Origin of the sequence: Pseudomonas sp. P1.31 (assembly GCF_001269815.1) — a bacterium.
GTDB classification, from domain to species: Bacteria; Pseudomonadota; Gammaproteobacteria; order Pseudomonadales; family Pseudomonadaceae; genus Aquipseudomonas; species Aquipseudomonas rustica.
In genome coordinates this window covers 1-57671 of sequence record NZ_LHVN01000012.1, presented here as the reverse complement: position 1 = coordinate 57671, position 57671 = coordinate 1, and the positions used below count along the sequence as shown (strand labels likewise).

Genomic DNA, 57671 nt, shown 5'->3' with positions numbered 1-57671 from the left:
TCGGTGTGCATGGTGTTTGACGCTTACCTGGAGCAGCAAAACCGCCAGCGTTTTTCCCGGGTGATCTGAGCGCCCAGCAAAATGAACCAGTCCGGACAGCGACATTTTGCCAGCAGGCCAGACGCGCCACGCACTGGCCTGAACGTCCTCTTGTGGGTTACCCTTACGTCTTATGTGTGATTTCCCACAAGGATTAAAGAAATGTCCGAGCCAGTTAAACTGCGCGCTCATAACCAGGCTCATTGCAAGGATTGCAGCCTGGCCCCTCTCTGCCTGCCACTTTCTCTGAATCTGGAAGACATGGATGCGCTGGACGAGATCGTTAAACGTGGCCGCCCGTTGAAAAAGGGTGAGTTCCTGTTCCGCCAGGGCGACACGTTCGATTCCGTTTTTGCAGTACGCTCCGGCGCCCTGAAGACCTTCAGCCTGAGCGATTCCGGCGAAGAACAACTGACCGGCTTCCACTTGCCGAGCGAACTGGTCGGCCTGTCCGGCATGGACACCGAGAAACACCCGGTGTCCGCTCAGGCGCTGGAAACCACCTCGGTCTGCGAAATTCCCTTTGAACGCCTCGACGAACTGGCCCTGCAATTGCCGCAGCTGCGCCGTCAGTTGATGCGCGTGATGAGCCGCGAAATCCGCGACGACCAGCAAATGATGTTGCTGCTGTCGAAGAAAACCGCCGACGAGCGCATCGCCACCTTCCTGGTCAACCTGTCCGCACGCTTCCGCGCTCGCGGCTTCTCGGCCAATCAATTCCGCCTTGCAATGTCGCGTAACGAAATCGGCAACTACTTGGGTCTGGCGGTGGAAACCGTATCCCGCGTGTTCACCCGCTTCCAGCAAAACCAGCTGATCGCCGCCGAGGGCAAGGAGATTCACATCCTCGACCCGATCCAGCTCTGCGCGCTGGCCGGTGGTTCGTTAGAAGGCTGATCTCGATCCGCGGTTGAGCGAAGCGTTTCAGCCGCGGGTATACTGCGCCGTTTGCAGCCCTGCCAGGACACCTCGACGATGGTCTTCGACTCCTTCGACATCAAATCCCTGATCCGCCCCGTGATCGACTTCCCGAAACCGGGCGTGATCTTTCGCGACATCACCCCGCTGTTCCAATCGCCCACGGCCCTGCGCCTGGTGATGGACAGCTTCGCCCACCGCTACGTGGAAGCCGATTTCACCCACATCGGCGCGATGGATGCGCGCGGTTTTCTGATCGGTTCGGTACTGGCCTATCAGTTGAACAAGCCGCTGGTGCTGTTCCGCAAGCAAGGCAAACTGCCGGCGGACGTGCTCGCTGAAGGTTACGCGACCGAATACGGCGAAGCGTTTCTGGAAGTACACGCTGATAGCCTGTGCGAAGGCGATTCGGTGGTGATGTTTGATGATTTGATCGCCACCGGTGGCACGCTGATTGCGGCGGCCAACCTGATTCGTCGCATGGGCGCGCGGGTGCATGAGGCGGCGGCGATTATTGACCTGCCGGAGCTGCAAGGTTCGCAGCGTCTGCAGGACATGGGCATCCCTACTTTCTGCCTGACGCAGTTTGCGTTGACTGACAAGTAATCAAGAGCAAAAGATCGCAGCCTTCGGCAGCTCCTACATTGGGATGTGCGTTTCCCTGTAGGAGCTGCCGAAGGCTGCGATCTTTTGACTTTAAAGCCCCATCTGCTTGCTGATAATCTCGTTCATCACTTCCCGCGTCCCGCCGCCAATCGACAAGATGCGGTTATCCCGATACAGCCGCTCCACCAGACTCTCGCGCATATACCCCAGCCCACCAAGAATCTGCACCGCCTCCGTGGTAATCCGATCCGAGGTGTCCGTGGCAAAGTTCTTCGCCATGGAAATCTCCTTGATCACACTCTGCCCCGCCGCCATTTTCGCCGCTTGCCGGTAAGTGAATTCGCGCGACACCTCCAGCGCCGTAGCCATCTCGGCCAGTCGATGCTTGATCACCTGAAACTTGCCAATCGGTTTGCCAAAGGCTTCCCGCTCGCGCGCCCACTTCAGGCTTCCTTCCAGCGCCAGTTGCGCGGTCATGTTGGCCATCAGCGCCAAGGCCAGGCGTTCGCTCTGAAAATTGCCCATGATGCAGGCGAAGCCCATGTTCTCGGCGCCGATCAGATTTCCTACAGGCACACGGCAATCGTCGAAGAACAATTCAGCCGTGTCCGACGCCCACCAGCCCATTTTCTTCAACTGACGACCCACGGTGAAACCGGGCGTGCCCTTCTCGATCATCAACAGGCTGATACCACCGAAGCCCGGCGCACCGGTGCGTACCGCGACGGTGTAGAAATCCGCGCGCACGCCACTGGTTATAAAGGTTTTGCTGCCGCTGACCCGATAGACGTCGCCGTCACGCACGGCGCGGGTTTGCAGGTTGGCGACGTCAGAGCCGCCACCGGGCTCGGTAACTGCCAAGGCGCTGATCTTTTCGCCGCTGAGCACTTGTGGCACGACGCGATCTCGCACTTCAGGGCGCGCCCATTTGACGATAGGTGGCAGACCGATATCCAGCGAGCCAAGCCCCGCTACCAGGCCACCAGAGCCGCAGCGCATCAACTCCTCACTGGCGGCGACCTTGGCGAAGAGATCGCCTTCATGGCTGCCACCGAGCGCTTCCGGGTAGCCGATGCCAAGGATGCCGGCGGCGCCTGCTTTCAGGTACAGCTCACGGGGAAAGCTTTCGGCTTCTTCCCACTGGTCAATATCCGGCAGGATCTCGCGTTCGACGAAACGTCTGACGCTGTCGCGGACTAATTGATGGCTTGGGTCGAAGTATTCCTGAAAGGCAGGCATGGGCGAGCTCCACGGAAGGGTTCGCCGAACTTAACCGAGCGCTTGCTTGGTTTACAAGATACAGAAGAGCAAAAGATCGCAGCCTGCGGCAGCTCCTACATTGGAATGCGTTTCCCTGTAGGAGCTGCCGCAGGCTGCGATCTTTTGATTTTTATCAGAGGGAAATCGGTTTCCGCCCGGCAAACGAATGCGCCAGCGTGCCGCCATCCACCAGTTCCAACTCACCACCCAACGGCACACCGTGAGCAATCCGCGAAGCAATCAGGCCTTTGTTCTGCAACAACTGCGCGATGTAATGCGCCGTGGCTTCACCCTCAACCGTAGGATTGGTCGCAAGGATCACTTCAGCAAACGTCCCCGCCTCTTCAATCCGCGCCATCAGTTGCGGAATACCGATCGCCTCAGGCCCGAGACCATCCAGCGGCGACAAATGCCCCTTGAGCACAAAGTAGCGGCCACGGAAGCCAGTTTGCTCGACCGCATAGACATCCATCGGCCCTTCGACCACGCACAGCAACGTGTCGTCGCGGCGGGTGTCGGCGCATTGCGGGCACAGATCGTCTTCGGTCAGCGTGCGGCATTGGCGGCAGTGACCGACCCCTTCCATGGCTTGGCTCAAGGCCTGAGCCAGACGCAGACCGCCGCTGCGATCACGCTCGAGCATCTGCAACGCCATGCGCTGGGCGGTTTTCTGACCCACGCCGGGCAAGGTGCGCAGGGCGTCGATCAGTTGGCGAATCAAAGGGCTGAAGCTCATGGGTAAAAAGTCCGACAAAACAACGAGACGCGGTTTATACCCGCGCCTCTGGCCAGCGTCAAATACTCAGTCCTGGGCGACCCGCACCACCAGTTTGCCGAAGTTGCGACCCTCCAGCAGACCGATAAACGCTTCCGGCGCCTGCTCCAGGCCATCGACCACGTCTTCGCGGAATTTCACCTTGCCATCGCGCACCCACGGCACCATCGCACTGATGAATTCCGGCTGACGATCGCCGTAGTCATCAAACACGATGAAACCCTGAATGCGTACGCGTTTGGTCAGCAACGTACGCTGCAGCATCGGCAGACGATCCGGGCCTTTCGGGGCTTCAGAGGCGTTGTAACCGGCGATCAGGCCGCACAGCGGGATGCGCGCTTTGGGGTTGAGCAACGGCACGACCGCGTCGAATACGTGACCGCCGACGTTTTCGTAATAGATGTCGATGCCATTCGGGCAAGCTTTGGCCAGTTGCTCGGCGAAGTCGTCAGCCTTGTGATCGATGCAGGCGTCGAAGCCCAACTCCTCGACCACGTATTTGCACTTCTCGGCACCACCGGCGACACCGACCGCGCGCAGGCCTTTGATCTTGGCCACCTGGCCGACCACCGAACCGACAGCACCGGACGCGGCAGCGACGACGAGGGTCTCGCCTTCTTTCGGCTGACCGATGTCCATCAGGCCCATGTACGCGGTCATGCCGGGCATGCCCAGCACACCGAGGGCCATCGACGGCCTCGGCAACCCGGACGGGATCGGGATGATGTTGCGGCCATCGCTGATGCTGTGGCTTTGCCAGCCTGTGGCACCGACCACCAGATCACCCTTATGAAACTTTGGATGACGCGAGTCTTCGACGCGACTGACAGCGCCACCGGTCATCACCTCGCCGATTTCAACGGGCGCGGCGTAGGACGGTGCGTCACTCATGCGCCCGCGCATGTAGGGGTCGAGGGACAGGTAGAGGGTTTTCAGCAGTATCTTGCCGTCCTGCAGATCGGGCAGCGCTTCGCGTTCGAGGCGGAAGTTTTCCGGGGTCGGCGCGCCAACCGGACGCGAGGCAAGGACGAAGCGTTGATTGAGGGTAAGAGGGTCGGACATGTCAGCGTCTCCTGTGAATGATGAATTCAGCGGGTATAGGGAGCAGACCGTTGAGGCGGTGGGGTGTTCGATGTTTCGTACGACATTCATGTAGGAGCTGCGGCACGCTGCGATCTTTTGATCTTGCTTGTGAAAACAACAGGATCAAAAGATCGCAGCCTCGTTTCACTCGACAGCTCCTACAGGGTGCGGTGTTAATGAGGCAGAAACAAAAATGCCAGGCGCAATGCCTGGCATTTTTTGTAGCTCATCTGCCGCCGGTTGGCGAATCAGAATGGCAGTTTCATACCCGCAGGCAGGTTCATGCCGGCGGTCATGCCGCCCATTTTTTCCTGGCTGCTGGCTTCGATCTTGCGCACGGCGTCGTTGACGGCGGCGGCGACCAGGTCTTCGATCACTTCACGGTCGTCTTCGTCCAGACCCGGCAGCAGGGTCGGGTCGATGCTGACGCGCTTGAGGTCGTGACGACCGGTCATGACCACGGTGACCATATCGCCGCCGGCCTTACCGGTGACTTCGGCGTTGGCCAGTTCTTCCTGCATCTTGGCCATTTTTTCCTGCATCTGCTGCGCCTGCTTCATCAGGCCGGCCATGCCACCTTTCATCATGGGAATCACCTCAAAAGTACTTGGATCAAAACAGCGCCCGGCCATGGAGGCCGGGCACCTTCAGTTATTAGCCTTGGGCGACCAAGGCGTCGACAGGTTCAATAGTATCGTGTCGCACCACCGCGCCAAACTGCTGAACCATCTGCTGGATGAACGGATCGCCATGAATCGACTCCTCCGCTTCGCGCTGACGGTTGGCCCGGCGACGGGAGGCGGCCTGAGCCGGGGTCTCCTGCTCGGGTTTGATCAGCTCGATGGTCAGCGTCAGCGTGCGACCGTGGAACTGGTTCAACGCATCGTTCAGACGTCGCTGCTGCGTGGCGTTGAACAGCGCACTGTGCGCCGGATCGAGGTGCATCAGCCAATGATCGCCATCAACCGCGATCAACGTACAGTTGGCGGCGATGCTGCCGGTCATGCCGGAGATCGGCAGTTTCGGGAACAGCTCCAGCCATTGCAAGGCCAGACCGGTGGCCGGCGCCGCTGCAGGCTCAGGCTCGGGTTCCGGCTCTGGGTCGGCGGCGTGTTCGCTGGCCAGTTCGTCGAGGTAGCTGTACGCCGAGTCCATGTCCGGCTCGATGTAATCCTCGTCCAGCGGCGGCTCGTCGTCCATGTCGGTGCCCGGGGTAGCGGCATCGACGTCAGCGACTGACGGCTCTGGAATTGGCGCGGCGGCCCATTCCGGTGCGTCAGGAACGACGCTGTCCGGGGTCGGCAACGGCATCGGCGGCAACTCGGGTTGCTCAGCGGCGGTTTCCAGCATGGGCTCGACGGCAGGTTGCTGGGCTGGCTCGGGTTCTGGCTCGGCCTCGGCTTCTACCGGATCGTTCCACGGCAGATCGACAACGGCTTCGGCGACGACGGGCGTTGGCTCTGGCTCGGCAACTGGAGCAACCCGCGCAGGCTCTGGAGCCGGCGCAGGTGCTGTTACAAGAGCCGGCGTCGGGGCAACAGCCGCAGCAACCACCGGCGCAGGTTTAGGCGCGGCAGCCACTGAATTTGCGGAATCAACTGTGGCCTGGCTGATCCCCACTGGCTTTAGCGGTTGCCTCGGGGCGTCCGCCGTATCAGCCGGCCGGAAGGCCAGCATTCGCAGCAGCACCATTTCGAAACCGCCGCGCGGATCCGGCGCCAGCGGCAAATCGCGGCGGCCGATCAGGCCCATCTGGTAATAGAACTGCACGTCTTCGGCCGGCAAGGCTTGCGCCAGCGCCAACACGCGATCGCGATCGCCATGGCCGTTGTCGACGCCTTCCGGCAGCGCTTGAGCGATAGCGACGCGGTGCAGCACGTTGAGAATTTCCGAGAGCACGCCGTTCCAGTCCGGGCCCTGCTCGGCCAGGTGGCGCACCGCTTCAAGCAATGCCTTGGCATCGCCTTCAATCAACGAATGCAGAACGTCAAAGACCTGACCGTGATCCAGCGTGCCGAGCATCGCCCGCACGTCGGTGGCGAGCACCTTGCCTTCACCGAAAGCAATGGCCTGATCGGTCAGGCTCATGGCGTCACGCATCGAACCGTCAGCGGCGCGACCGAGCAGCCACAGCGCGTCGTCTTCGAACGGCACGCTTTCGGCGGTCAGGACGTGGGTCAAATGTTCGACCACGCGCTCCGGCGTCATGTTCTTCAGTGAGAACTGAAGGCAGCGCGACAAAATCGTTGCCGGAAGTTTCTGCGGGTCAGTGGTCGCCAGGATGAACTTGACGTACGGCGGCGGTTCTTCGAGGGTTTTCAGCAGCGCATTGAAGGAATGGCTGGAAAGCATGTGCACTTCGTCGATCAGGTAGACCTTGAAGCGCCCACGGCTTGGGGCGTATTGCACATTGTCGAGCAGCTCGCGGGTGTCTTCGACCTTGGTGCGGCTCGCGGCATCGATCTCGATCAGGTCGACAAAGCGGCCTTCGTCGATTTCACGGCACACCGAGCACTCGCCGCACGGGCTGGAAGTGATACCTGTCTCACAGTTCAGGCATTTGGCAATGATCCGCGCAATCGTGGTTTTACCCACCCCGCGAGTACCGGTAAACAGGTACGCGTGGTGCAGCCGCTGGCTGTCCAAGGCATTGATCAGAGCTTTGAGCACATGGGTCTGGCCGACCATTTCGCGGAACGAGCGCGGACGCCATTTACGTGCAAGAACCTGATAACTCATCGAAAACCGTCGCAGCGAAGGAAGCAGAAGCGGCTAATGCTAGCGGAGCAAGGGCAAAATTGCATCCGATGTCCTCGTCTAATGTGGCTAAGCTCCATCAGCAGAGGCTTTTATCGGCTCAGGACAGGGAATTACCGGAGCGTTTATGCGTTGGGCCGTGGGGGCACTGCTGGGATTCAGCCTGAGCGTGGCGGCCGCAGAGCCACCGCTGCGCTTTGCCATGCCCGACAGTTGGGCGATGCCGATGGTGCAATACGAACGCGGCCGCCCGACCCAGGGCATCCTCTACGACATCATGCTCAGCCTCGCCACCCAGGTCGGCGCGCCGGCCGAGTTTCACGTGCTGCCGCGCGCCCGGGTGCAGAGCGCCATGGAGCACGGCGAGATTGATGTTCGCTGCTATGCCGCGCAGTCGTGGCTGCCGAATCAGTCGGGGGATTACATCTGGAGTCTGCCGCTGTTGTTCCAGCGTGATCTGTTGGTCAGTCGCAAGGATCAGCAAGTCAGCATTAACCCTGCCACCCTGCCCCGCCAATCCATCGGCACCGTGCTTGGCTACATCTACCCTACCCTGCAACCACTGTTCGATACCGATCACTTGCACCGCGAAGATGCGCGCAATCAGGAGCAGGTGTTGGAGAAGTTGCTGGCCAGGCGTTATCGCTATGCGGTGAGCAATCAGTGGACGCTGGACTGGTTTAATCAGCGACTGACGCCGGAAAAGCAATTGCAAGCGGTGGCGGTGTTGCAGGAGCAAAAGGTCGGTTGTTATGTGAGAAATGACCCGAAGGTGCCAGTGCAGCGGATTTTGCGCACGTTGTTGCGGATGAAAATGTCAGGGGAGATTGATGAGATTATCCGGTTGTATACCGGCCAGTCCGACAACACCCCATAACTGTGTAGGAGCAAGGCTTGCCCGCGAAGGCGGTGTGTCAGTGAAAAATGTAAACCTGACACACCGCCTTCGCGGGCAAGCCTTGCTCCTACAGAATCATTGTCAGCAGGGGATTTGTTTCGTTTTGGCAAATCGCAGGCACAAAAAAAACCGCAGTGGGTGAAACCCATGCAGTTCTGGTTGAAGCGTTCGATTGTTCGTTAAGGTGGCGACCCCACCAGCCACACCCCGGCACACAATGTTCCCGCTGTGGCTGCTGCCTTCCGGCTCTGACCAGGTTCACGGGTAATCGTTGCGGGGGGACCGATGGGGTCACCATAACGACGCTTGCCTGTCGGCGAGCCGCGCCATTGTACCTATCTGAGACGAAGTTACAACCGTTCTATCCAGATTAAAAAAATGAACTGGTTCAAGGACATAAAGATCGCAGCCTGTGGCAGTGCCCACATGGATCCGCATTCACCTGTAGGAGCTGCCGAAGGCTGCGATCTTTTGACGTTAGAGGGCCAGTACCTCGTCTGCCCTGCCGCCCGCCTGCTGGATCACCAGATGAATAAAGTGCAGCTTGGCAATCGCGGCCGCCGGCAGCACGAACGGGTAAAAATCCGGCTGGCCCATGCTGCGTGACAACTCATTGAGCATGCCGGCCAACTCGATCCATGCATTAACAAACGCCAGGAACGCCTCGCCACCGGGATGCTGCGGGTCGTACAGCGTGTTGCTCGGAAACGGCTGGTAATCGAAATCCATTTCCCGCGCGCTCATGCCAAAACCCAGCGCCGTGTCCACCGCGTCCATCATGTGCAGGTAATGCGCCCAGGTTTCTGCCCAGTCTTCCCACGGGTGCATGGTCGCGTAGGCGCTGACGTAGTGCTGCGGCCAGTCGAGTGGCGCGCCGTGTTGGTAATGACGATCGAGCGCCTCGGCGTAACTGGCGCGCTCGTCGCCGAACAGGTTACGGAAGGAATCGAGCCACGGGCCGTTGGCGATCAGCCGATCCCAATAGTAATGCCCGACCTCGTGACGAAAATGCCCGAGCAGCGTGCGATACGGTTCGTGCATCTGCGCCCTCACCCGCTCGCGGTGGGCGTCGTCGGCTTCTTTGATGTCGAGGGTGATCAGGCCGTTGGCGTGGCCGGTCACGGGCGCATTGCCTTCGAGGTCGACGCCGATGAAATCGAAAGCGAGGCCGCTGTCTTCATCCACGGTTTTCGGGATGACCTGCAAGCCGAGGGTGATCAGTTGCGCAACGAGACGGCGCTTGGCGATTTCGACCTTGCGCCAGCGCTCGGGGTTTTCCGGATCGGACAGATCGGGGATGGTGCGATTGAGGCTGCAAGCGACGCACAAGGCATTGTCGACGTTGGCCGGCAGCAGCCAGTTGCACGCGGCGGGCGTGTCGAGGTTGGCGCAGCGGCGAAACAGGCCTGCGTCGGGATCAGCATCCAGCGTCCAGGTGCCGTTCTCCACACCGGGCGACAGGGAGGTGATGCGGCTCTCTTCTGGCTGATAACCGAGCAAAGCATTGCAGGCCAGGCACTGGCTGTTGCGAAAGAACAGCGACTGGCCGCAGCGGCACGGCCAGACTTTACTGTTGCGCGAAGATTCGCCCATGAACGGCGCGATGATGCGAGAACTGAGTTGCTCGAAAAAACGGTGCATGGCGATCTCTCCCTGGGGCTTGCAGAGACTAGATCATTCTGGCGCGATGATCGTTCCCACGCTCTGCGTGGGAATGCATCCAGTGACGCTCTGCGTCACAGCGGACGCGGAGCGTCCGGGGCGGCATTCCCACGCGGGAGCGTGGGAATGATCAAGTGCAACCAAGTGATAGCACCATTGTGGCGAGGGGATTTATCCCCGATGGGTTGCGAAGCGACCCCAAATCCATACGACGCGGTTAATCAGGTGTACCGCGTTGTCTGGTTTTGCGACGACTGCGTCGCCGAACGGGGATAAATCCCCTCGCCACAGGGTTTTGTGTCAGACCTAAAGGCCATGGGCTTTGTGTCAGACCTGAAGGCCATGGGTTTTGTGTCAGACCTGAAGGCCATGGGTTTTGAGGAACGCGATAAAAGTTTCTTCGTCCATCACTTTTACGCCCAGCTCATTGGCTTTGGTCAGTTTCGATCCGGCACCGGGGCCGGCCACCACGCAATGAGTTTTCGCCGAGACCGAACCGGCAACCTTCGCACCCAGGCTTTCGAGGTGATCTTTAGCCACATCCCGGCTCATCAACTCGACCTTACCCGTCAGCACCCAGGTCTCGCCGGACAACGGCAAGCCTTCGACGACTTTCTTCTCGCTCTGCCAGTGCATGCCGAAATCACGCAGCTGTTTTTCGGAGGCTTCAGCCAGTTGCCGATTCTCCGCGACCGCAAAAAACTCGCGCACCGAATTGGCCTGTTTCTCCGGCAACGCCTGACGCATGTCCAGCCAGTCGGCGTTCATCACCGCGTCCAGCGAACCAAACTTGTCCGCCAGTTTTTGCGCCCCGCCCGGGCCGACCGAAGGAATGTGCAACTTGTCGAGGAAACCGCCGAGCGTGGTGCTGGCCGCGAATTCTGCGCCCAGCTCGCCCTGATCCTGAATCTGCAAACCATGCCCAAGCAGTTCAGTGATCACCTGCTGGTTATGCGCATCTTCAAAGAAGCTGTGAATCTCGTATGCCACTTCCAGACCGACATCCGGCAGGTACGTCAGCACTTGCGGCAGCGCCTGCTGCACGCGCTCCAGCGAACCCAGCGAGCGCGCCAGCACCTTGGCGGTCTCCTCGCCGACATCGGGAATGCCCAGCGCATAGATGAAGCGCGCCAGCCCCGGTTGCTTGCTGTCTTCGATGGCCGCCAGCAACTTGTTACTGGACACCTCGGCAAAACCTTCGAGATCGACGATGTCGTCGAACTTCAGCGCATACAGATCGGCCGGCGAACTGACCAGACCTTCATCGACCAATTGCTCGACGCTCTTATCGCCCAAGCCTTCGATGTCCATCGCCCGGCGCGAGACGAAGTGAATGATCGCCTGCTTCAGTTGCGCGCCACAGGCCAGACGACCCACGCAGCGATACACCGCGCCTTCGCTGACGGTTTCCTTGCCCTTGCTGCGCTTGATCAGCTGTGTGCGCTCGACGTGCGAGCCGCACACCGGGCAGCTCTCGGGAATCGCCACTGGGCGGGCGTTGTCCGGACGACGCTCAAGCACCACTTGCACCACTTGCGGAATCACATCACCGGCACGGCGGATGATCACGGTGTCGCCGATCATCAGGCCCAGTCGCGCGACTTCATCCATGTTGTGCAACGTGGCGTTGGCCACGGTGACGCCGGCCACCTTGACCGGTTTCAACCGTGCGACCGGTGTAACGGCACCGGTACGACCGACCTGAAATTCCACATCAAGCAGCTCGGTGAGTTCTTCCATCGCCGGAAATTTATGCGCGATCGCCCAGCGCGGTTCGCGGGCGCGGAAGCCGAGTTCGCGCTGATCGGCAATGCTGTTGACCTTGAACACCACGCCGTCGATTTCATAGGTCAGCGCGTTACGGCGTGCGCCGATATCGTGGTAGTAATCCAGGCACTCGTCGATGCCCTTGGCCAGTTTCAGCTCGTGGCTGATCGGCATGCCCCACTTCTGCAACTGCTTGAGGTTGCCGATGTGAGTGTCGGAAATATCGTGGGAGACTTGACCGATGCCGTAGCAGCAGAATTCCAGCGGACGGTTGGCGGTGATCTTCGAATCGAGCTGACGCAAGCTGCCAGCGGCGGCGTTGCGCGGGTTGGCGAAGGTCTTGCCGCCGACTTCCAGTTGCGAGGCGTTGAGGCGCTCGAAACCGGCCTTGGACATGAACACTTCACCGCGCACTTCGAGGGTCGCCGGCCAGCCTTCGCCGTGCAGCTTCAGCGGAATGTTGCGCACGGTGCGCACGTTGACGCTGATGTCTTCGCCGGTGGTGCCGTCGCCGCGTGTGGCGCCGCGTACCAGCACGCCGTCCTGATAGAGCAGGCTGACCGCCAGGCCATCGAGTTTCGGCTCGCAGCTGTATTCCACCGCCGCGCCGCCGCCGAACAAATCGCCGGCAGGGATATCCAGACCTTCGGTGACGCGACGATCGAACTCGCGCATGTCGCTTTCTTCGAAGGCGTTGCCGAGGCTGAGCATCGGCACTTCGTGACGCACCTGAGTGAACGCGGTGAGCGCCACGCTGCCGACGCGCTGGGTCGGCGAGTCGCTGGTGATCAGTTCCGGATTGGCCGCTTCCAGCGCCTTGAGCTCGTGGAACAACCGGTCGTACTCGGCGTCCGGAATGCTCGGCTCGTCGAGGACGTGGTAACGGTAGTTGTGCTGATCGAGTTCAGCGCGCAGCTCGAGAATGCGGTGTTTGGCGGCGGTCATGGGTGTTCTCTCATAAAGCAAAAGAGCAGCCGAGGCTGCTCAATCTTTTAATCATTGTAGGAGCAAAGCTTGCTCGCGATGGCGTCCTTGAGATCGCTTCGCGAGCAAGCTCTGCTCCTACAGGTCTTAGCGCTTCTGGGTCAATGCGCGGCGTTCGAATTCGACGATGCGCTGACGGTAGTGCTCGATGGTCTGCGCGGTCAGCACGCTACGCTGGTCATCTTTCAGCTCGCCATTGAGTTCCTGCGACAGCTTGCGGGCTGCGGCGACCATCACGTCGAAGGCTTGCTTCGGATGACGCGGGCCTGGCAGGCCGAGGAAGAAGCTCACCGCCGGGGTGCTGAAATGGTCGATGTCGTCCAGATCAAAGATGCCCGGTTTGACCGCGTTGGCCATGGAGAACAGCACCTCACCGTTACCCGCCATGCTTTCGTGACGGTGGAAAATATCCATCTCGCCAAAACGCAGACCGCTTTCCAGAATGTTCTGCAACAGCGCCGGGCCTTTGAAGCCGGCGGCGTCGCGGCAGATCACGCTGATCACCAAAACTTCTTCAGCTTGCGGCTGATCTTTTTCGACCACGGCCGGTGCAGGCTTGCTGTCGTCGGCGAAATCATCGTCACGGCTGCTGAAGCTCGGGCCGTCATCCAGATCCAGATCGAGGTTCAAGTCGCCCTGCGCCGAACCCTTGCTGCCACGCTTGCCACGTTTGTTGCCGGAATCGCGAGGCTCGCGTGCTTCGCGGGCCGGCATGCTCACCGACGGCAAATCGTGTTCGTCCAGCTGCGGTTCTTTGTGCGTGTCCAGCACGCGGGCCGGGCCCAACAGCTCAGCGCTGGTGTCCTCGTCCGGCAGGTTGGACAGACTTCGGTCAAGACGGAACTTCAGTTTTCCCTTGCCGCCGCGCATACGGCGCCAGCCATCGAAAAGAATACCGGCTATCACTATGATGCCGATGACGATCAGCCACTCGCGCAGACCGATTTCCATGTAATCCCGTGCCTCTATAAAAAATGCTGAAAAATAAGGGGTTTACACTGTGCAAACCGCTTTAAAACGTGGCGCCAACTCTATGTTCTGACAGGCGTTTTGCCCACGTATACGAAAATTTGACATTAAACTAGCACGACCAAAGGCAACTTTACACCGTCTGTCTCATTGGCTTGTACGAATATGTCGATTGGCCAGCAAGTCGAAGTCGGTAAAAAAGTCCTACAACCCTCTAATACCTTTCCGACAACACGCGGACTTACGCGTCTACCATTGCCATTGCCTCCTCGACATCCACGGCCACCAGTCGCGAACAACCCGGTTCATGCATCGTTACACCCATCAACTGCTCGGCCATTTCCATGGCGATTTTGTTGTGGGTGATATAGATGAACTGCACGGTCTGCGACATTTCTTTGACCAAGCGTGCGTAGCGTCCAACGTTAGCGTCATCCAGCGGCGCGTCAACCTCATCGAGCATGCAGAACGGCGCCGGGTTCAACTTGAAGATCGCAAAAACCAGTGCCAATGCGGTCAGGGCTTTTTCCCCGCCGGAGAGCAAATGGATGGTGCTGTTCTTCTTCCCTGGCGGCTGCGCCATGATCGTTACCCCTGTATCGAGTAGATCTTCGCCCGTCAGTTCCAAATACGCGCGCCCGCCACCGAAAACTTTTGGGAAAAGCGCCTGTAAACCGCCATTGATCTGATCAAAGGTATCTTTGAAGCGGTTACGGGTTTCCTTGTCGATCTTGCGGATAACGTTTTCCAGCGTCTCCAGTGCTTCGACCAGATCAGCGTCCTGCGCATCCAGATACCGCTTACGCTCAGACTGCTGCGTGTATTCGTCGATGGCCGCGAGGTTGATCGCGCCCAGGCGTTGAATCCGCGCATTGATGCGTTCGAGTTCTTCTTCGGCTTCGCGTTCACTGGCTTGCGCGGTTAATGTCGCGAGCACGCCGTTGAGATCGTAGCCGTCTTCGAGCAATTGATCCTGCAAGGCCTTGCGGCGCACGGTCAGGGCTTGCCATTCCATGCGCTGCTGTTCGAGTTGGCCGCGAATCAATTGCGATTGTTGTTCAGCCTGAGTCCGGCGTTTTTCCGCGTCGCGCAATTCGCGGTCAGCGTCTTCCAGAGCGATCTGCGCGGTCTTGAGTTCTTCGTCGACGGTCATGCGCTTGTCGAGCAGCTCTTCGAGTTTCAGGCGCAGCTCTTCCAGCGGCGCCTCGCCCTCCTCCAGGTTCAGACTCAACTGTTCGCGTTTTTCAGTCAGGCGCTCGGACTGCATTTCCAGACGCTCCAGCGCCTGACGCGTGGAGTCATGCTGCGCGCGCAACGAGCCGAGCCGCACGGCCAATTGATGGGCGTGATCCTTGTGCTGCCGCGCTTCCTGACGCACGCGATCAAGGCGTTCGCGCAGACTGTCGCGCTGGGCCAGCAGTAACTCGCGCTGTTCGGTGTCCAGCGCCATGGCATCCAGCGCTTCCTGCAATTGCATGCGCGCTTCGCCGACTTGTTCGTGCTCAAGCTCGCGTTGTTCGCCGAGTTCGACCAACTCTTCATCGAGACGCGTGCGACGCAAGGTCAACTGTTCAGCCTTGGCTTTGCCGGCGGACAACTGAGCTTTCAGTTCGCCTTGCTGGCGCGCTTCGTCTTGCAGCAAACGACGCAAATGTTCGCGACCGTTTTCCTGCTGACGCTGTTGCGCACGCAGGGTTTGCAGACGGGTTTCCATGGCTTCGACGGTGGTTTCTTTCTCTTCGCGTTCGAGGTGCAGCGCTTCGATTTCCTGGCCACGGGCGAGCATGCCGCTCTCCGCTTCACTGGCCCGACGTACGCGAAGAAAATGCCGACCAACCCAATAACCGTCGCGACTGATCAAGCTCTCACCGGCACTCAACTGCCCGCGCAAGGCAAAGGCCTGCTCAAGGCTGTCGACCGGTTTGACTTGGCCAAGCCACGGCGACAGATCAATCTGCGCGTCGACTTTATCCAGCAAGCTGCCCGACACTCGCACGCCATCGCTGGCCGGGCTGAGCAGGCGCAGATCACCCTGAGTAAAACCGGACAAATCGAAGCCACTGAAGTCGTCGACCAGCACCGCTTGCAGATCGGCGCCGAGCACGGTTTCCACCGCCAATTCCCAACCGGCCTCGACCTTCAAACCTTCAGCGAGACGCGGCCGCTCGGCGAGGTTGTGCTCCTTCAGCCACTCGGCGGTGCCGGTGCCTGGATCGAGCGCGGCTTGCTGCAAGGCTTCAAGGGATGCGAGCCGACCATTGAGGCGCTGCAAATCGCCCTGCGCCTGCTGCTGCGCGGTCAGCGCTTGCTGCAATTCCTGACGCAGTTGTTCGAGTTTCTCGACCTGCGCTTCTTCGCTGGTCTGCAAGTCTTCGAGGGTCGCTTCGGACTCGGCGAGCTGCTCGTTGAGCTCCATGATCGCCGCGTCTTCCGGGTCGGCCGAGAGCAACGCGCGCTCTTCGCCGAGACGCTTTTGCCGATCGGCGAGGCGCTCCATGCTGGTTTCCAGCTGCTGGATGCGCGACTGCTGCACCTCGGCCTGACGGCGCGGTTCGGCGGCAGTCAGGTTGAAGGCGTCCCACTGCTCCTGCCAGCCGTGCATGACGCTTTCGGAATCTTCCAGCGCAGCGGCGGCTTCTTCGGCGGCCGCACTGGTGACTTCCTGCTCGGGCACAAGCATGTCCAGCTCTTCACCGAGGGTCAGCAGCAACGTGCGGTCGTGGCCCAGATGCGATTCGGTTTCGAGGCGGGCGCGCTCGGCTTCTTTCAGATCGTCCTGCAACTGCCGCAGACGTTGCTGGCCGTGCTGGATGCTCTGTTCGACCCGGGCGATGTCACCGCCGACCGAATAGAAGCGCCCTTGCACCAGATTGAAGCGCTCGGACAGATCATGGTGACCGTCGCGCAAGCGTTCGATGGCCGCGTCAGCATTTCGCTGCTCAGCGACCAAGGCTTCGAAACTGATTTCCTGAGTGCCGATGATCGACTCGCGCTGACCGACCTGATCGTTGAGATCCTGCCAGCGCAGGGCCGACAGTTGCGCCTTGAGCTGACGCTCCTCGGCTTTGAATTCTTGGTACTTCTTCGCCGCTTCGGCCTGACGGTGCAGGCGTTCGAGTTGACGCTCAAGCTCATCACGCAGGTCAGTCAGACGCGCGAGGTTTTCGTGGGTGCGGCGGATGCGGTTTTCGGTCTCGCGACGGCGCTCTTTATATTTCGAGATGCCGGCGGCTTCTTCAATAAAGTTGCGCAGATCTTCGGGCTTGGATTCGATCAGCTTGGAGATCATCCCCTGCTCGATGATCGAGTAGCTGCGCGGGCCGAGGCCGGTGCCGAGGAAGATATCGGTGATGTCGCGACGACGGCATTTGGTGCCGTTGAGGTAATAGGTGGTCTGGCTGTCGCGGGTGACTTTGCGGCGAATGGAAATTTCCGCGTAGGCCGCGTATTCGCCTAGCAGCGTGCCGTCGGAGTTGTCGAAAACCAGCTCGATACTGGCCTGACTCACCGGTTTGCGGCTGGTCGAGCCGTTGAAGATGACGTCGGTCATCGACTCGCCACGCAGGTTCTTCGCTGAACTTTCGCCCATCACCCAGCGAACGGCGTCGATGATGTTCGACTTGCCGCAACCGTTCGGCCCGACGACCGCCGCCATGTTACTGGGGAAGTTCACCGTGGTCGGGTCGACGAAGGATTTGAATCCCGCGAGTTTGATGCACTTGAGCCGCACGCTTAAGCGCCCGTCAAGGCAGCAACCACCAGATCGCAGCTGCGCTGGCCGTAAGCCGTGAGCACGATGCGGATCTGCGGCAAATCACGGGCCAGCACGGCGGCCAACAGGCGTTCGAACAGTTCGAGGAACTCGCTCATTTCCGCCTTGCGCTGTTCGAGGGCGAGGAAGTAGGCGCGGCTCATCGCCGGCTGCAGGTTCTCGACCGTTTCTTGCAGGTAAGGATTGTTGGCAAATGGATAGGCGGCGCGCATCACGCTGAAGCTGTCGTCGACGAAGCTGCGGATGTCCTGACGCTCGTAGCTGGCGGTCAGGCGCTGCTGGATCTGCACGAACGGCGCCATGTCCGACTGGACTTGCCAGCCATTGGCCACCGAGTTGCCGAGCAGGATGTACAACTCGCTCATCAGCGTGCACAGGCTCTGCACCTTGTGCGGCGTCATTTCGGTGACGTGCGCACCACGGCGCGGCAGGATCGCGATCAGGTGGCGGCGTTCAAGGATCAGCAAGGCTTCACGAACGGAGCCGCGGCTGACATTGAGGGCCAGCGTGACCTTTTGTTCCTGGATGCGCTCTCCCGGCTTCATTTCGCCACGAATGATGCGTTCGGCGAGGTGGTGAGCGATTTGCTCGGCGAGGCTGTCCGGCGCCTTGAACGTCATGGTTGTCCTTCAAACTCTATCGATCTGCACAAGCGGCGCAGTGTAGCGCAAATGCGGGCTCATGGCGGAGTGCCCACTCAGCGGTTTTTGGCACGATTCCCGCAGTTTTCTTCAGAAAACCAAACAAAAATCCAGGCTGACCAATGAAGGTCAATACTGAATAGACACGTTGTTGATCGACGAAATGGATTTTCCTGACCTTTAAGTCAGAAAACCATTGACCGAAAAGTCAGACCTGCTAAATTCGGCTCAAGTCGGTTAACAACAATAATGAGTCTGCGAGGCCTTCCGTGATCCAGTTTTTACTTAACCAGGAACTCCGTAGCGAGCACGCCCTGGACCCGAATCTGACCGTGCTCAATTACCTGCGTGAACACGTTGGTAAATCCGGCACTAAAGAAGGTTGCGCCAGCGGTGATTGCGGCGCCTGCACTGTAGTGGTCGGCGAGTTGCAAACGGATGACGATGGCCGCGAACACATTCGCTATCGCAGCCTCAACTCGTGCCTGACCTTTGTTTCGTCGCTGCACGGCAAACAATTGATCAGCGTCGAAGACCTCAAGCACAAAGGCGAACTGCACAGCGTGCAGAAAGCCATGGTCGAGTGCCACGGTTCGCAGTGCGGTTTCTGCACCCCCGGTTTCGTCATGTCGCTGTTCGCCCTGCAAAAGAACAGCGATGCGCCCGATCACGCCAAGGCCCACGAAGCGCTGGCTGGCAACCTCTGCCGCTGCACCGGCTACCGGCCGATTCTGGCGGCTGCCGAGCAATCCTGCTGCGGCAAGCAACCGGATCAGTTCGATGCCCGCGAAGCGGACACCATTGCTCGCCTGAAAGCTATCGCTCCGACCGATATCGGCGAACTGAACAGTGGCGACAAGCGCTGTTTGGTACCGCTGACTGTCGCCGATCTGGCCGACCTCTACGACGCTTATCCCCAAGCACGTCTGCTGGCTGGCGGTACCGATCTGGCGCTGGAAGTCACCCAGTTCCACCGCACCCTGCCGGTGATGATCTACGTCGGCAACGTCGCGGAAATGAAGCGCATTGAAACCTTCGATGATCGCATCGAAATCGGCGCCGCCACTGCCCTCTCCGACTGCTACGAAGCGTTGAACGCCGAGTACCCGGACTTCGGCGAACTGCTGCACCGCTTCGCTTCCCTGCAAATCCGCAACCAGGGCACCCTCGGCGGCAACATCGGCAACGCCTCGCCGATCGGTGACTCGCCACCGCTGCTGATCGCTCTCGGCGCGCAGGTTGTGCTGTGCAAAGGCGAAACCCGTCGCACCCTGAACCTCGACGATTACTTCATCGATTACAAAGTCACGGCCCGTCAGGAAAGTGAGTTCATCGAGAAGATCATCGTGCCGCGCGCCAGCGCCGAGCAGTTGTTCCGCGCCTACAAAGTCTCCAAGCGTCTGGACGATGACATCTCCGCCGTCTGCGCCGCGTTCAACCTGCGTGTGGAAAACGGTGTGATCACCGATGCACGCATGGCGTTTGGCGGCATGGCCGCGATCCCGAAACGCGCAGCCCACTGTGAAGCTGCGCTGATCGGTGCGCCGTTCAACAACGCTGTGGTCGAACGTGCTTGCGCCGCGCTGGCGGAAGATTTCACGCCGCTCTCGGACTTCCGCGCCAGCAAGGAATATCGCCTGCTCAGCGCGCAAAACCTGCTGCGTAAATACTTCATCGAACTGCAAACACCGCACATCGAGACTCGGGTGACCGCTTATGTCTAACCATCACGGCGTAGAAAAAACCCAAGCTGAACTGGCTGAATTGTTCGCCAAGGATCTGACCTCCGGTGTCGGCCGCAGCGTCAAACACGACAGCGCCGCCAAACATGTGTCCGGTGAAGCGCAGTACATCGATGACCGCCTGGAATTTCCCAACCAGTTGCACTTGTATGCACGCATGTCGGATCGCGCCCACGCGAAAATCATCAGCATCGACACTTCGCCTTGCTACGCCTTCGAAGGCGTGCGCATCGCCATCACCCACGAAGACGTGCCGGGCCTGAAAGACATCGGCCCGCTGATGCCAGGCGATCCGCTGCTGGCCATCGATGACGTGCAGTTCGTTGGTCAACCGGTGCTCGCCGTTGCGGCCAAAGATCTGGAAACCGCGCGCAAAGCCGCGATGGCCGCGATCATCGAATACGAAGACCTCGAACCTGTGCTCGACGTGGTCGAAGCCTTGCGCAAACGCCACTTCGTCCTCGACAGCCACACCCACCAGCGCGGCGATTCGGCCTCTGCGCTGGCGACCGCTGAACACCGCATTCAAGGCACGCTGCACATCGGCGGTCAGGAACACTTCTACCTGGAGACGCAAATCTCCTCGGTAATGCCCACCGAAGACGGCGGCATGATCGTTTACTGCTCGACGCAGAACCCGACCGAAGTGCAAAAACTGGTCGCCGAAGTGCTCGACGTGTCGATGAACAAAATCGTCGTCGACATGCGCCGCATGGGCGGTGGTTTCGGTGGCAAAGAAACTCAGGCCGCCAGCCCGGCGTGCCTGTGCGCGGTGGTTGCGCACCTCACCGGTCAGCCGACGAAGATGCGCCTGCCGCGCGTTGAAGACATGCTGATGACCGGCAAGCGTCACCCGTTCTACGTCGAATACGACGTCGGCTTCGACAGCACCGGACGCCTGCACGGGATCAACATGGATCTGGCCGGCAACTGCGGCTGCTCGCCGGACTTGTCCGCGTCGATTGTTGACCGTGCGATGTTCCACTCGGACAACTCGTACTACCTCGGCGACGCGACCATCAACGGTCATCGCTGCAAGACCAACACCGCGTCGAACACTGCTTACCGTGGTTTCGGTGGCCCGCAAGGGATGGTCGCGATCGAAGAAGTGATGGACGCGATAGCCCGTCACCTGCACCTCGATCCGCTGGCTGTGCGCAAGGCCAACTACTACGGCAAGACCGAGCGCAACGTCACCCATTACTACCAGACCGTCGAGCACAACATGCTCGAGGAAATGACCGCCGAACTGGAAGAAAGCAGCCAGTATCACGAGCGTCGCGAAGCGATTCGTCGCTACAACGCCAACAGCCCGATCCTGAAAAAAGGCCTGGCGCTGACCCCGGTGAAATTCGGTATTTCGTTTACCGCGAGCTTCTTGAACCAGGCCGGCGCGCTGATCCACATCTACACCGACGGCAGCATCCACCTGAACCATGGCGGCACGGAAATGGGCCAAGGCCTGAACACCAAAGTCGCGCAGGTCGTGGCCGAAGTGTTCCAGGTGGAAATCGATCGCGTGCAGATCACCGCGACCAACACCGACAAGGTGCCGAACACCTCGCCGACCGCGGCGTCCAGCGGCGCTGACCTGAACGGTAAAGCGGCGCAGAACGCGGCGGAAATCATCAAGAAACGTCTGGTCGAATTCGCTGCGCGTCACTTCAAAGTCACTGAAGAAGACGTTGAATTCCACAACGGCCATGTGCGGGTTCGCGACCACATCCTGACCTTTGAAGCGCTGATCCAGCAGGCGTATTTCAATCAGGTCTCGCTGTCGAGCACCGGCTTCTACAAGACCCCGAAAATCTACTACGACCGCAGCCAGGCGCGCGGCCGTCCGTTCTACTACTTCGCCTTCGGCGCGGCATGCTGCGAAGTGATCGTCGACACCCTGACCGGCGAATACAAGATGCTGCGCACCGACATCCTGCACGACGTCGGCGCCTCGTTGAACCCGTCCATCGACATCGGTCAGGTTGAGGGTGGCTTCATCCAGGGCATGGGCTGGCTGACCATGGAAGAGCTGGTCTGGAACAACAAAGGCAAGCTGATGACCAACGGCCCGGCCAGCTACAAGATTCCGGCGGTGGCGGACATGCCGCTGGATCTGCGGGTGAAACTGGTGGAAAACCGCAAGAACCCGGAAGACACGGTGTTCCATTCCAAGGCTGTCGGTGAACCGCCGTTCATGCTCGGGATTGCTTCGTGGTGCGCGATCAAGGATGCCGTGGCGAGCCTCGGGGATTACAAGCATCAGCCGCAGATTGATGCGCCGGCGACGCCGGAGCGGGTGTTGTGGGGTTGTGAGCAGATGCGGCAGTTGAAGGCGGTGAAGGCCGTCGAAGCTGAAACCGAGTTGGCTCCGCTCTAGGACCGAGGCGCGGCCATTCGCGAGCAAGCTCGCTCCCACAGGGATTTGTGCTGACTGTTGGACTTGTACAAATCCAAATGTGGGAGCGAGCTTGCTCGCGAAGAGGCCCGAACAGACAACGAAGATGTCGAGGTGAACATGTACAACTGGATCGACGCCCTCGCCGACCTGCAGAACCAGGGCGAACCCTGTGTGCTGGTGACGATCATCGAAGAACTCGGCTCGACGCCCCGCAACGCCGGCTCGAAAATGGTCATCAGCGCTAACCAGAGCTTCGACACCATCGGTGGCGGGCATCTGGAATACAAAGCCATGCAGATCGCCCGCGACATGCTCGCCAGCGGTAAGCAGGACACCCATCTGGAGCGCTTCAGCCTCGGCGCCAGCCTTGGCCAGTGCTGCGGCGGCGCCACCGTGTTGCTGTTCGAACCGATGGGCCAGGTACAGGCGCAAATCGCCGTGTTCGGTGCCGGCCACGTTGGCCGCGCTTTGGTGCCACTGCTCGCCAGCCTGCCCTGCCGGGTGCGCTGGATCGATTCGCGCGATGCCGAATTCCCCGAACACATCCCTCACGGGGTGCGTAAAATCGTGTCGGAAGAGCCTGTGGATGAAATCGATGACCTGCCCGCCGGCAGTTATTGCATCGTCATGACCCACAACCATCAGCTCGACCTTGAACTCACTGCCGCAATCCTCAAGCGCAACGACTTCGCCTACTTCGGCCTGATTGGCTCGAAGACCAAACGCGCGAAGTTCGAACACCGTCTGCGTGATCGCGGTTTCGACAGTGGCGTCGTGCAACGCATGCGCTGCCCGATGGGCATTGGCGAAGTCAAAGGCAAACTGCCTGTGGAAATCGCCATCTCCATCGCCGGCGAAATCATCGCCACCTATAACGCCAACTTCGGCCAGCAGACTGCCAGCGCCGAACCGATTGCCAAACTGCTGCCGGTTTCACGGCGCAGTCAGGCCGCCAAACTCAAAGCCTCAAACTGATTAGAGAACCCTCATGCCTCTGACTCGCAAAGCCTACCGCGCCGCCATCCTGCACAGCATTGCCGACCCCGCCGAAGTCGGGATCGAAGCCTCCTACGAGTACTTCGAGGATGGCCTGCTGGTGGTCGATGGCGGCAAGATCAGCGCCCTTGGCCACGCCAGTGATTTGCTGCCGACCCTGCCGGCAGACATCGAAATCACCCAATATCAGGACGCCCTGATCACCCCAGGCTTCATCGACACGCACATTCACTTGCCACAAACCGGCATGGTCGGTGCCTACGGCGAACAACTGCTCGACTGGCTGAACACCTATACCTTCCCGTGCGAAAGCCAGTTCGGCGACAAATCCCACGCTGATGACGTCGCCGACATCTTCATCAAGGAACTGCTGCGCAACGGCACCACCACCGCACTGGTATTCGGTAGCGTGCATCCGCAGTCGGTGAATTCGTTCTTTGAAAAGGCCGAGCAGCTCGATCTGCGCATGATCGCCGGCAAGGTGATGATGGACCGCAACGCGCCGGATTATCTGACCGATACCGCCGAATCCAGCTACGTCGAAAGCAAAGCGCTGATCGAGCGCTGGCACGGCAAGGGTCGTCTGCACTATGCCGTCACCCCGCGTTTCGCACCGACCAGCACCCCGGAACAACTGACCCTCGCCGGTCAACTGCTGACTGAATACCCGGATCTGTACATGCAGACCCACATCAGCGAGAACCTCAAGGAAATCGAGTGGGTCAAGGAACTGTTTCCGGAGCGCAAGGGCTACCTCGACGTTTACGACCACTACAAATTGCTCGGCGAGCGCTCGGTGTTCGCCCACGGCGTGCACCTGTGCGACGACGAATGCGCGCGTCTGGCGGAAACCGGCTCGGCGATCTCGTTCTGCCCGACGTCGAACTTCTTCTTGGGTAGCGGCCTGTTCAATCTGCCGATGGCCGAGAAGCACAAACTCAATGTCGGTTTGGGCACTGACGTCGGCGGCGGCACCAGTTTCTCGTTGCTGCAGACGCTGAACGAAGCGTACAAAGTGATGCAACTGCAAGGTGCGCGACTGAGCCCGTTCAAGTCGCTGTATCTTGCGACGCTGGGCGGCGCACGCGCCCTGCGTCTGGAAGACAAGATCGGCAACCTGCAACCGGGTTCCGACGCTGACTTCCTGGTGCTGGACTACAACGCGACGCCGCTGCTGAGCTATCGCTTGAAGCAGGCCAACAACATTGCCGAGTCGTTGTTTGTGTTGATGACGCTGGGTGATGACCGCACGGTGCAGCAGACGTATGCGGCGGGTGCGCTGGTGCATCAGCGCTAATCCACCCTACTCCATGTTCGTTCCCACGCTCTGCGTGGGAATGCAGCCCCGTGACGCTCCGCGTCACTGGACGCGGAGCGTCCCTAGAGGCATTCCCACGCGGAGCGTGGGAACGATCAGGCATAAAAAAATCCCCCGTTGGTGTTCACCCCGGGGGATTTTTATTGCCTGTCAGGACGATCAAAAGATCGCAGCCTGCGGCAGCTCCTACATTGGATCGCACGCCCCTGTAGGAGCTGCCGAAGGCTGCGATCTTTAGAGCTTGGCCGCAGGGCGCCCAGGCTTCTTGGTCTGCAACAAATGCGAGAACACCGCATGCAAATCATCCGACGCGCTTTCTTCGTCGAGGTTGAGCTTGCTGTCGATGTGATCCATGTGATGCATCATCAAACGCACCGCCAGATCGCCGTCGCGCTTTTCAATCGCGTCGATCAACTGGGTGTGTTCGTCGTAGGAACAATGCGAGCGGTTGCCGCTTTCATACTGGGCAATGATCAGCGACGTCTGCGACACCAGGCTGCGCTGGAAGCTGATCAACGGCGCGTTCATCGCCGCTTCCGCCAGTTTCAGGTGGAATTCGCCCGACAGACGAATACCGGCGCCGCGATCACCGCGCGAGAAGCTGTCGCGCTCATCGTTGACCATCTGGCGCAGCTCAGCGATCTGCTCGGCGGTGGCGTGTTGCACCGCCAGCTCAGTGATCGCGCGCTCGACCAAGCGACGGGCGAGGAACACCTGCCGCGCTTCTTCAACGCTCGGGCTGGCAACGACGGCGCCACGGTTCGGCCGCAACAGCACCACGCCTTCATGGGCCAGACGCGACAGCGCGCGGCGAATGATGGTGCGGCTGACCCCAAAGATTTCCCCCAGCGCTTCTTCGCTCAACTTGGTGCCGGGCGCCAGACGCTGTTCGAGGATGGCCTCGAAGATATGCGCGTAGACAATATCGTCCTGGGTTCCGCTGCGGCCGGCTTTGCCTGCTCGCGGTTGTTTCTTGAGGGGTTGCAACTGTTCGTTCATGGGCACTCGAGTCGGGAGAACTGCGGCGAATAGACCGTGACTGTAATACGGCACAGTAGGTCGCTGGCAAGTATCGCGTAAAAAACACCGCGATTGTACACAATGGATGGTGGCAACACGACTGTACGGCTGTTTGTGAGTTCGGCTGTATTGCAACGATCCGTTACGATTGAGTTTAGGCTTGATCCCGAAATCCGCCGCCCGTCTCTATCTCAATGTAGGAGCTGCCGAAGGCTGCGATCTTTTGATTTTGATTTTCTAGAAGAAAGATCAAAAGATCGCAGCCTTCGGCAGCTCCTGCAGGGGAATACTATCTGTAGAAGGAACACCGCCGTCATGAACGACGCCACGCACACGCAACTGCACCCTCTGGCCGACACGTCACCATCAGCGATCGTCGCCGGTTTCATCGCGATGATGACCGGTTACACCAGCTCCCTGGTGCTGATGTTCCAGGCCGGGCAAGCGGCGGGCCTGACCAGCGGGCAGATTTCTTCGTGGATCTGGGCGATTTCGATCGGCATGGCAGTGTGTTCGATCGGCCTGTCGCTGCGCTATCGCACGCCAATCACCATAGCCTGGTCGACGCCCGGCGCGGCACTGCTGATCACCAGTCTGGGTGGCGTCAGTTACGGCGAAGCCATTGGCGCCTACATCACTTGCGCGGTGCTGGTGACCATTTGCGGGCTGACCGGCAGCTTCGAACGGCTGGTGAAAAAGATCCCAGCATCCCTGGCGGCGGCGTTGTTGGCGGGGATTCTGTTCAAGATTGGCAGCGAAATCTTCGTCGCTGCGCAGCACCGCACGGGTTTGGTGCTGGGGATGTTCTTCACCTATTTAGTGGTCAAACGCCTGTCGCCACGTTATGCGGTGCTCGCTGCGCTGCTGATCGGCACCGCGCTTTCGGGCTTCATGGGATTGCTGGATTTCAGCGGTTTTCATCTGGAAGTGGCGACGCCCGTGTGGACGACGCCGCATTTCTCGCTGGCGGCGACCATCAGCATCGGCATCCCGCTGTTCGTCGTGGCGATGACCTCGCAGAACATGCCCGGCATCGCCGTGTTGCGTGCCGATGGCTACACCGTCCCCGCCTCGCCACTGATCACCACCACCGGCATCGCCTCGCTGTTGCTGGCACCGTTCGGCTCCCACGGCATCAACCTCGCGGCGATCAGCGCGGCGATTTGCACCGGGCCGCACGCCCATGAAGATCGCAACAAGCGCTACACGGCAGCGGTGTGGTGCGGGATTTTCTACGGGATTGCCGGGGTGTTCGGCGCGACATTGGCGGCCTTGTTTGCAGCGTTGCCGAAAGAATTGGTGTTGTCGATTGCGGCGTTGGCGCTGTTTGGCTCGATCATCAATGGTTTGAGCATTGCCATGACTGAGGTGAAAGAGCGGGAAGCGGCGCTGATTACCTTCATGGTCACGGCGTCGGGGTTGACGCTGTTTTCCATTGGGTCGGCGTTTTGGGGGATTGTTGCGGGCGTGCTGACGCTGCTGATTTTGAACTGGCGCAAAGCTTAAAAGCAAAGATCGCAGCCTTCGGCAGCTCCTACAGGAGATCGCGCTCCCCGGTAGGAGCTGTCGAGTGAAACGAGGCTGCGATCTTTTGATCGACGAAAAAAAACGGCGACCCTCAGGTCGCCGTTTTTTTCAGTATCACTTAGCCGCGTTGATCGGCTTTTCCGGATACCAAACGTCCAGCAACGGGCTGACTTCATACTTGGTCAGCTCGGAGCGGGTTTTCAGCCAGGCTTCAACGGCAGCGCGCTGCTCTTCGTTGACCGAGCCACGCTTCTGCAGGCAAACCAGACCGAAGTCGTCGCCGCCAACATAACCCAGACCGTTGGCTTCCATGGCTTCTTTGATGAATGCTTCGAGGAAAGCGTCAATGGCTTCTTCGGACAAGTCTTCTTTGAAGTCCAGGTTCAGTTCGAAACCCAGCTCTTGAAATTCATCAACGCACAGTTTTTTGCGCAGACGCTGGGAACGGTTAGTCGCCATTGGAACAATCCTCTTAAGTAAATACGGCGGGCACTTTACCAGTTTCAGCAATCGTTTGCCCGCCTCTCTGGACACAGAGGCCGACCGCCTGTAAAAAAATCAACGAATCGCCACCCCGAGGAAGCCACAATCGGTTACACCTTGGGGCATAATGCCGACACTTTCGTGACCACTGAGGACCTTTTCATCCATGTCCTCGTCTTTTTCCCCTCGGCTGTAGGGTTTTATTTCATATGATCAAATCGTTGCGTCCACTGTTTCTCGCCGGCCTTCTTCTGCCTCTGGCCCTGCCTGTTTCCGCTGCCACCATCAATACTTCCCTCACCCCGAACGTCGAAAAAGCCCTCAAGGCAAGCAAATTGCAGCCTAGCGCCCTGTCGCTGGTGATGGTGCCGCTCGACGGCCCGGGCACGGCGACCGTGTTCAACGCCGACGTGTCGGTCAATCCGGCCTCGACCATGAAACTGGTGACCACCTACGCGGCACTGGAAATGCTCGGCCCCAATCATCAGTGGAAAACCGAGTTCTACACCGACGGCACACTGAGCGGCGGCATTCTCAACGGCAACCTCTACCTCAAGGGTGGCGGCGATCCGAAGCTGAACATGGAAAAACTCTGGCTGCTGATGCGCGACCTGCGCGCCAACGGCGTGACGCAGATCACCGGTGATCTGGTGCTCGACCGCAACTTCTTTATCCAGCCGCAACTGCCGGAATTCAACGATGACGGCAATGATGAGAACAAGCCGTTCCTGGTCAAACCGGATTCGCTGCTGGTCAACCTCAAAGCCCTGCGCTTTGTTGCGCGCAACGACGGTGGCCGTGTACTGATCTCGGTCGAGCCGCCGATTGCCAGCATCCACATCGAAAACACCGTCAAAGCCCTGCCGTCGAAGCAATGCACCGGCGGCGTGCGCTACAACCCGGTGCCGCAAGCCGATGGCAGCGTGACCGTGACCGTTGGCGGCCAGTTGGGCGAAGGCTGCAGCTCGCAGACTTATCTGTCGCTGCTCGACCACGCGACTTACACCGCCGGCGCCGTGCGCGCGATCTGGAAAGAACTGGGTGGCAGCATTCAGGGCCGCGATCGTCTGGCGACCACGCCAAGCAACGCCAAACTGCTGGCTCGCGCTTATTCGCCGGATCTGGCCGAGATCATTCGCGACATCAACAAATACAGTAACAACACCATGGCCCAGCAGCTGTTCCTGAGCCTCGGCCAGAAATTCCGCAACGACGCCGACGGCGATGATGCCAAGGCTGGGCAACGCGTTGTCCGTCAGTGGCTGGCGAAGAAAGGCATCACCGCGCCGCACCTGGTGATGGAGAACGGCTCCGGCCTGTCCCGCGCTGAACGCGTCAGCGCCCGAGAAATGGCGAACATGCTGCAAGCCGCGTGGCACAGCCCGTATGCCGCTGAATACATCAGCTCGCTGCCGATCGCCGGTACCGACGGCACCATGCGTAAACGCCTGAAAACCACCGCAATGCGCGGCGAAGCGCACGTCAAGACCGGCACCTTGAACACCGTGCGGGCGATTGCCGGTTTCAGCCGCGACGTCAATGGCAATACCTGGGCGGTGGTGGCGATCCTCAACGACAAAGCCCCGTTTGGCGCCTCATCGGTGCTCGATCAGGTGCTGCTGGATCTGTATCGCCAGCCGAAACTGCCGCAGACTGCGTCAGTCCTCTAAAAGCAAAAAAGCAAAAGATCGCAGCCTTCGGCAGCTCCTACAGGTGAACATGTAGGAGCTGCCGAAGGCTGCGATCTTTTGATCTTCTGTAGGAGCAAGGCTTGCCCGCGAAGGCGTCGTATCAGTCAATGAAGTGGGTGACTGAACCGACGCTTTCGCGGGCGAGCCTTGCTCCTACAAGGGTTGGGCGTTAGCTCATCTGTTCGACGCGATCGCGGCCGCCCTGTTTTGCCGCGTACACGCCGGAATCCGCGCGTAGCAGCAGCGCATCCGCGCCCTCTCCCGTGCGCCAACTGGCGATGCCGAAACTCGCCGTGACCACGCCGACCACATCCACCGGCGCGCCCCGCAAGCCCTGCCACAGCTCAACCGCCAGCATGTGCGCGTGCTCGCCGTCGATGTCCGGGCACAGCACCATGAATTCCTCGCCGCCCAAACGGCAGAACACATCGGTGCGCCGTAACCGGAGGCCAATGCGCTCGCACACCGCCTGCAAAACCCGATCGCCCACCGCATGCCCGTACTGGTCGTTGATGCGTTTGAAGTGGTCGATGTCGAGCATGATCACCGACAACTCGCCGCCGCCACGCTCGACCCGAGCCATTTCAGTGGTCAGGCGTTCCTGGAAATAACGACGGTTATGAATGCCGGTCAGCGAGTCCGTCACCGACAGCGCACGCAGTTCTTCTTCTACTCGTTTGAGGTCGGAAATGTCGGAGATGTAGCCATGCCACAACACTCCGCCGCCCGGCAGCTCTTCCGGCGTTGCCTCGCCGCGCACCCAGCGCAGGCCGCGCTCGGGCAGTTGCACGCGGTATTCCTCGCGCCACGGGCTGAGGTTGTCCGCCGACTCACGGATCGAAGCGCGCACCCGCGTGGTGTCCTGCGGATGAATGCGGGTGAAGATCGCCTCGGCATTCAGTAGCAGCACATCCGGCTCCAGTTCGTAGATTTCACGAATGCCGTCGCTGGCGTAAATCACGCTGAAGCGCCCGTCGAATTCCATCTTGAACTGGTAAATGCCGCCGGGTACATGAGCGCTGAGTTTCTTCAGCAACACATCCCGTGCCGCCAGCGTCTCGTGCACACGCTTGCGCTCGGTGATGTCGATGCAGATCGCCAGATGCCCAACCCAAAGCCCCTGCTCGTCGAGCACCGGGGTGGCGAGCATGTTCACTGGCAGATGACTGCCATCGCTGCGCACCAACGTCCACTCGCGCGCTTCATGACCACCGACTTCGCCGCCCTCAACCAGCATCGCGTGGCAAGTCGGAATGCTTTTGCCGTAACGCGCGCTCAACTCCGCCGAACGTGTGGCGAGTTCTCGCGGCAGATGCAGGTTTTCCAGGGTCATGTGGCCGATAACGTCAACGCTGCTGTAACCGAGCATTTGCTCGGCGCCGGGATTAAACGTGCTGATCACGCCGCGCAGGTCGGTGGCGATGATTGCCACTTGTGTCGCTGCGTTGAGCACACCACGCAACTGACCATGGGTGCCGCGCAATTCCTGTTCGCTGGCGTGCAGTTCCTCGGTGCGTTGCTCGACCATGCGCACCGCGCGCTGACGCTGACTGACCAGCACATACAGCAGCGCACTGAGTAAAACGCTCAATAGCCCACCGAGAATCACGATGCTGCCAACCGACGAATGGTTGGCCTGCATAAACGCTTCACTCGGCAGGATATCGACTTGATAGTCGTGATCGGCCATTCGCAACAGGCGAGTCGCGGACAAGTCACTCGGCGCCGGCTCATTGGTCGATTCGAACAACACTTCGTGCTGATCATTGGTCGACAGATCGAGAATGCGCACCGACAGATAGTCATGAAACGCGTCCGGCAAACCGTCGGCAAGCAGCTGGCGCATGCTGATCACCGCCGCGACATAACCAAACGACTGCTGCTCACCCTCATGGATCACGGGAGCCACCAAAAGCACCCCGCGCGCGTAGGAAGGTTCGGTGCTGACCAGGTGCAACGGTTGCGACACCGCCAGATTGTTCAACTGATCGGCACGCATCAGCGTGTCACGGCGCATCGGTTGCGCGAGCAAGTCGTAACCCAACGGCGAGCCGAGCTTGCTCTGGGTCTGGCTGTACAGCACCGGCACGTACTGATCGCGAGGCGCGGCCAGTTGCAACTCGCCATGGGCATTCAGTTCGCGAATGGTGAAATCGCCCAAGCCGTCATCCCGCACGCGCTGCTCAAACGCCGCGCGCTCGGCGCCACTGACCTTGAGGGCGAACGAATAGGCTTGGGTACGCAGTAACAGAGGTTGGGTGTATCCGTCGAATTCGGCGCGGGACACCGATTCGGAATTGGAGAAGAAACGACGCAGACCGTCGAGGCGTTGCTCTTGATCCTCGAAGCGTTCTTCGATGCGGCTGTAACGTTCATTGGTCAGCAGCTGAAAACGCTGACGCAATTGCTGGTGAAATTCGTTGTGCGTGGCCCAGGCGAGCAGCCCCGTGAGAATCCCGCCGGCGAGCAATACCAGCAGCGCGACCAGCCAGGCCGAGACTTCTTCGCTGATAAAACCCAGTATCTTCGGGCGCACGGGGTGCAACGACATAAGGACAACTCACTACGCCAATGTTCCGGGAAAAACCCCTTGGCCATGGGTTGAGTTATAGCTATTAGCCATTAATTTGGCTAGCGCTGACTGGATCCAAGAGCCTTTAAAAATCAAGGCTCTGTGGATCCAGTCTGGCGAAGCGTCAACGAGCCGTTATTTTCCAGGCGCGGTGGATCTTGGTGTTGCGGGCGAAATCCGGATCAATGGTCTGTGCGCTGATTTCCTCGACCGCGTAACGCTCGGTCAGGTTCTCTTCCAACTGGAACTTGCGGAAGTTGTTCGAGAAGTACAACACGCCGCCCGGCGCCAGACGCGCCATGGCCAGGTCAATCAACTGCACCTGATCACGCTGCACGTCGAAGATGCCTTCCATGCGCTTGGAGTTGGAGAAGGTCGGCGGATCGATGAAGATCAGGTCGTACTCTTCACGGCAGCTTTCCAGCCAGACCATCACATCGCCCTGCTCCAGACGGTTCTTGTCCGAGAAGCCGTTCAGCGACAGGTTGCGGCGCGCCCAGTCGAGGTAGGTTTTCGACAGGTCGACGCTGGTGGTGCTGCGCGCGCCGCCCTTGGCCGCGTGCACGCTGGCGGTCGCGGTGTAGCAATACAGATTGAGGAAACGCTTACCCTCGGCCTCTTTCTGAATGCGCATGCGGATTGGGCGGTGATCAAGGAACAGGCCGGTGTCGAGGTAGTCGGTGAGGTTGACCAGCAACTTCACGCCGCCCTCGGTGACTTCATTGAACTTGCCCTGCGCGCTCTGACGCTCGTACTGCTTGGTGCCGCTCTGGCGCTCACGGCGTTTGACCACCACACGGCTCTTGTCGACGTTCAGCGCCTGCGGAATCGCCGCCAGCGCATCGAACATGCGTGCCGAGGCTTTTTCCGGATCGATCGACTTCGGCGCGGCGTATTCCTGCACGTGCACCCAGTCGTGATACAGATCGATCGCCATCGCGTACTCAGGCATGTCGGCATCGTAGACGCGGTAGCAATCGATGCCTTCGCGCTTGACCCACTTGCTCATCGCCTTGAGATTTTTTTGCAGACGGTTGGCAAACATCTGCCCGCCTTCGCTCAAGCGCGGCTGCTCGATCACCGGTGCCGGGGCTGGCGTCGGTTTGATCGGGTTGCCGTTCTTGTTGAACTTGCGCTCTTGCGGCTCGTCCGGGGTTTGATCGTAAGCCGCTTGCTCACGCTCGGCCTGACGCTGTTCCGGCGTACGACGCTCGCCGGTGACGAACTGATCCGGCACGACTTTGATCAACAACAGCTTGCACGGCAGCGCGCCGTTCCAGAACGAATACTGTTTGTGGCTGCGGATGCCCATGCGCTTGCCGAGATCCGGCGCGCCGGTGAACACCGCCGCTTCCCAGTTCAGGCAAGCCTGACGCAGACGCTCGCCGAGGTTCTGGTAGAGGTACAACAGGCTGGCTTCGTCACCGAGACGCTCGCCGTACGGCGGGTTGCAGATGACCAGACCTTTCTGGTTCTGATCCGGACGCGGCTCGAAAGTGGCGACTTCGCCCTGGTAGATCTTGATCCATTCGCTCAGGCCGGCACGCTCAACGTTGTTGCGGCCCGGTTGAATCAAACGTGGATCGGCCTCGTAACCGCGAATCCACAGCGGTGGCTTGGCCAGACCGGCAGCGGCGCGTTCAGCGGCTTCTTCATGCAGTTTTTTCCACAGCGCCGGCACGTGACCGAGCCAGGCAGTGAAACCCCACTGCTCACGACGCAGGTTCGGCGCCATGTCGGCGGCGATCATCCCCGCTTCGACGAGGAACGTACCGACACCGCACATCGGGTCAGCCAGCGCGCCGCCTTCGGCCGCAATGCGTGGCCAGCCGGAACGGATCAGGATCGCTGCCGCGAGGTTTTCCTTCAGCGGCGCCGCGCCCTGCTGCAAGCGATAGCCGCGCTGGTGCAGGCTGTGGCCGGAGAGGTCGAGGGAGAGAATTGCTTCGCCACGATCCAGGCGCAGGTGAATGCGCAGATCCGGATTGAGCTTGTCGATCGACGGACGGTCGCCCTGCGGCGTGCGCAGTTTGTCGACGATGGCATCTTTGACCTTCAGCGCGCCGAAGTGGGTGTTGTCGATGCCCGAGCCGTGGCCGCTGAATTCAACGGCCAGGGTGCCGTCGCTGAGCATGTGATCCTGCCACTCGACGTCGAGGACGCCGTGGTACAGGTCTTCGGCGTCCTTCATCGGGAAGCGTTTGAGCACCAGCAACACGCGGTTGGCCAGACGCGACCAGAGGCACAGGCGATAAGCGGTTTCCATGGTCGCCATGCCACGCACGGCGGAGGTGTGCTCGCGCGCTTCTTCAAGGCCAAGCCCGACGGCTTCCTCGATGAGCAGGCCTTCAAGGCCTTTAGGGCAAGTGAGGAAGAGTTCGAAACTGTCGGACATGGTATTTCCAAAGCCTTTGGCTAGTGAATCGGCAACGCATTGCCGATCCGGTTTTCAATCAGGCGCTTTTCTAAAAGAACGCCCGCGTGGCACGAAGGTGTGCCGTTCCATCCCCGCTGCTCGGGTTAAAAGAGCTTAGATGCAAGGACAGATAAAAAAGTTGGAGTAACAAAAAGTCTTAAAGCGACCCTTCGTCGAATAGTACCCCAGCGCAAACGTGGGTCATTCTCACTAAAGAATTAAGCCCATCATCCAGCGCGGGGCCGATCATACCGGGGTTTGCTCAATAAACGTTCAATAAATACGCGGTTACTTATCGCTATAGCACCCTTTTCGTTACGTCCTTATGACAAAACGGTCATTCCATCGCTGTGACTCATTGGTTAGAACTGACCACAGGTTGACGTCGCAACGGCGTCAACACCTTGGCTCGCCACGCCGGCAGCGAGCCGCACCACGGCAGAGTTTTTTCTGCCAGACCTCGATTGAGGTCGACGCGACACAAACAGTCAACAAGTGAGGGCAACACCCTATGAGAAGACTTAAGCGTGATCCGTTGGAAAGAGCATTTTTGCGCGGATATCAATATGGCGTTGGTGGCAAATCCCGTGAGCTTTGCCCATTTACTCTACCGTCGGTACGTCAAGCCTGGATTAACGGCTGGCGAGAAGGACGCGGCGACAACTGGGACGGTATGACCGGCACTGCGGGAATCCATAGACTCAACGAACTTCACGCCGTCGGCTGACACAGGGCACTTACTCCGACACGACAATCTGATTTTGTAACGACTTACCATGCACGTCCTTCCCGGACGGCGGGCTACGGCCCAGGGGCTCCTTCGAGGAGCCCTTTTTTATGCCCGAAAACTGATGCACATCTCATGTAGGAGCTGCCGAAGGCTGCGATCTTTTGATCTTGATCTTAAAAACAGGATCAAAAGATCGCAGCCTTCGGCAGCTCCTACATTGACCGTATCGGGTCGGGTTATTTGCGCAGGGCGGCGATTGCGTCTACGGATTCACGGATCAGCGCCGGGCCCTTATAGATGAAGCCCGAATAAATCTGCACCAGACTCGCACCCGCGAGAATCTTCTCCGCCGCATGCTTGCCTTCGGTAATCCCGCCAGCAGCAATAATCGGCAACCGCCCAGCCAACTCGCCCGCCAGCACTTTCACCGTATTGGTGCTCTTCTCACGCACCGGCGCGCCAGACAAACCGCCCGCCTCGTCGCCATGTTCCATGCCTTCAACGCCAACACGGCTCAAGGTGGTGTTGGTCGCGATCACCGCATCCATCCCCGTGTCGATCAGCGCCTGCGCCACCTGCGCGGTTTCTTCGTCGGTCATGTCCGGCGCGATCTTGATCGCCAGCGGCACATGCTTGCCATGACGCAACGCCAGTTCGGCACGGCGCGTGGCCAGATCGGCCAACAATTGCTTGAGCGAATCACCGAACTGCAAGCTGCGCAGGCCCGGGGTATTCGGCGAGCTGACGTTGACGGTCACGTAGCTGGCGTGGGCGTAAACCTTGTCCAGGCAGATCAGGTAATCATCGACCGCACGCTCAACCGGCGTGTCGAAGTTTTTGCCGATGTTGATGCCCAGCACGCCGTTGTATTTCGCCGCCGCAACGCGCGCCAACAGGTTATCGACACCGAGGTTGTTGAAACCCATGCGATTGATGATCGCCTCGGCTTCCGGCAGACGGAAAATCCGTGGTTTCGGGTTGCCCGGCTGTGGACGCGGGGTCACGGTGCCGATTTCGACAAAACCGAAACCCAGTTGCGCGAAGCCATCGATGGCTGCGCCGTTCTTGTCCAGACCCGCCGCCAAACCCACCGGGTTGGGGAATTCCAGGCCCATGACCGTCACCGGCACTTTCGCTGGTGCCTTGCACAGCAAGCCGTTGAGGCCCAAACGTCCGCCCGCGCCGATCAGATCCAGCGACAGATCGTGGGAGGTTTCCGGGGAAAGTTTGAACAACATCTGACGGGCCAGGGTGTACATGGGCGGCTTTGACTCGGGCGGCGAAAAGAGGCGGCGATTATAGCCGGGCATCGCCCCACCGCGCGAGGCGCACGCGCAAATCGCGGCGAGTGGCATATGCCTTGCACCGCCATCGTTATCAGCTTGCAGGCCAATGGCGGCGTGCGGGCAAGGCAATGGCGTCGTCCCGGGTTTTGCCTGCGCAAAGTCCGCGGCGGCGTTTTTTTTCGAGGTAGCGTTGGATGAATGAACCTTCGGTAGGGCCGCTGGCCTGGGTCAACGGCAGCGATGCTCCGGAAAAGAGTGCAATCAACCTCGGCTTCATGGCCCTGAGCGATTGCGCCTCGGTGGTGGTCGCGGCCACGCAAGGCTTTGCTCAGCCTTACGGATTGACCCTGAACCTCAAGCGCCAGACCTCCTGGGCAGGATTGCGCGACAAACTGGTCAGCGGCGAACTCGATGCCGCGCACAGTTTGTACGGGCTGATTTACGCGGTGCACCTGGGCATCGGCGGTGTCGCGCCGACCGACATGGCCGTGCTGATGGGCCTCAATCAGAACGGTCAGAGCCTGAATCTTTCGCACGGTTTGCAGAACCTCGGCGTGACCAGTCCTGACGCGCTGGATCGCCACGTGCACCAAAGCCGCGCAAAACTCACCTTCGCCCAGACCTTCCCCACCGGCACCCACGCGATGTGGCTTTATTACTGGCTGGCGAGCCAGGGCATTCATCCGCTGCAGGATGTCGACAGCGTGGTGGTGCCGCCACCGCAAATGGTCGCGCACTTGCAGGCCGGGCGCATCGACGGTTTTTGCGTCGGCGAACCGTGGGCCGCCAGCGCGGTGCAGCAGGATCTCGGCTTCACCCTCGCCACCAGCCAGACCATCTGGCCCGATCACCCGGAAAAAATCCTCGGCTGCACCCGCGAATTCGTCGAGCAATACCCGAACACCGCACGCGCGTTGGTGATGGCAATCCTTGAAGCCAGCCGTTTCATCGAAGAGAGCCCGGAAAACCGCCGCAGCACCGCGCAATTACTCAGCGCGCCGGAATACCTCGATGCGCCAGTGGCGTGCATCGAACCGCGTTTTCTCGGTGATTACGCCGATGGCCTCGGCAACCGCTGGCAGGATCCGCATGCGCTGCGTTTCCACGGCCATGGCGAGGTGAATTTGCCGTACTTGTCCGACGGTATGTGGTTCATGACCCAGTTCCGTCGTTGGGGTTTGCTGCGCGAGGATCCGGATTACCTGGCCGTCGCCCGTCAGGTTCAGCAGCTCGATCTGTATCGCGACGCTGCCACCGCAGTCGGCGTCGCCGCGTGGGGCACCGACATGCGCAGCAGCCAGTTGCTCGACGGCAAAATCTGGGACGGCAGCGACCCGGCCGCTTATGCGCGCAGCTTCAAACTGCACGCCATGAGCGACGACTCAGCCCTTCTCGCCCGCCGCTGACAGGAGACGCGAACATGTTGCGCATTCTGCTGATCAACGACACCGCGAAAAAAGTCGGACGTCTGAAAGCGGCGCTGACCGAAGCCGGTTTTGAAGTTATCGACGAATCCGGCCTGACCATCGACCTGCCCGCGCGCGTCGAAACGGTGCGCCCGGACGTGATCCTGATCGATACCGAGTCACCGAGCCGCGATGTTATGGAACAAGTGGTGCTGGTCAGCCGCGACCAGCCACGGCCGATCGTGATGTTTACCGACGAGCATGATCCGGGAGTGATGCGTCAGGCGATCAAATCCGGGGTCAGTGCCTACATCGTCGAAGGCATTCACGCCCAGCGGTTGCAGCCGATTCTCGATGTGGCGATGGCAAGATTTGAGAGTGATCAGGCGTTGCGCGCGCAGTTGCAGGCACGGGATCAGCAATTGGCTGAGCGCAAGCGGATTGAACTGGCCAAGGGTTTGTTGATGAAGATGAAGGATTGCAATGAGGAAGAGGCGTACACGCTGATGCGGCGCCAGGCGATGAGCCGGCAGCAGAAGCTGATTCAAGTGGCCGAACAAATCATAGCCATGAGTGAGTTGCTCGGCTGAATCAAGATCAAAGGATCGCAGCCTTCGGCAGCTCCTACAGGAGACTGCATTCCCCCGTAGGAGCTGCCGAAGGCTGCGATCTTTTGATCCTTGGCACAAATCTCGCTAAGCATTCCCTCAGGTAACCAACGGCGGTTGCCCCACCCACGACAAAGACGTCGCTCACCCGTTCGCCCCACCCGGCGCAGCAGGTAGCGGCGTTTTTGCGTTTTGGCCCCACAGCTCGGGGCCGGTGGTGCGGCCGTGGCGGCGCCCCACCTGCTGTTGCATGACTCCTTTCGAGACTCTTTTCAGCTGAGGTGCGCAATGAATTCAAGCTTCTGGAAATCCGGCCACACCCCGACATTGTTCGCGGCCTTCCTCTATTTCGACCTGAGCTTCATGGTCTGGTACCTGCTCGGCCCTTTGGCGGTGCAGATCGCCGCCGACCTGCACCTGACCACACAACAACGCGGCCTCGTCGTCGCCACGCCGATCCTTGCTGGTGCCGTTCTGCGCTTCATCATGGGCATGCTCGCCGATCGACTGTCGCCGAAAACCGCCGGGCTGATTGGCCAGGTCATCGTCATTTGCGCACTGTTCGGCGCCTGGAAAATCGGCATCCACAGTTACGAACAAGCGCTGATCCTCGGCCTGTTCCTCGGCATGGCCGGCGCTTCGTTTGCCGTCGCCCTGCCGCTGGCCTCGCAATGGTACCCGCCGCAGCATCAAGGCAAAGCCATGGGCATTGCTGGCGCGGGCAACTCCGGCACCGTGTTCGCCGCGCTGCTCGCCCCGGTGCTGGCCGCCGCTTACGGCTGGAGCAATGTTTTCGGCTTCGCCCTGATCCCGCTGATCCTGACGCTGGTGCTGTTCGCCTGGCTGGCGAAAAACGCGCCGGAACGGCCAAAAGCCAAAGCCATGACCGACTACTTCAAAGCCCTCGGCGACCGCGACAGTTGGTGGTTCATGTTCTTCTACAGCGTCACCTTCGGCGGCTTTATCGGCTTGGCCAGCGCCCTGCCCGGCTATTTCAACGATCAATACGGTTTGAGCCCGGTGACCGCCGGTTACTACACCGCCGCTTGCGTGTTCGGCGGTAGTTTGATGCGCCCATTGGGTGGCGCGCTGGCTGACCGTTTCGGCGGCATTCGCACTCTGTTGGCGATGTACACCGTCGCTGCGATCTGCATCGCTGCCGTTGGCTTCAACCTGCCAAGTTCCTACGCGGCACTCGCGCTTTTCGTCTGCACCATGCTCGGTTTGGGGGCAGGCAACGGTGCGGTTTTCCAACTGGTGCCGCAGCGTTTTCGTCTGGAAATCGGCGTAATGACCGGGCTGATCGGCATGGCCGGCGGCATTGGCGGTTTCGCCTTGGCGGCGGGCATGGGTGCGATCAAGCAGAGCACCGGCAGCTATCAACTGGCGCTGTGGTTGTTCGCCAGCCTTGGCGTGTTGGCGTGGTTTGGCCTGCACGGCGTCAAGCGTCGCTGGAGAACCACATGGGGTTCGGCAGCGGTGACGGCGGCGCGGGTCTGAGGCGTCGATGGCCTTGCAACTGAGTTTCGCCGAAGCCAGCGCCACCGGGCCGCGCACGGAGAATCAGGACGCTGTGCGCCTGGTCACGCCGGCCCCGGCGCTGGCGGCGAGCAAGGGTTACCTGTTCGCCATCGCCGACGGCGTCAGCCAATGCGCCGATGGCGGCCTCGCCGCGCGTTCAACCTTGCAGGCCTTGGCGCTCGACTATTACGCCACCCCGGAAACCTGGAGCGTGGCGCAGGCCCTCGACCGCTTGCTGCTCGCACAAAATCGCTGGTTGCAGGCCAATGGCGGTGGGCAGCCGTTACTCACCACCGTCAGTGCTTTGGTCATGCGCGGTCGGCGCTTTACCCTCGCCCATGTAGGAGATTGCCGGGTATACCGCTGGCACGCAGACACGTTGCAGCGCATCAGCGAAGATCACGTCTGGGAGCAGCCGGGCATGCAGCATGTGCTCAAGCGTGCGCTCGGGCTGGATCAACATTTGGTGCTGGATTTTCTCGACGGTGAATTGCGTGATGACGAAAGCTTTTTACTGCTCAGTGATGGCGTCTGGTCAACCCTGGGCGATACCGCGATTGCGGCGATCCTGCGTGATCAGCCGGATCTGCACAGCGCGGCGCAAACATTGGTCAATGCCGCGCATCTGGCCGGCAGTCAAGACAACGCCAGCGCTTTGCTGGTGCGGGTCGATGCGGTTGGCGAGGCGAGTTTTGGCGATGCACTGATGCATTTGCAGCAATGGCCACTGCCGCCGCCGCTGAAACCCGGTCAGTCGTTTGAAGGCTGGCAGGTGCAAGGCATCGTCGCGCAGAGCCAGCAATCGTTGCTGTATCGCGCGCTGGATAGCCAAGGTCAAACGTGGCTGTTGAAAACCCTGCCCACACGTTCCCCTGATGATTCCTGTGCCGGGCAAGCGCTGTTGTCCGAGGAATGGTTTCTGAAACGTGTGGCCGGACGGCATTTTCCTGAAGTCCATGCGTGCACTCAGCGTCAGCATTTGTACTACGTAATGCGGGAATATTCCGGCAAGACGCTGGCGCAGGTTTTTCAAAAAAACGGGGCGTTACCGTTGGCGCAGTGGCAAGACATTGCCGAACGCCTGCTGCGTGCAGTCGGGCTGCTGCATCGGCGGCAGATTCTGCATCGGGACATCAAACCGGAGAATCTGCATTGGGGGGATGACGGTGAACTGCGGCTGCTGGATTTTGGCCTGGCGTATTGCCCGGGACTGTCCGAAGACGCACCGTCGACGTTGCCGGGGACGCCGAGTTATATCGCCCCGGAAGGCTTTCGCGGTGATCCGCCGAGTGCGCAGCAGGACTTGTACGCGGTGGGCGTGACCTTGTATTTCCTGCTTACGGGGCATTTTCCTTACGGCGAGATAGAAGCGTTTCAGCGGCCGCGTTTTGGACTGGCGGTGAGCGCCGGGCGTTATCGACCGGATCTGCCGGAATGGCTGGCGCAGAGTCTGGAGCGCGGTGTGGCGGCTGATCCGCAGCAACGCTTTGAAACAGCGGAAGAATGGTTGTTGGTGTTGGAACAGGGCGAGCGGCGCAGTTTGAGCGTGCGGCCTCGGCCTATGTTGGAGCGTGAGCCGCTGAAGGTGTGGCGGACGATGGCGATCGTGGCTCTGCTGGGGAATCTGGTGCTGCTGGTTTTGTTGTTTCACAGTTGAACCGCGCCGCGCCATTCGCGAGCAAGCTCGCTCCCACAGGGATCTGTGTCGTTCACAAATCCCTGTGGGAGCGAGCTTGCTCGCGAAGGTGCCCGCCCAATCACCACAAATTCAACTGCCTGAACGCCCCACGAACGATCAACCCGCTTCGATACAGTGCATAAAACCCGATATGAGCGCTGACGGAACCCAATGAATTCGCGCTTCCCGTAGTTGGCACAACCACTGCATTACCCCACCCAACACACACATAAAGCCCAACCTTCAACGACGAAGGCTGCGCTTCCCGAGAGAACGGGACCAGGACAAAGGCGTCCTCGCTAGGCAACTAGCGGGACGCCTTTTTTTGTTTGCGCAAAATTTCTCGAGCACGGCCTGACTGCCCACAAGAGGCCAGCCGCAGCTCCCCGGAGAACCTGATGAAAAAACTCAAACTGGTGATGATCGGCAATGGCATGGCCGGGGTTCGAACCCTCGAAGAGCTGCTCAAACTGAGCAATGAGCTGTACGACATCACCGTCTTCGGCGCCGAACCGCACACCAACTACAACCGCATCCTGCTCTCGCCGGTGCTGGCCGGTGAGCAGACCTTCGAAGAGATCGTCCTCAACGACCTCGACTGGTACCTGGAAAACCACATCAAGTTGCTGCTCAACCGCAAAGTGGTGGAGATCGACCGGGTCAAACGCCGAGTGATCGCCGACGACGGCACCGAGGCCGAGTACGATCGCCTGCTGATCGCCACCGGCTCGACGCCGTTCATTTTGCCGATCCCGGGCAACACCCTGCACGGCGTGATCGGTTACCGCGACATCGCCGATACCCAGGCGATGATCAACACGGCAAAAACCCACAAACACGCGGTCGTCATCGGTGGCGGTTTGCTCGGTCTCGAAGCCGCCAACGGCCTGATGCTGCGCGGCATGCACGTCACCGTGGTGCACATCGGTGAGTGGCTGCTGGAACGGCAACTGGACCAAACCAGCGGCCAGTTGCTGCAAAGCGCCCTCGAATCCCGTGGCCTGAACTTCCGTCTGTGCGAACAAACCCACGCCCTGCACGACGCGGGCAACGGTCGGGTCGGCTCGGTGCAATTCAAGAACGGCGACATTATTCCCGCCGATCTGGTGGTGATGGCTGCGGGCATTCGTCCCAACACCGAACTCGCGGAAAAGGCCGGCATCCCGTGCAATCGCGGGATCCTGGTCAACGACACCCTGCAAACCTACGACCCGCGCATCTACGCGATCGGCGAGTGCGCCAGCCATCGCGGCATCGCTTACGGCCTGGTTGCGCCGCTGTTCGAACAGGCCAAGGTCTGCGCCAACCACCTCGCACAACTGGGGTTCGCCCGTTATCAGGGCTCGGTGACTTCGACCAAATTGAAAGTCACCGGCATCGACCTGTTTTCCGCCGGCGACTTCATGGGCGGCGAAGGCACGGAAACCATCACCCTCTCCGACCCGATCGGCGGCGTGTACAAAAAACTGGTGATCAAGGATGACGTGCTGGTCGGCGCGTGTCTGTACGGCGATACGGCAGATGGCGGTTGGTATTTCCGACAGATTCGTGAGAATCACGCCATCGGCGAGATCCGCGACCACCTTATGTTTGGCGAAAATGCTTTGGGCGACGTAGGACATCAGGGCCAGGACAAAGCCATGGTCATGGCCGACACCGCCGAAGTCTGCGGCTGCAACGGCGTGTGCAAAGGCACCATCGTCAAAGCGATTCAGGAACACGGCCTGTTCAGCGTCGATGAAGTGAAGAAACACACCAAAGCCGCCAGCTCCTGCGGCTCCTGCGCCGGACTGGTCGAGCAGATCCTGATCAACACCGTCGGCGGCGCGGCCGACGTCAAACCGAAAAGCGAAAAAGCCATCTGCGGTTGCAGCGACCTCAACCACGGACAGATCCGCCAGGCCATTCGCGAAGAACATCTGCTGACCATCGCCGGCACCATGAGCTACCTCAACTGGCGCACGCCGAACGGCTGCGCCACCTGCCGCCCGGCACTCAACTATTACCTGATTTCCACCTGGCCCGGCGAAGCCAAGGACGATCCGCAATCGCGTCTGATCAACGAACGTGCGCACGCCAACATCCAGAAGGACGGCACCTATTCGGTGGTGCCACGGATGTGGGGCGGCGTGACCAATCCTGCGGAATTGCGGCGGATAGCCGACGTCGCCGACAAGTACAACGTGCCGATGGTCAAGGTCACCGGCGGGCAGCGCATCGATTTGCTCGGCATCAAAAAGCAGGACTTGCCCGGTGTCTGGAAGGATCTCGACATGCCGTCCGGCCATGCCTACGGCAAATCCATTCGCACGGTGAAGACCTGCGTCGGCAGTGAGTTTTGCCGTTTCGGCACACAAAACTCGACACAGTTGGGCATCGAGCTTGAGCACGACCTGTTCAACATGTGGTCGCCGCACAAAGTGAAACTGGCTGTCTCCGGATGCCCACGCAACTGCTCGGAAGCGGGGATCAAGGACGTAGGAATTATCGGCGTGGATTCCGGATGGGAGATGTACATCGGTGGCAACGGCGGGATCAAAACCGAGGTCGCCGAATTCTTCGTCAAGCTGAAAACCGCCGAAGAAGTCCGCGAATACAACGGTGCCTTCCTGCAGTTGTATCGCGAAGAAGCCTTCTACCTCGAACGCACCGTGCACTACCTGCAACGGGTCGGCATGGAGCACATCAAGAAAGCTGTGCTGGAAGACCCGGAACGCCGCAAAGCCCTGAACGAGCGCCTGCAATTCTCCCTGTCGTTCGAACAGGATCCGTGGAAAGAACGTTTGGCCCAGCCGCAATTGAAGAAAGAATTCGACGTGATCCCGGTGAAAAATCTGGAGGTGCCAGCATGAACTGGCTCGATATCTGTGCCCTTGAAGAAATCAACGCCCTCGGTTCGCGGATCATTGCCGGGCCGAAAGGTGACATCGCGATTTTTCGCACAAGCGACGACGAAGTTTTCGCCCTCGACGACCGCTGCCCGCACAAGGGCGGACCACTCTCGCAGGGCCTGATCTACGGCAAACGCGTCGCCTGCCCGCTGCACAACTGGCAGATCGACCTTGAATCCGGCGAAGCTCAGGCGCCGGACATCGGCTGCGCGCACCATCACCCGGCGCGGGTCGAGAACGGTCGTGTGCAGTTGGCTCTGCGGGACGCCATCTGATGAGCCGCCAGACGACCGCCTCGACCTGCTGTTATTGCGGGGTCGGCTGCGGCGTGCTGATCGAGCATGACGGCGAGCGCATCCTCGGCGTCAGCGGCGATCCGGCGCATCCGGCCAACTTCGGCAAACTGTGCAGCAAAGGCTCGACGCTGCACCTCACCGGCGACCTCGCGGCCCGTGCCCTGTATCCAGAATTACGCCTGGGCAAAGGTCTGGCGCGCAGCCGCACCGATTGGGACACGGCGCTGGAACACGCTGCCAATGTCTTTGCCGAGACCATCGCCGAACACGGCCCGGACAGTGTCGGGTTCTACATCTCCGGGCAATTGCTCACCGAGGATTACTACGCCTTCAACAAACTGGCGCGGGCCTTGGTTGGCACCAACAACATCGACAGCAATTCGCGGCTGTGCATGTCTTCAGCAGTGGTCGGCTACAAGCGCAGCCTCGGCGCCGATGCGCCGCCGTGCAGTTATGAGGATCTGGAGCTTAGCGATTGCGTGATGATCGTCGGCAGTAACATGGCCTACGCCCATCCGGTACTTTTCCGTCGACTGGAAGAGGCGAAAACCCTGCGTCCACAGATGAAAGTCATCGTCATCGATCCACGGCGCACCGACACCTGCGACCTCGCGGATCTGCACCTGGCGATTCTGCCGGGCACCGATGTCGCTTTATTCCATGGGATTTTGCACCTGTTGTTGTGGGAAGACTGGATCGACCGCGACTTCATCAAGGCACACACCGATGGCCTGGCCGAACTGAAAAGTCTGGTGCGCGATTACACCCCGCAAATGGTTTCGCAACTGTGCGGGATCGGTGTCGAGCAATTGCAGCAATGTGCGGAATGGGTCGGCACGTCGCCGAGTTTTCTGTCGTTATGGTGCATGGGTCTGAACCAGTCCACCGCCGGTAGCGCAAAAAACAGTGCACTGATCAATCTGCACCTGGCCACCGGGCAAATCGGCCGTCCCGGTGCAGGGCCTTTCTCTCTGACCGGTCAGCCGAATGCCATGGGCGGACGGGAAACCGGCAGCCTGTCCAATCTGTTGCCGGGCCATCGTGATGCCGCCAACCCTGAGCACCGCGCCGAAGTGGCGGCTTACTGGGGCGTGGATCAATTGCCAGACAGCACCGGCCTCAGCGCTATCGAACTGTTCGAGCAGGTGCGCAACGGCAAGATCAAAGCACTGTGGATCGCTTGTACCAACCCTGCGCAATCCATGCCCGATCAAAGCTCGGTGCGTGCAGCGCTTGAAGCCTGCCCATTCGTGGTGTTGCAGGAAGCTTTTCGCACCACCGAGACGGCGGCTTTCGCCGACCTGCTGTTGCCGGCCGCCAGTTGGGGCGAGAAGGAAGGTTCGGTCACCAACTCCGAACGGCGCATTTCCCACGTACGCAAAGCCATTCACCCACCCGGTGAAGCACGACCGGACTGGGCGATTACGGTGGATTTCGCACAGCGTCTGGAGAAACGTCTGCGCCCACAAGCATCGAGCCTGTTTGCCTTCACACAGCCTGCGCAGTTGTTCGATGAGTTCAAAGGGCTGACCCGCGGCCGCGATCTGGATTTATCCGGAATCAGCCATGCCTTGATCGACCAGATCGGCCCGCAACAATGGCCCTTCCCCGTCGGCGCGCAGCAAGGCACGGCGCGTCTGTACGTCGACGGTATTTTTCCTACGGCAAATGGTCGAGCGCAGTTCATCGCCGACCCGTATCGCGCCGCCAAGGAACAACGAGATGCACGCTTCCCCCTGACGCTGATCACCGGGCGCCTGCGCGATCAGTGGCACGGCATGAGCCGTACCGGCACGGCAGCGCAGTTGTTCGGTCATGTCAGCGAAGCAGTGTTGAGTTTGCACCCCGACGAATTGCGTCGGCATCGCTTGCAGCCGGGTGATCTGGTCAATCTGAAAAGTCGGCGTGGCGCGATCATCGTCGCGGTCGGCAGCGATGACAGTGTGCGTCCGGGCCAGGCCTTTCTGCCGATGCACTGGGGCGATCGTTTTCTCAAGGGCGGCGTCAACAGCCTGACCTTGCCGGCGTTCGATCCTTTGTCGAAACAACCGGAACTGAAACACAGCGGCGTGCGCCTGGAAGCGGTGAATCTGCCGTGGCAACTGTTCGCACTCATCGAAGGCAATGTTCAACAGCATTTCGAGACGCTACGACCACTCTGTGAGGCGTTTTCCTACGTGAGTCTCAGCCTTGTCGGACGTGAACGATCGGCGTTGCTGATACGCGCTGCCAGCAGCGAAGCACCGGATCCACAGTTGCTGGGTGAAATCGACCGCTGCCTGTCGCTGATCGATGGCCCGGTGCTGGCCTATGACGACCCACGCCGCGCGATCGGCAAACGCGTGCGCATCGAGAATGGCCGGATCACCGCAATTCGTCTGGCCGGCGAAACCCTCGCCCAGCATTGGCTGCAAGGCCTGTGGCTGGAAGGTCGCGCCGACGAGCAACTGCGTCGCTGGTTGCTCGCACCAATGAGCGCGCCGCCGGGCAGCGCTGGAGTGCAAGGCGCTGCGGATAAAACCCTGTGCAACTGCAAAAACGTCAGCCTCGACGCCGTGTGCACCGGCATCCGCCAAGGTCTCGATCTGCAAGGTTTGAAAAATCAACTGGGGTGCGGCACGCAATGCGGTTCCTGCGTCCCGGAAATAAAACGTCTGCTGGCTGCCAATGTGCAGCCGGTCGCGGTCATCTGATGAGGAAAGATTCCATGAATGCAAAAGTCTGGCTGGTGGGCGCTGGCCCCGGCGATCCTGAATTGCTGACCCTCAAAGCCGTGCGCGCGTTACGCGAAGCCGATGTGGTGCTGATCGATGATCTGGTCAATGACGCGGTGCTGGAACACTGCCCGGACGCGCGGATTATCGCTGTGGGAAAACGCGGCGGCTGCCGTTCCACGCCGCAGGCCTTTATCCATCGCTTGATGCTGCGGTATGCCCGTCACGGCAAATGCGTGGTGCGGCTCAAGGGCGGCGATCCGTGCATTTTCGGCCGTGGTGGCGAAGAAGCGCAGTGGCTGCGTGAGCGTGGCGTTGAGGTGGAATTGGTTAACGGCATCACCGCCGGGCTGGCGGGCGCAACGCAGTGCGACATCCCGCTGACACTGCGCGGTGTCGCGCGCGGCGTGACGCTGGTGACAGCGCACACGCAAGATGACAGCGAGTTGAACTGGCAGGCGCTGGCGCAGGGCGGCACGACGCTGGTGGTGTACATGGGCGTGGCCAAGCTCGACGAGATTCGTGATCAGCTATTGGCCGGAGGAATGGCAGCGGATACGCCGGTGGCGATGATCGAAAACGCTTCACTGCCTCATCAACGTGAATGCCGGAGTGTTCTGACGGCAATGAGCGAAGCGGCCTACAGATTTCAATTGAAGAGCCCTGCGATACTGGTCATCGGCGCAGTGGCTGGGTACGCGGAGGATCAAAAGATCGCAGCCTGCGGCAGCTCCTACATTGAGTCTGCATGCGCCCTGTAGGAGCTGCCGAAGGCTGCGATCTTTAAAACCTGAAACTCAAATCGCAGACAAAGAAAAGCCCGGCCTAAGCCGGGCTTTCCTCAGAGCGGCAGCTAATTACTTAGCTTGAGCTTCAACCTGCGCTTCTACGCGACGGTTTACAGCGCGGCCAGCGTCAGTTTTGTTGTCAGCAACTGGGCGGGATTCGCCGTAGCCAACAGACTGAACGCGGGACGATTCAACACCGTACTGGTTGGTCAGAACTTGCTTAACGGCGTTTGCACGACGCTCGGACAGTTTCTGGTTGTAAGCGTCAGGACCGACGGAGTCAGTGTGACCTTCAACAGTAGTGGTGGTGGATGGGTACTGCTTCATGAAGTCAGCCAGGTTCTTGATGTCGCCGTAGCTGTTGGTTTTAACAACAGATTTGTCGAAATCGAACTTAACGTCCAGCTCAACACGAACAACTTCAGCAACTGCTGGGCAGCCGTCAGCGTCAACAGTTACGTTGGCTGGGGTGTCCGGGCACTTGTCAACGTTGTCGCAAACGCCATCGTTGTCGCTGTCGGAGCAAACTTCAGCTGGTGCTGGAACTGGAGCAGCAGCAGGCTTGGAGCCGCCACCGAAGTTCACACCGATACCGACGCTTGGAGCCCACTCGGTGTCGCCTTTGTCGATGTTGTACTGAGCTTCAACGCCAGCACGGGCGTAGAAGTTGTCAGTGAAGTACAGCTTGGCGCCGCCACCAACGTTAGCGAAGGTCGAACGGTCACGGCTGTTCGAACCGTTCTGGTCGATGCTCTGGTCGGAGAAACCGGCCGAGACGTATGGACGCAGCATGTCGCCTGGGTTGTTGAAGTGGTACAGAGCGTCCAGAGCGGTGTTAGCGCCTTTAACGTTCTTGCCGTCGTCGGAACGCACGTTGTGCACTTCGTCGTAGCCCAGACGCAGTTCAACGTCGTCGGTCAGGAAGTAACCGATCGAACCGCCGAACAGGTTGCCGTTGTTCTTGAAGTTACGAGCGCTGTCGAATTGTTCTTTCTTAGCGAAGCCTTCGATTTCAACTGCGCCTTGGCCTTGTGCCAGAGCGCCGAACGAAGTGGCAGCAATAAGAGAACCAATGGCCAAGCCCAAGGTGTTTTTCAGTTTCATCCGTTAAATCCCCATCTGGTGATTGTGAAGCAGTCCCGCAAACCGGGGGACAACTCGGCGGCAAGTCTATCAGAACTTGCCTACACGTAAGAGATATTTGCGCTGAACTAAGTTTCAGCAATGCCTGCAAATTTCTCACGCAATTTATCTAGAGCACGTTTGTAACGCATTTTTGTCGCACTCAAACCCATGTGCATTATGTCTGCGATCTCCTGAAATTCCAGTTCTGCGACAAATCGTAGCACCAGAATTTCACGGTCAATCGGGTTCACATACACCAGCCAGCGATCGAGTCCGCCCTTCTCCTCGGGTTTTGGCATCTTTTCTTCAGACGCTTCTTCCAGGGGGTCAAGACTCAAAGCATCCATCAAGCGACGCTTTCGCCGTTCCTTCCGATACTGCGTGATGCATTCGTTGTAAGTGATGCTATATAGCCATGTCTTGAACTTCGATTTCCCCTCGAAGTTCTTCAGGCCATACAGCACCTTCAGCATCACTTCCTGACAGACATCGTCTGCGTCGCGATCGTTCCCAAGATATCTCGCACAGACGTTAAATAATGTTCGCTGGTAACGCCGCATCAGTTCTTCATAAGCGCGCGTCACGTGAAAAAGCTCGGTGTGCGAGCGCGCGACCAACTCCTCATCAGAGAGCTCGCGGGGGTCGTAGCGCGTGGATAGCGTTTGGGCTTTATTCAAAACAAGTCGTGCCGACAGTCAGGTCAATGTCCGCCGCAGCCAGCATCAGCTGGCATTTAGCGGCGGCATACATTAGCAGGGTTTGCCGGATTAGCGGCTACTCACATGCTGTTCCAGCAGGATCCGATTGGAAAGAGAGACTAGCTCACCCTCATCGGTCAGCAATGTGGTTTTAACCGTGCCGATCTCTTCGATCTGCCCTTCGACCTCGCCAACACGCACTTGTTGCCCAACCTGATACAACTCACGCACATAGATTCCCGCAAGAATCTGACCGGCAATTTCCCGGCTTCCCAAACCCATGGCCAGCGCAACCGCCAGACCAACGGTAATCAACACAATGACAATCACATGGTTCAGCAGGTCGGTCTTGACCTCAAGCTGACTGATCGCCACCGAGATGCTGATAATGATCACCAGCCCCTGCGCAATCCGCCCCAGCCCCGAAGCGTAGTCGAGGCCTACGCCTTCTGCCGCCCCGCGCACCAGGCCATTGGCCAATTGTGCGAGCAAAACACCGACCAGCAACACCAGCGCGGCACCGAACACCTTTGGCAAATACAGCGCCAGCATGTCCAGCGTAGCTGAAACTCGCTCAAGTCCAAGGGATTCTGCTGCAGAAACCAAAAATATCAGCAGAACGAACCAGTAAACGATTTTTCCGATCAGGGTCGAGATCGGTACTTGCAGGCCGGCACGCGACATCAACTTGGTCAGACCGGTGCCTCCCATCAGGCGATCGAGGCCGAGTTTGGCCAGCAGTTTGGACAACAAGGTGTCGAGCAGTTTGGCCACGACGAAACCCAACAGCAGCACCACCAGTGCGCCGAACAGGTTCGGAATGAAGTTAGCGACTTTGGTCCACAACGCAGTCATTGCAGTGACGAGGCTCTGAGTCCAGAGATCAAGTTCCATATTCAATCAGCCTTATCAGCAGTGCGAGCGGTAGGTTTACGAAGACGGGAAACCGGCGAGACATGCGCCGATCCATTATTCAGGGCGATCATCAGCGCGGGCAGCCAGCGGCCCAGCAGGCTGAAAAGATCACCGGCACCGACCTGGCGGTTGGCGGTTTTGAGTACGCGGCCCAAGCACGCATCGTCGTCACGACCGGACGGTGAGGCGTTGAGCATGTCGCGCAAAGACTGTTCAAACGGATCGTGCATACGCACCTCTCGTGATGTCTGTGAAAGACGCGGGCAGATTTGGTCGGGTCACATGTTGCATGGTCACACCCAGCGCAATCGGCGGAACAACCACCACTGACCGAAGGCCAGGGCGAGCACCGTCAAACAGGCAATCAGGAAGCCATAAGGGCTGCTGGAGAACGGAATTCCGCCGACATTGATACCCAGCAGACCGGTGATAAAACTCATCGGCAAAAAGATGCAGGTGATGATGCCGAAGCGGTACATCGTGCGATTCATGCGCTCGCTCAAACGCCGGTCTTCAGCCTCCAGCACCAGCCCCACGCGCTCCCGGGTCAATTCGAGCTCTTCGAGATATCGCGTCAGGCTGTTGTTCAATTCGTTCCAGTAGTCGGCATCATCTTCGACAAACCACGGCAGTTTTATCCGCGTGAGCTGTCCGAAAATATCCCGCTGCGGTGCAAGAAAACGCTTCAGTCCGGCAGCCCTGCGCCGGATGTGCAAAATCGCTCCGTGCTCGGGGGTATACCGTTCGTCGGCATCCATCTTTTCTTCTTCCTCATCGGCGATTTCCGAGAGGCAAGTGACCAGATCCTGCACCTTGTTGGTGAGGAATTGCGCCAGATAAAGGATGAGTTCAGAAGCGGTTTTCGGGCCTTTGCCGTCCGCCAATTGCGCCAGCAACTCATCCGTGGCACGCAGTGGACGCAAACGCAGGGAAATAACGCGCTGAGCTGAGGCGAAAATCCGCACCGAAACCATGTCTTCCGGTTCGGCACCCGGATTGAGGTTGACCCCGCGCAAGAACAGCAGCAGCTCGGAATCCGGCAGTGGCAACAAACGCGGCCGGGTGTTTTCTTCCAGCAGCAGGTCGCAGGTGAATTCGTTGAGACCGCTGGATTTGCGCAACCAGGTCTGGGTTTGCGGATGGCTGCGATCCCAATGCAGCCACAGACTTTCATGCGCCTGCAGCTGCAAATCGTCGAGCTCAGTCCGGGCTATCGAACGCGCGCCGCCTTTACCGTCCAGCACGAGGGCATGCACCAGCCCCCATTGCGCGTTTTCTTCCTCGAACATCCGCATCCCTTTGTCGAAGCCTTATTCAGGCATTTGCAGCGGGCTCGGCGAGATGATCACGCCGTTGTTGTCCGCATAAATGTAGTGGCCCGGGTGGAACGTCACACCGGCGAAAGTCACCGGGACGTTGAGGTCGCCGAGGCCACGTTTTTCGGTTTTCATCGGGTGGCTGGCCAGCGCCTGCACGCCCAGATCGGTCTGCGCAATGACGTCGACGTCACGGATGCAACCGTAGATCACCAGCCCTTCCCAACCGTTCTTCGCGGCTTTCTCGGCGATCATGTCACCGAGCAATGCCCGGCGCAGCGAACCGCCGCCATCCACGACCAATACTTTACCGTTGCCCTTGAGCTCGGCTTGTTCCTTGACCAGCGAGTTGTCTTCGAAACATTTGATGGTCACGATTTCGCCGCCGAACGAATCACGGCCACCGAAATTGCTGAACATCGGTTCCAGCACCTGCACCAGCTCCGGATAGGCGTCACACAGGTCAGGCGTAAGGTAATGGTTCATCGAAAAACTCCTGTAAAAAGGAAGACGATCAAGGATGACGCACGCTATAGAGACGAGTTCCGGCGGCCGCTGTTTACCTTAGTCCATGCCATGGTCGCTGACTGAACCTGAACATACGCTGAAACGTAATAGCTAAACAGCCGCTAAAAATGACCAGAACCGCACAATGCGTCATATCTTAGCCGCAAGCCGGCCTGAACGAAATGCCCTTTTCAGAGCCTCTGATTCAGACCGCAGCGGCCAGATCCGCCTTCTCGCCGAGCAACGGCGTCTGTTGATCCTTCAACCAACGCGCCACCAGCGGCCACACTTCAGCTTGCGCGGCTTTGCTCACCAACATTTCGACATGGCCGAAATTGTCGTTGAAACCCTGCTCGCGACCGAGATTGATGAATTGTTTGTGCTCGGAGCCGAGCTGCTCGAACAGCTTGCGACACGCCCACGCCGGATCCTGATGATCACCAGCGGCTGTCACCGCGAGCACCGGCACCTGAACCTCGGCCAAGCCTGCCCACCAATCCTTGTCCTTGTCGCCAAAGCGGCCGAACAAGCCATACCAGCGCATGCTCTCGATGGCCAGACCGATCGGCTCGTCTTCCGGGCCGCGCTTGAGGCGTGAGCCGGACAACTGCGCGAAACGCTTGAGAATAAAGCGTCCGCTCCACTCCACCGGCGGGATTTTCAGCGGCCAATACGTGCGACTGACCTGCGTGCCGAAAAACGCCGCAGAGGCAACTGCCGGCTCGCCGAGGTATTCACCCCCGAGCGCAGCGGCCAAGGTGATGCCGCCGAGCGAATGGCCGATCCAGTGCGGAATCTGACCGCTCTGCTCACGCACGAACGCGGCAATCGCCGGCAGATCGTATTTGGCATAGTCGGAAACGCGATTGCGTCGGTATTCCTCATTGCGCTGCGACAGGCCGTGGCCGCGCATCTCTGGAATCCACACATCGAAACCCAGCCGCGTCAGATACGCGCCGAGTCCCAGGCCCTTCGGTGAAAACCAGAAGCGCCGATTGGAAAAGCTGCCGTGCAACAGAATCACCGGCACGCCACGGGGCGCCGTGTCGTCGGCCATGCCCAAACGGGTGACGGCGATCTCCACGGACCAGTCCGGGCTGTTGCCGGGTTTCAAACGATAAACATCTTCGCTCAGATCGCCGCGCCGCTCGGCGCTGATCAGGGCGACAGGAAATAGGTTGCTGCTGCTTTGCATAATGCTCTTGCACAAAAAAGGGCGGCATCTACAGGAGCCCGCCCTACTTCAATCTCAAAGCCCTGCCCTTTGTAGGAGTGAGCCTGCTCGCGATTGCGGTGTATCCGTCGACATCGTTGTTGAATGTCAGTCCGTCTTCGCGAGCAAGCTCGGCTCCTACAAGGGGAGCGGGCCGCTTACATACTCATTAAGCCTGCGCCTGGCCTTCGGCCAGGAAGAACCAGGTTTCCAGCACGGAGTCCGGGTTCAGCGACACGCTTTCGATGCCCTGCTCCATCAGCCATTTGGCCAGATCCGGGTGGTCGGACGGGCCCTGACCGCAGATACCGATGTACTTGCCGGCCTTGTTGCACGCGGCAATCGCGTTGGCCAGCAGCTTTTTCACCGCCGGATTACGCTCGTCGAACAGGTGCGCGATGATGCCCGAGTCGCGATCCAGACCCAGCGTCAGCTGAGTGAGGTCGTTGGAGCCGATCGAGAAGCCGTCGAAGAATTCGAGGAATTCTTCAGCGAGGATCGCGTTGGATGGCAGTTCACACATCATGATGATGCGCAGACCGTTTTCACCGCGCTTCAAGCCGTTTTCAGCCAGCAGATCGACGACCTGGCTCGCTTCACCGAGGGTACGGACGAACGGCACCATGATTTCGACGTTGGTCAGGCCCATCTCGTTGCGCACACGTTTCAGCGCACGGCATTCGAGTTCGAAGCAATCGCGGAACGATTCGCTGATGTAACGCGACGCGCCACGGAAGCCCAGCATCGGGTTTTCTTCTTCCGGCTCGTAGAGCTTGCCGCCGATCAGGTTGGCGTATTCGTTGGACTTGAAGTCCGACAGGCGCACGATGACTTTTTTCGGCGTGAACGCTGCAGCGAGGGTGCTGATGCCTTCGACCAGTTTGTCGACGTAGAAGCCAACCGGATCGTCGTAACCGGCGATGCGCTTGTCGACGCTTTCTTTGATTTCCTGCGGCAGACCGTCGTAGTTCAACAGCGCTTTCGGGTGCACGCCGATCATGCGGTTGATGATGAACTCCAGACGGGCCAGGCCCACACCGGCGTTCGGCAGTTGCGCGAAGTCGAAGGCGCGATCCGGGTTGCCGACGTTCATCATGATTTTGAACGGCAGCTCCGGCATGGCATCCACGGAGTTTTTCTTGATGTCGAAGCCCAGTTCGCCTTCGAAGATGTAACCGGTGTCGCCTTCGGCGCACGAAACGGTCACGCCCTGGCCATCCTTCAGCAGTTGGGTGGCGTTGCCACAACCAACCACTGCCGGAATGCCCAGCTCACGGGCAATGATCGCCGCGTGGCAAGTACGGCCGCCACGGTTGGTGACGATGGCGCTGGCGCGCTTCATTACCGGTTCCCAGTCCGGGTCGGTCATGTCGGAAACCAGCACGTCACCCGGCTGGACTTTGTCCATTTCGGAAACGTCTTTGATGATGCGCACTTTACCGGCGCCGATGCGCTGGCCGATGGCGCGACCTTCAACCAGCACGGTGCCGGTTTCTTTCAACAGGTAACGTTCCATGACGTTGGCCTGAGTGCGGCTTTTCACGGTTTCCGGACGGGCCTGCACGATGTACAGCTTGCCGTCGTCACCGTCCTTGGCCCACTCGATGTCCATCGGGCACTGGTAGTGCTTTTCGATGATCATCGCTTGCTTGGCCAGTTCGCTGACTTCAGCGTCGGACAGGCAGAAACGCGCGCGATCCGCCTTGTCGACGTCGATGGTCTTGACCGAACGACCGGCCTTGGCCTCGTCGCCGTAGATCATCTTGATCGCTTTGCTGCCCAGGTTGCGACGCAGGATCGCCGGACGACCGGCTTCCAGCGTGCCCTTGTGGACATAGAATTCGTCCGGGTTCACCGCGCCTTGTACGACGGTTTCGCCCAGGCCGTAGGCACCGGTGATGAACACGACGTCACGGAAACCGGATTCGGTGTCGAGGGTGAACATCACGCCGGCAGTACCGGTTTCCGAACGCACCATGCGCTGCACGCCAGCCGACAGGGCGACCAGTTTGTGGTCGAAGCCCTGGTGCACGCGGTAGGAAATCGCACGGTCGTTGAACAGCGACGCGAACACCTCTTTGGCGGCGCGGATAACGTTTTCCACACCACGGATGTTCAGGAAGGTTTCCTGCTGACCGGCGAACGAAGCGTCCGGCAAGTCTTCGGCGGTGGCGGAAGAACGCACGGCCACGGCCACATCAGGGTTGCCAGCCGACAGCGCGGCGAACGCGGTGCGGATTTCGGCATTCAGTTTTTCAGGGAATTCGGCTTCCATGATCCATTGACGGATCTGTGCGCCGGTTTTGGCCAGGGCGTTGACGTCGTCGACGTCGAGCGCGTCGAGGGCCGCGTGGATCTGGTCGTTGAGGCCGCTCAGTTCGAGGAAATCACGATAGGCCTGAGCCGTCGTGGCGAAGCCGCCGGGGACCGAAACACCGGCGCCTGCCAGGTTACTGATCATCTCGCCCAGGGATGCGTTCTTGCCCCCCACATGCTCAACATCGTGTTTGCCGAGCTTATCGAGGGAAACTACGTACTCTACCAAGGTGATCTCTCCACTAACTGTGTTGGAAAAGCTCAGAAACCGGCTGCTCGGGGGAGCGTTGGCCGGTTGTATGGCCTGGACCTGGAAAATAAGTGAGAATGCTGGCCACTGGCGGCCAACAAATCGCGCCTATCATATCCAGAAATGCTCATTAGCTTAAGGCCCAAGGTGCAAATGAAACGATCTGCTTTCTTTATCTCCGATGGCACCGGCATCACAGCCGAAACCCTGGGTCAAAGCCTTCTGGCGCAGTTCGAAAACATTACCTTCAGCAAATTCACGCGACCGTACATCGACAGCGTTGAAAAAGCGCGGGCCATGGTACAACAAATCAACAAAGCCGCTGACACCGACGGCTTTCGCCCGATCATCTTTGACACCATCGTCAATCAGGACATTCGTGAGATTCTCGCGACGTCCAATGGTTTCATGATCGATATTTTCTCGACCTTCCTCGCCCCGCTTGAGCAGGAACTGACCGAGCATTCTTCCTATACCGTCGGTAAGTCGCATTCGATCGGCCACAACTCCAATTACATGGAGCGTATCGAGGCGGTGAACTTCGCCCTCGACAACGACGACGGTGCGCGCACGCACTATTACGACAAAGCCGACCTGATACTAGTGGGCGTGTCGCGCTGCGGTAAGACACCGACGTGTCTGTACATGGCCATGCAGTTTGGCATCCGCGCGGCCAATTACCCGCTGACCGAAGACGACATGGAGCGCTTGACCCTGCCCGCCGCCCTGCGCGCGCACCAGCACAAGCTGTTTGGCCTGACCATCGACCCGGATCGCCTCACCGCGATCCGCAACGAGCGCAAGCCCAACAGCCGCTATTCGAGTTATGCGCAGTGCGAATTTGAAGTGCGCGAAGTGGAGAACCTGTTCCGCCGCGAGAACATTCCGCACATCAATTCGACGCATTTTTCGGTGGAAGAGATTTCGGCGAAGATTCTGGTGGAGAAAGGCGTGGAGCGGCGGTTCAAGTAACCCCACACGTCACCTGTAGGAGCTGCCGCAGGCTGCGATCTTTTGATCTTGTTTTTAAACATCAACGTCAAAAGATCGCAGCCTGCGGCAGCTCCTACAGTGGGATGTATTGTGTGAGAGATTGGGCAAGAGCCTCAAACCCACTGAGCA

Annotated in this window: 43 protein-coding genes and 1 other RNA gene (1 of these 44 running past the window's edge); 20 read left to right on the top strand and 24 right to left on the bottom strand. The window is 59.6% G+C overall.

The window, feature by feature from the left end; all coding sequences use genetic code 11:
• The 3 genes from hemN to AD669_RS08735 all read left to right on the top strand — a co-directional run.
• A protein-coding gene (gene hemN, locus AD669_RS08745; RefSeq protein ID WP_053118775.1) for an oxygen-independent coproporphyrinogen III oxidase crosses the window boundary here: on the top strand, positions 1–69 show its final stretch. 1314 nt of this gene lie to the left of the window's left edge; 69 of the gene's 1383 nt are visible here — the last part of the coding sequence; its start codon lies off the left edge, out of view; the stop codon is at positions 67–69.
• A gap of 132 nt (positions 70–201) precedes the next feature.
• Entirely contained in the window at positions 202–936 is a 735-nt protein-coding gene (gene fnr / locus AD669_RS08740; RefSeq protein WP_053118774.1) for a fumarate/nitrate reduction transcriptional regulator Fnr, read from the top strand.
• A gap of 78 nt (positions 937–1014) precedes the next feature.
• Positions 1015–1563, top strand: coding sequence for an adenine phosphoribosyltransferase (locus AD669_RS08735; protein WP_024012326.1), 549 nt, complete (start codon positions 1015–1017; stop codon positions 1561–1563).
• A 90-nt stretch (positions 1564–1653) separates the two neighbouring features.
• Here AD669_RS08735 and AD669_RS08730 read toward each other — a convergent pair whose 3' ends face one another.
• The 5 genes from AD669_RS08730 to dnaX form a co-directional block, all read right to left on the bottom strand.
• The gene (locus AD669_RS08730) at positions 1654–2802 is read right to left on the bottom strand and encodes an acyl-CoA dehydrogenase family protein (protein ID WP_053118772.1); all 1149 of its coding nucleotides are present in this window, start codon (positions 2800–2802) and stop codon (positions 1654–1656) included.
• Positions 2803–2956: 154 nt separating this feature from the next.
• The gene (gene recR, locus AD669_RS08725) at positions 2957–3559 is read right to left on the bottom strand and encodes a recombination mediator RecR (RefSeq protein ID WP_008088815.1); all 603 of its coding nucleotides are present in this window, start codon (positions 3557–3559) and stop codon (positions 2957–2959) included.
• A 66-nt stretch (positions 3560–3625) separates the two neighbouring features.
• Positions 3626–4660, bottom strand: a complete 1035-nt coding sequence (locus AD669_RS08720) for an NADP-dependent oxidoreductase (RefSeq protein WP_053118771.1) — start codon at positions 4658–4660, stop codon at positions 3626–3628.
• Between the two features lie 269 nt (positions 4661–4929).
• Positions 4930–5268, bottom strand: coding sequence for a YbaB/EbfC family nucleoid-associated protein (locus tag AD669_RS08715; RefSeq protein WP_053118768.1), 339 nt, complete (start codon positions 5266–5268; stop codon positions 4930–4932).
• Between the two features lie 67 nt (positions 5269–5335).
• Positions 5336–7420: a DNA polymerase III subunit gamma/tau gene (gene dnaX / locus AD669_RS08710; protein WP_053118766.1), complete on the bottom strand. Its 2085-nt coding sequence runs from the start codon at positions 7418–7420 to the stop codon at positions 5336–5338.
• A 145-nt stretch (positions 7421–7565) separates the two neighbouring features.
• Here dnaX and AD669_RS08705 point away from each other — a divergent pair, with 145 nt between their 5' ends.
• The gene (locus tag AD669_RS08705; protein ID WP_053118764.1) at positions 7566–8315 is read left to right on the top strand and encodes an ABC transporter substrate-binding protein; all 750 of its coding nucleotides are present in this window, start codon (positions 7566–7568) and stop codon (positions 8313–8315) included.
• Between the two features lie 212 nt (positions 8316–8527).
• Here AD669_RS08705 and ffs read toward each other — a convergent pair.
• The 6 genes from ffs to AD669_RS08680 form a co-directional block, all read right to left on the bottom strand.
• Positions 8528–8624, bottom strand: an RNA gene (gene ffs / locus AD669_RS28035) — signal recognition particle sRNA small type.
• A gap of 189 nt (positions 8625–8813) precedes the next feature.
• Positions 8814–9977 carry a putative zinc-binding metallopeptidase gene (locus tag AD669_RS08700; protein ID WP_053118759.1) on the bottom strand — a complete coding sequence of 388 codons (1164 nt, stop codon included), beginning with the start codon at positions 9975–9977 and terminating at the stop codon, positions 8814–8816.
• Positions 9978–10352: 375 nt separating this feature from the next.
• A complete protein-coding gene (gene ligA, locus AD669_RS08695) occupies positions 10353–12710 on the bottom strand; it encodes an NAD-dependent DNA ligase LigA (protein WP_053118757.1) in 2358 nt (785 codons plus the stop codon).
• 126 nt (positions 12711–12836) lie between these two features.
• On the bottom strand, positions 12837–13700 hold the full coding sequence (gene zipA, locus AD669_RS08690; protein WP_053118755.1) for a cell division protein ZipA: 864 nt from the start codon (positions 13698–13700) through the stop codon (positions 12837–12839).
• A gap of 259 nt (positions 13701–13959) precedes the next feature.
• Complete coding sequence (gene smc / locus AD669_RS08685) at positions 13960–17448, bottom strand: chromosome segregation protein SMC (RefSeq protein ID WP_053118753.1); 3489 nt, start codon at positions 17446–17448, stop codon at positions 13960–13962.
• Between the two features lie 2 nt (positions 17449–17450).
• Positions 17451–18110: a GntR family transcriptional regulator gene (locus tag AD669_RS08680; protein ID WP_053118751.1), complete on the bottom strand. Its 660-nt coding sequence runs from the start codon at positions 18108–18110 to the stop codon at positions 17451–17453.
• A 290-nt stretch (positions 18111–18400) separates the two neighbouring features.
• Here AD669_RS08680 and xdhA point away from each other — a divergent pair, with 290 nt between their 5' ends.
• The 4 genes from xdhA to guaD all read left to right on the top strand — a co-directional run bounded on the left by xdhA (position 18401) and on the right by guaD (position 24561).
• Positions 18401–19855 carry a xanthine dehydrogenase small subunit gene (xdhA, locus tag AD669_RS08675; RefSeq protein WP_053118749.1) on the top strand — a complete coding sequence of 485 codons (1455 nt, stop codon included), beginning with the start codon at positions 18401–18403 and terminating at the stop codon, positions 19853–19855.
• A complete protein-coding gene (gene xdhB / locus AD669_RS08670; RefSeq protein WP_053118747.1) occupies positions 19848–22247 on the top strand; it encodes a xanthine dehydrogenase molybdopterin binding subunit in 2400 nt (799 codons plus the stop codon). The genes xdhA and xdhB overlap by 8 nt, the downstream gene beginning before the upstream one ends.
• Positions 22248–22385: 138 nt before the next feature.
• Positions 22386–23243, top strand: a complete 858-nt coding sequence (gene xdhC, locus AD669_RS08665; protein ID WP_053118745.1) for a xanthine dehydrogenase accessory protein XdhC — start codon at positions 22386–22388, stop codon at positions 23241–23243.
• 13 nt (positions 23244–23256) lie between these two features.
• The gene (guaD, locus tag AD669_RS08660) at positions 23257–24561 is read left to right on the top strand and encodes a guanine deaminase (RefSeq protein ID WP_053118743.1); all 1305 of its coding nucleotides are present in this window, start codon (positions 23257–23259) and stop codon (positions 24559–24561) included.
• Positions 24562–24816: 255 nt separating this feature from the next.
• Here guaD and AD669_RS08655 read toward each other — a convergent pair whose 3' ends face one another.
• A complete protein-coding gene (locus AD669_RS08655) occupies positions 24817–25581 on the bottom strand; it encodes a GntR family transcriptional regulator (protein WP_053118741.1) in 765 nt (254 codons plus the stop codon).
• A gap of 336 nt (positions 25582–25917) precedes the next feature.
• On the opposite strand from AD669_RS08655, the gene AD669_RS08650 reads away from it, so the two are divergent.
• Positions 25918–27108: a benzoate/H(+) symporter BenE family transporter gene (locus AD669_RS08650; RefSeq protein WP_053118739.1), complete on the top strand. Its 1191-nt coding sequence runs from the start codon at positions 25918–25920 to the stop codon at positions 27106–27108.
• A 135-nt stretch (positions 27109–27243) separates the two neighbouring features.
• On the opposite strand, the gene AD669_RS08645 is transcribed toward AD669_RS08650, so the two are convergent.
• A complete protein-coding gene (locus AD669_RS08645) occupies positions 27244–27588 on the bottom strand; it encodes a YggL family protein (protein WP_007916365.1) in 345 nt (114 codons plus the stop codon).
• 233 nt (positions 27589–27821) lie between these two features.
• Here AD669_RS08645 and dacB point away from each other — a divergent pair, with 233 nt between their 5' ends.
• On the top strand, positions 27822–29282 hold the full coding sequence (gene dacB, locus AD669_RS08640; RefSeq protein ID WP_053118738.1) for a D-alanyl-D-alanine carboxypeptidase/D-alanyl-D-alanine-endopeptidase: 1461 nt from the start codon (positions 27822–27824) through the stop codon (positions 29280–29282).
• A 190-nt stretch (positions 29283–29472) separates the two neighbouring features.
• Here the strand turns inward: dacB and AD669_RS08635 are convergent, their stop codons facing one another.
• A complete protein-coding gene (locus AD669_RS08635; RefSeq protein ID WP_053118736.1) occupies positions 29473–31854 on the bottom strand; it encodes a GGDEF domain-containing protein in 2382 nt (793 codons plus the stop codon).
• Positions 31855–31999: 145 nt separating this feature from the next.
• Positions 32000–34270, bottom strand: coding sequence for a bifunctional 23S rRNA (guanine(2069)-N(7))-methyltransferase RlmK/23S rRNA (guanine(2445)-N(2))-methyltransferase RlmL (rlmKL, locus tag AD669_RS08630; RefSeq protein ID WP_053118734.1), 2271 nt, complete (start codon positions 34268–34270; stop codon positions 32000–32002).
• Between the two features lie 532 nt (positions 34271–34802).
• Between rlmKL and rmf the strand changes: the two genes are divergently transcribed.
• Complete coding sequence (gene rmf / locus AD669_RS28025) at positions 34803–35018, top strand: ribosome modulation factor (protein ID WP_003223300.1); 216 nt, start codon at positions 34803–34805, stop codon at positions 35016–35018.
• A gap of 239 nt (positions 35019–35257) precedes the next feature.
• Here the strand turns inward: rmf and AD669_RS08625 are convergent, their stop codons facing one another.
• The gene (locus AD669_RS08625; protein ID WP_053118732.1) at positions 35258–36280 is read right to left on the bottom strand and encodes a quinone-dependent dihydroorotate dehydrogenase; all 1023 of its coding nucleotides are present in this window, start codon (positions 36278–36280) and stop codon (positions 35258–35260) included.
• A gap of 221 nt (positions 36281–36501) precedes the next feature.
• Between AD669_RS08625 and AD669_RS08620 the strand changes: the two genes are divergently transcribed.
• The 8 genes from AD669_RS08620 to cobA all read left to right on the top strand — a co-directional run bounded on the left by AD669_RS08620 (position 36502) and on the right by cobA (position 48182).
• A complete protein-coding gene (locus AD669_RS08620; RefSeq protein ID WP_053118730.1) occupies positions 36502–37713 on the top strand; it encodes a CmpA/NrtA family ABC transporter substrate-binding protein in 1212 nt (403 codons plus the stop codon).
• Between the two features lie 14 nt (positions 37714–37727).
• Positions 37728–38303: an ANTAR domain-containing response regulator gene (locus AD669_RS08615; protein WP_007916390.1), complete on the top strand. Its 576-nt coding sequence runs from the start codon at positions 37728–37730 to the stop codon at positions 38301–38303.
• Positions 38304–38609: 306 nt separating this feature from the next.
• Positions 38610–39821, top strand: a complete 1212-nt coding sequence (locus AD669_RS08610; protein WP_053118728.1) for a NarK/NasA family nitrate transporter — start codon at positions 38610–38612, stop codon at positions 39819–39821.
• Between the two features lie 7 nt (positions 39822–39828).
• Positions 39829–41499, top strand: a complete 1671-nt coding sequence (locus tag AD669_RS08605) for a bifunctional protein-serine/threonine kinase/phosphatase (RefSeq protein ID WP_053118726.1) — start codon at positions 39829–39831, stop codon at positions 41497–41499.
• Between the two features lie 419 nt (positions 41500–41918).
• On the top strand, positions 41919–44372 hold the full coding sequence (gene nirB, locus AD669_RS08600; RefSeq protein WP_053118723.1) for a nitrite reductase large subunit NirB: 2454 nt from the start codon (positions 41919–41921) through the stop codon (positions 44370–44372).
• Entirely contained in the window at positions 44369–44686 is a 318-nt protein-coding gene (gene nirD / locus AD669_RS08595; RefSeq protein ID WP_053118721.1) for a nitrite reductase small subunit NirD, read from the top strand. Before nirB ends, nirD begins: the two co-directional genes overlap by 4 nt.
• A complete protein-coding gene (locus AD669_RS08590) occupies positions 44686–47400 on the top strand; it encodes a nitrate reductase (RefSeq protein ID WP_053118719.1) in 2715 nt (904 codons plus the stop codon). The genes nirD and AD669_RS08590 overlap by 1 nt, the downstream gene beginning before the upstream one ends.
• A 14-nt stretch (positions 47401–47414) precedes the next feature.
• On the top strand, positions 47415–48182 hold the full coding sequence (cobA, locus tag AD669_RS08585; RefSeq protein WP_053118718.1) for a uroporphyrinogen-III C-methyltransferase: 768 nt from the start codon (positions 47415–47417) through the stop codon (positions 48180–48182).
• A 96-nt stretch (positions 48183–48278) separates the two neighbouring features.
• Here cobA and AD669_RS08580 read toward each other — a convergent pair whose 3' ends face one another.
• From AD669_RS08580 to ppsA, 8 genes are all read right to left on the bottom strand, one after another.
• Positions 48279–49313 (bottom strand): OmpA family protein, encoded by a 1035-nt coding sequence (locus AD669_RS08580; protein WP_053118716.1) that lies wholly within the window; start codon positions 49311–49313, stop codon positions 48279–48281.
• A 107-nt stretch (positions 49314–49420) separates the two neighbouring features.
• Complete coding sequence (sigX, locus tag AD669_RS08575; protein WP_053118714.1) at positions 49421–50011, bottom strand: RNA polymerase sigma factor SigX; 591 nt, start codon at positions 50009–50011, stop codon at positions 49421–49423.
• Positions 50012–50101: 90 nt separating this feature from the next.
• A complete protein-coding gene (locus AD669_RS08570) occupies positions 50102–50926 on the bottom strand; it encodes a mechanosensitive ion channel domain-containing protein (protein ID WP_007916401.1) in 825 nt (274 codons plus the stop codon).
• 2 nt (positions 50927–50928) lie between these two features.
• Positions 50929–51177 (bottom strand): hypothetical protein, encoded by a 249-nt coding sequence (locus AD669_RS08565; protein WP_053118712.1) that lies wholly within the window; start codon positions 51175–51177, stop codon positions 50929–50931.
• A 63-nt stretch (positions 51178–51240) separates the two neighbouring features.
• A complete protein-coding gene (locus AD669_RS08560) occupies positions 51241–52236 on the bottom strand; it encodes a zinc transporter ZntB (RefSeq protein ID WP_053118710.1) in 996 nt (331 codons plus the stop codon).
• A gap of 21 nt (positions 52237–52257) precedes the next feature.
• Complete coding sequence (rraA, locus tag AD669_RS08555) at positions 52258–52749, bottom strand: ribonuclease E activity regulator RraA (RefSeq protein WP_053118708.1); 492 nt, start codon at positions 52747–52749, stop codon at positions 52258–52260.
• A 226-nt stretch (positions 52750–52975) separates the two neighbouring features.
• Complete coding sequence (locus AD669_RS08550; protein WP_053118706.1) at positions 52976–53965, bottom strand: alpha/beta fold hydrolase; 990 nt, start codon at positions 53963–53965, stop codon at positions 52976–52978.
• 187 nt (positions 53966–54152) lie between these two features.
• Entirely contained in the window at positions 54153–56528 is a 2376-nt protein-coding gene (gene ppsA, locus AD669_RS08545) for a phosphoenolpyruvate synthase (protein ID WP_053118704.1), read from the bottom strand.
• A gap of 174 nt (positions 56529–56702) precedes the next feature.
• Here ppsA and AD669_RS08540 point away from each other — a divergent pair, with 174 nt between their 5' ends.
• Positions 56703–57521, top strand: coding sequence for a pyruvate, water dikinase regulatory protein (locus AD669_RS08540; protein WP_053118702.1), 819 nt, complete (start codon positions 56703–56705; stop codon positions 57519–57521).
• The last annotated feature ends 150 nt before the right edge of the window (positions 57522–57671 follow it).

Bases quoted from the DNA above. Each gene is read 5' to 3' on its own strand.
- fnr (WP_053118774.1), top strand. From the start codon at position 202: ATGTCCGAGCCAGTTAAACTGCGCGCTCATAACCAGGCTCATTGCAAG.
- AD669_RS08735 (WP_024012326.1), top strand. From the start codon at position 1,015: ATGGTCTTCGACTCCTTCGACATCAAATCCCTGATCCGCCCCGTGATC.
- AD669_RS08730 (WP_053118772.1), bottom strand. From the start codon at position 2,802: ATGCCTGCCTTTCAGGAATACTTCGACCCAAGCCATCAATTAGTCCGC.
- recR (WP_008088815.1), bottom strand. From the start codon at position 3,559: ATGAGCTTCAGCCCTTTGATTCGCCAACTGATCGACGCCCTGCGCACC.
- AD669_RS08720 (WP_053118771.1), bottom strand. From the start codon at position 4,660: ATGTCCGACCCTCTTACCCTCAATCAACGCTTCGTCCTTGCCTCGCGT.
- AD669_RS08715 (WP_053118768.1), bottom strand. From the start codon at position 5,268: ATGATGAAAGGTGGCATGGCCGGCCTGATGAAGCAGGCGCAGCAGATG.
- dnaX (WP_053118766.1), bottom strand. From the start codon at position 7,420: ATGAGTTATCAGGTTCTTGCACGTAAATGGCGTCCGCGCTCGTTCCGC.
- AD669_RS08705 (WP_053118764.1), top strand. From the start codon at position 7,566: ATGCGTTGGGCCGTGGGGGCACTGCTGGGATTCAGCCTGAGCGTGGCG.
- AD669_RS08700 (WP_053118759.1), bottom strand. From the start codon at position 9,977: ATGCACCGTTTTTTCGAGCAACTCAGTTCTCGCATCATCGCGCCGTTC.
- ligA (WP_053118757.1), bottom strand. From the start codon at position 12,710: ATGACCGCCGCCAAACACCGCATTCTCGAGCTGCGCGCTGAACTCGAT.
- zipA (WP_053118755.1), bottom strand. From the start codon at position 13,700: ATGGAAATCGGTCTGCGCGAGTGGCTGATCGTCATCGGCATCATAGTG.
- AD669_RS08680 (WP_053118751.1), bottom strand. From the start codon at position 18,110: ATGACGTTCAAGGCGCCGGACAGCCTCGCCGAGCAAATCGCTCACCAC.
- xdhB (WP_053118747.1), top strand. From the start codon at position 19,848: ATGTCTAACCATCACGGCGTAGAAAAAACCCAAGCTGAACTGGCTGAA.
- xdhC (WP_053118745.1), top strand. From the start codon at position 22,386: ATGTACAACTGGATCGACGCCCTCGCCGACCTGCAGAACCAGGGCGAA.
- guaD (WP_053118743.1), top strand. From the start codon at position 23,257: ATGCCTCTGACTCGCAAAGCCTACCGCGCCGCCATCCTGCACAGCATT.
- AD669_RS08655 (WP_053118741.1), bottom strand. From the start codon at position 25,581: ATGAACGAACAGTTGCAACCCCTCAAGAAACAACCGCGAGCAGGCAAA.
- AD669_RS08650 (WP_053118739.1), top strand. From the start codon at position 25,918: ATGAACGACGCCACGCACACGCAACTGCACCCTCTGGCCGACACGTCA.
- AD669_RS08645 (WP_007916365.1), bottom strand. From the start codon at position 27,588: ATGGCGACTAACCGTTCCCAGCGTCTGCGCAAAAAACTGTGCGTTGAT.
- dacB (WP_053118738.1), top strand. From the start codon at position 27,822: ATGATCAAATCGTTGCGTCCACTGTTTCTCGCCGGCCTTCTTCTGCCT.
- AD669_RS08635 (WP_053118736.1), bottom strand. From the start codon at position 31,854: ATGTCGTTGCACCCCGTGCGCCCGAAGATACTGGGTTTTATCAGCGAA.
- rlmKL (WP_053118734.1), bottom strand. From the start codon at position 34,270: ATGTCCGACAGTTTCGAACTCTTCCTCACTTGCCCTAAAGGCCTTGAA.
- rmf (WP_003223300.1), top strand. From the start codon at position 34,803: ATGAGAAGACTTAAGCGTGATCCGTTGGAAAGAGCATTTTTGCGCGGA.
- AD669_RS08625 (WP_053118732.1), bottom strand. From the start codon at position 36,280: ATGTACACCCTGGCCCGTCAGATGTTGTTCAAACTTTCCCCGGAAACC.
- AD669_RS08620 (WP_053118730.1), top strand. From the start codon at position 36,502: ATGAATGAACCTTCGGTAGGGCCGCTGGCCTGGGTCAACGGCAGCGAT.
- AD669_RS08615 (WP_007916390.1), top strand. From the start codon at position 37,728: ATGTTGCGCATTCTGCTGATCAACGACACCGCGAAAAAAGTCGGACGT.
- AD669_RS08610 (WP_053118728.1), top strand. From the start codon at position 38,610: ATGAATTCAAGCTTCTGGAAATCCGGCCACACCCCGACATTGTTCGCG.
- AD669_RS08605 (WP_053118726.1), top strand. From the start codon at position 39,829: ATGGCCTTGCAACTGAGTTTCGCCGAAGCCAGCGCCACCGGGCCGCGC.
- nirB (WP_053118723.1), top strand. From the start codon at position 41,919: ATGAAAAAACTCAAACTGGTGATGATCGGCAATGGCATGGCCGGGGTT.
- nirD (WP_053118721.1), top strand. From the start codon at position 44,369: ATGAACTGGCTCGATATCTGTGCCCTTGAAGAAATCAACGCCCTCGGT.
- AD669_RS08590 (WP_053118719.1), top strand. From the start codon at position 44,686: ATGAGCCGCCAGACGACCGCCTCGACCTGCTGTTATTGCGGGGTCGGC.
- cobA (WP_053118718.1), top strand. From the start codon at position 47,415: ATGAATGCAAAAGTCTGGCTGGTGGGCGCTGGCCCCGGCGATCCTGAA.
- AD669_RS08580 (WP_053118716.1), bottom strand. From the start codon at position 49,313: ATGAAACTGAAAAACACCTTGGGCTTGGCCATTGGTTCTCTTATTGCT.
- AD669_RS08570 (WP_007916401.1), bottom strand. From the start codon at position 50,926: ATGGAACTTGATCTCTGGACTCAGAGCCTCGTCACTGCAATGACTGCG.
- AD669_RS08565 (WP_053118712.1), bottom strand. From the start codon at position 51,177: ATGCACGATCCGTTTGAACAGTCTTTGCGCGACATGCTCAACGCCTCA.
- AD669_RS08560 (WP_053118710.1), bottom strand. From the start codon at position 52,236: ATGTTCGAGGAAGAAAACGCGCAATGGGGGCTGGTGCATGCCCTCGTG.
- rraA (WP_053118708.1), bottom strand. From the start codon at position 52,749: ATGAACCATTACCTTACGCCTGACCTGTGTGACGCCTATCCGGAGCTG.
- AD669_RS08550 (WP_053118706.1), bottom strand. From the start codon at position 53,965: ATGCAAAGCAGCAGCAACCTATTTCCTGTCGCCCTGATCAGCGCCGAG.
- AD669_RS08540 (WP_053118702.1), top strand. From the start codon at position 56,703: ATGAAACGATCTGCTTTCTTTATCTCCGATGGCACCGGCATCACAGCC.